Origin of the sequence: Paraburkholderia monticola (assembly GCF_001580545.1) — a bacterium.
Lineage (GTDB): Bacteria > Pseudomonadota > Gammaproteobacteria > Burkholderiales > Burkholderiaceae > Paraburkholderia > Paraburkholderia monticola.
The window spans coordinates 1-57,671 of record NZ_LRBG01000038.1; the positions used below are offsets into that span (position 1 = coordinate 1).

The 57,671-nt window shown below is 64.1% G+C and carries 42 protein-coding genes, 2 tRNA genes and 1 pseudogene (1 of these 45 running past the window's edge); 30 read left to right on the plus strand and 15 right to left on the minus strand.

The window, feature by feature from the left end; translation table 11 throughout:
• Positions 1–442 precede the first annotated feature (442 nt).
• A complete protein-coding gene (locus tag CI15_RS27585) occupies positions 443–904 on the minus strand; it encodes a hypothetical protein (RefSeq protein WP_062134277.1) in 462 nt (153 codons plus the stop codon).
• Positions 905–1,252: 348 nt separating this feature from the next.
• Here CI15_RS27585 and CI15_RS36795 point away from each other — a divergent pair, with 348 nt between their 5' ends.
• From CI15_RS36795 to dhaK, 4 genes are all read left to right on the plus strand, one after another.
• Positions 1,253–1,564 carry a hypothetical protein gene (locus CI15_RS36795; RefSeq protein WP_153041212.1) on the plus strand — a complete coding sequence of 104 codons (312 nt, stop codon included), beginning with the start codon at positions 1,253–1,255 and terminating at the stop codon, positions 1,562–1,564.
• Between the two features lie 31 nt (positions 1,565–1,595).
• Entirely contained in the window at positions 1,596–3,086 is a 1,491-nt protein-coding gene (locus CI15_RS27595) for a M81 family metallopeptidase (protein WP_062134284.1), read from the plus strand.
• 78 nt (positions 3,087–3,164) lie between these two features.
• Positions 3,165–3,241: transfer RNA gene (locus CI15_RS27600), tRNA-Val, on the plus strand.
• 267 nt (positions 3,242–3,508) lie between these two features.
• Positions 3,509–5,212 (plus strand): dihydroxyacetone kinase subunit DhaK, encoded by a 1,704-nt coding sequence (dhaK, locus tag CI15_RS27605; protein ID WP_062134287.1) that lies wholly within the window; start codon positions 3,509–3,511, stop codon positions 5,210–5,212.
• A gap of 42 nt (positions 5,213–5,254) precedes the next feature.
• Here the strand turns inward: dhaK and CI15_RS38115 are convergent, their stop codons facing one another.
• The 4 genes from CI15_RS38115 to selD form a co-directional block, all read right to left on the minus strand.
• Positions 5,255–5,389, minus strand: a complete 135-nt coding sequence (locus CI15_RS38115) for a hypothetical protein (protein ID WP_277621146.1) — start codon at positions 5,387–5,389, stop codon at positions 5,255–5,257.
• 36 nt (positions 5,390–5,425) lie between these two features.
• Entirely contained in the window at positions 5,426–6,481 is a 1,056-nt protein-coding gene (locus CI15_RS27610) for a permease (protein ID WP_062134290.1), read from the minus strand.
• Positions 6,482–6,506: 25 nt separating this feature from the next.
• Positions 6,507–7,574, minus strand: coding sequence for a tRNA 2-selenouridine(34) synthase MnmH (gene mnmH, locus CI15_RS27615; protein ID WP_062134293.1), 1,068 nt, complete (start codon positions 7,572–7,574; stop codon positions 6,507–6,509).
• 126 nt (positions 7,575–7,700) lie between these two features.
• Positions 7,701–8,759: a selenide, water dikinase SelD gene (gene selD, locus CI15_RS27620; RefSeq protein WP_062134295.1), complete on the minus strand. Its 1,059-nt coding sequence runs from the start codon at positions 8,757–8,759 to the stop codon at positions 7,701–7,703.
• Positions 8,760–9,182: 423 nt separating this feature from the next.
• Here selD and fdnG point away from each other — a divergent pair, with 423 nt between their 5' ends.
• The 7 genes from fdnG to CI15_RS27660 all read left to right on the plus strand — a co-directional run bounded on the left by fdnG (position 9,183) and on the right by CI15_RS27660 (position 18,539).
• On the plus strand, positions 9,183–12,251 hold the full coding sequence (gene fdnG, locus CI15_RS27630; RefSeq protein ID WP_153041213.1) for a formate dehydrogenase-N subunit alpha: 3,069 nt from the start codon (positions 9,183–9,185) through the stop codon (positions 12,249–12,251).
• Between the two features lie 9 nt (positions 12,252–12,260).
• Positions 12,261–13,184 (plus strand): formate dehydrogenase subunit beta, encoded by a 924-nt coding sequence (gene fdxH / locus CI15_RS27635; protein WP_062134305.1) that lies wholly within the window; start codon positions 12,261–12,263, stop codon positions 13,182–13,184.
• A complete protein-coding gene (locus CI15_RS27640) occupies positions 13,181–13,837 on the plus strand; it encodes a formate dehydrogenase subunit gamma (protein WP_062134308.1) in 657 nt (218 codons plus the stop codon). Before fdxH ends, CI15_RS27640 begins: the two co-directional genes overlap by 4 nt.
• 124 nt (positions 13,838–13,961) lie before the next feature.
• Entirely contained in the window at positions 13,962–14,960 is a 999-nt protein-coding gene (fdhE, locus tag CI15_RS27645; protein WP_062134311.1) for a formate dehydrogenase accessory protein FdhE, read from the plus strand.
• 46 nt (positions 14,961–15,006) lie between these two features.
• Positions 15,007–16,467 carry an L-seryl-tRNA(Sec) selenium transferase gene (gene selA, locus CI15_RS27650; RefSeq protein WP_174543269.1) on the plus strand — a complete coding sequence of 487 codons (1,461 nt, stop codon included), beginning with the start codon at positions 15,007–15,009 and terminating at the stop codon, positions 16,465–16,467.
• A gap of 13 nt (positions 16,468–16,480) precedes the next feature.
• Complete coding sequence (gene selB / locus CI15_RS27655) at positions 16,481–18,394, plus strand: selenocysteine-specific translation elongation factor (RefSeq protein WP_062134316.1); 1,914 nt, start codon at positions 16,481–16,483, stop codon at positions 18,392–18,394.
• 49 nt (positions 18,395–18,443) lie between these two features.
• Positions 18,444–18,539: transfer RNA gene (locus CI15_RS27660), tRNA-Sec, on the plus strand.
• A 451-nt stretch (positions 18,540–18,990) separates the two neighbouring features.
• On the opposite strand, the pseudogene CI15_RS37895 reads toward CI15_RS27660, so the two are convergent.
• A pseudogene (locus tag CI15_RS37895) lies at positions 18,991–19,129 on the minus strand (LysR family transcriptional regulator); the annotation flags it as partial.
• Positions 19,130–19,280: 151 nt separating this feature from the next.
• Between CI15_RS37895 and CI15_RS36805 the strand changes: the two are divergent.
• From CI15_RS36805 to CI15_RS27675, 4 genes are all read left to right on the plus strand, one after another.
• Positions 19,281–19,454: a hypothetical protein gene (locus CI15_RS36805; RefSeq protein WP_420915886.1), complete on the plus strand. Its 174-nt coding sequence runs from the start codon at positions 19,281–19,283 to the stop codon at positions 19,452–19,454.
• A 291-nt stretch (positions 19,455–19,745) separates the two neighbouring features.
• Complete coding sequence (locus CI15_RS27665; RefSeq protein WP_174543270.1) at positions 19,746–20,672, plus strand: crotonase/enoyl-CoA hydratase family protein; 927 nt, start codon at positions 19,746–19,748, stop codon at positions 20,670–20,672.
• A gap of 48 nt (positions 20,673–20,720) precedes the next feature.
• On the plus strand, positions 20,721–21,764 hold the full coding sequence (locus tag CI15_RS27670; protein WP_153041214.1) for an alpha/beta hydrolase: 1,044 nt from the start codon (positions 20,721–20,723) through the stop codon (positions 21,762–21,764).
• A gap of 967 nt (positions 21,765–22,731) precedes the next feature.
• Positions 22,732–24,429, plus strand: a complete 1,698-nt coding sequence (locus CI15_RS27675; RefSeq protein ID WP_062134323.1) for an AMP-binding protein — start codon at positions 22,732–22,734, stop codon at positions 24,427–24,429.
• Positions 24,430–24,486: 57 nt separating this feature from the next.
• Here CI15_RS27675 and CI15_RS27680 read toward each other — a convergent pair whose 3' ends face one another.
• Entirely contained in the window at positions 24,487–27,189 is a 2,703-nt protein-coding gene (locus CI15_RS27680) for a winged helix-turn-helix domain-containing protein (protein WP_062136180.1), read from the minus strand.
• A gap of 307 nt (positions 27,190–27,496) precedes the next feature.
• Here CI15_RS27680 and CI15_RS27685 point away from each other — a divergent pair, with 307 nt between their 5' ends.
• From CI15_RS27685 to CI15_RS27715, 7 genes are all read left to right on the plus strand, one after another.
• Positions 27,497–28,639, plus strand: a complete 1,143-nt coding sequence (locus tag CI15_RS27685; protein ID WP_062134325.1) for an acyl-CoA dehydrogenase family protein — start codon at positions 27,497–27,499, stop codon at positions 28,637–28,639.
• A gap of 90 nt (positions 28,640–28,729) precedes the next feature.
• Entirely contained in the window at positions 28,730–29,911 is a 1,182-nt protein-coding gene (locus CI15_RS27690; protein ID WP_062134327.1) for a lipid-transfer protein, read from the plus strand.
• Positions 29,912–29,925: 14 nt separating this feature from the next.
• Positions 29,926–31,125 (plus strand): acyl-CoA dehydrogenase family protein, encoded by a 1,200-nt coding sequence (locus CI15_RS27695; RefSeq protein WP_062134329.1) that lies wholly within the window; start codon positions 29,926–29,928, stop codon positions 31,123–31,125.
• Positions 31,126–31,140: 15 nt separating this feature from the next.
• Positions 31,141–32,289: an acyl-CoA dehydrogenase family protein gene (locus CI15_RS27700; protein WP_062134331.1), complete on the plus strand. Its 1,149-nt coding sequence runs from the start codon at positions 31,141–31,143 to the stop codon at positions 32,287–32,289.
• 325 nt (positions 32,290–32,614) lie between these two features.
• On the plus strand, positions 32,615–33,382 hold the full coding sequence (locus tag CI15_RS27705; protein ID WP_062134334.1) for an enoyl-CoA hydratase/isomerase family protein: 768 nt from the start codon (positions 32,615–32,617) through the stop codon (positions 33,380–33,382).
• A gap of 44 nt (positions 33,383–33,426) precedes the next feature.
• The gene (locus CI15_RS27710) at positions 33,427–34,146 is read left to right on the plus strand and encodes an NAD(P)H-dependent oxidoreductase (protein WP_062134337.1); all 720 of its coding nucleotides are present in this window, start codon (positions 33,427–33,429) and stop codon (positions 34,144–34,146) included.
• Between the two features lie 13 nt (positions 34,147–34,159).
• On the plus strand, positions 34,160–36,022 hold the full coding sequence (locus CI15_RS27715; protein ID WP_062134340.1) for an acyl-CoA dehydrogenase: 1,863 nt from the start codon (positions 34,160–34,162) through the stop codon (positions 36,020–36,022).
• Between the two features lie 56 nt (positions 36,023–36,078).
• Here the strand turns inward: CI15_RS27715 and CI15_RS27720 are convergent, their stop codons facing one another.
• From CI15_RS27720 to CI15_RS27740, 5 genes are all read right to left on the minus strand, one after another.
• Entirely contained in the window at positions 36,079–37,212 is a 1,134-nt protein-coding gene (locus tag CI15_RS27720; protein ID WP_062134343.1) for a formylglycine-generating enzyme family protein, read from the minus strand.
• A gap of 56 nt (positions 37,213–37,268) precedes the next feature.
• Complete coding sequence (locus CI15_RS27725; protein WP_062134346.1) at positions 37,269–38,921, minus strand: sulfatase-like hydrolase/transferase; 1,653 nt, start codon at positions 38,919–38,921, stop codon at positions 37,269–37,271.
• A gap of 233 nt (positions 38,922–39,154) precedes the next feature.
• Positions 39,155–40,303, minus strand: coding sequence for an acyl-CoA dehydrogenase family protein (locus CI15_RS27730; RefSeq protein ID WP_062134350.1), 1,149 nt, complete (start codon positions 40,301–40,303; stop codon positions 39,155–39,157).
• A gap of 47 nt (positions 40,304–40,350) precedes the next feature.
• Positions 40,351–41,463 (minus strand): CaiB/BaiF CoA transferase family protein, encoded by a 1,113-nt coding sequence (locus tag CI15_RS27735; protein ID WP_062134353.1) that lies wholly within the window; start codon positions 41,461–41,463, stop codon positions 40,351–40,353.
• 176 nt (positions 41,464–41,639) lie between these two features.
• Positions 41,640–44,357 (minus strand): winged helix-turn-helix domain-containing protein, encoded by a 2,718-nt coding sequence (locus CI15_RS27740; protein WP_062134357.1) that lies wholly within the window; start codon positions 44,355–44,357, stop codon positions 41,640–41,642.
• A gap of 269 nt (positions 44,358–44,626) precedes the next feature.
• Here CI15_RS27740 and CI15_RS27745 point away from each other — a divergent pair, with 269 nt between their 5' ends.
• The 5 genes from CI15_RS27745 to CI15_RS27765 all read left to right on the plus strand — a co-directional run bounded on the left by CI15_RS27745 (position 44,627) and on the right by CI15_RS27765 (position 49,457).
• Entirely contained in the window at positions 44,627–45,397 is a 771-nt protein-coding gene (locus CI15_RS27745) for an enoyl-CoA hydratase/isomerase family protein (protein ID WP_062134360.1), read from the plus strand.
• Between the two features lie 43 nt (positions 45,398–45,440).
• Positions 45,441–46,682 (plus strand): thiolase family protein, encoded by a 1,242-nt coding sequence (locus CI15_RS27750; RefSeq protein ID WP_062134363.1) that lies wholly within the window; start codon positions 45,441–45,443, stop codon positions 46,680–46,682.
• A gap of 45 nt (positions 46,683–46,727) precedes the next feature.
• Positions 46,728–47,495 carry an enoyl-CoA hydratase/isomerase family protein gene (locus CI15_RS27755; protein ID WP_062134367.1) on the plus strand — a complete coding sequence of 256 codons (768 nt, stop codon included), beginning with the start codon at positions 46,728–46,730 and terminating at the stop codon, positions 47,493–47,495.
• Between the two features lie 79 nt (positions 47,496–47,574).
• Entirely contained in the window at positions 47,575–48,633 is a 1,059-nt protein-coding gene (locus CI15_RS27760; protein ID WP_062134370.1) for a DUF1254 domain-containing protein, read from the plus strand.
• A gap of 41 nt (positions 48,634–48,674) precedes the next feature.
• Positions 48,675–49,457 carry an SDR family oxidoreductase gene (locus CI15_RS27765; RefSeq protein ID WP_062134373.1) on the plus strand — a complete coding sequence of 261 codons (783 nt, stop codon included), beginning with the start codon at positions 48,675–48,677 and terminating at the stop codon, positions 49,455–49,457.
• A gap of 147 nt (positions 49,458–49,604) precedes the next feature.
• Here CI15_RS27765 and CI15_RS27770 read toward each other — a convergent pair whose 3' ends face one another.
• Positions 49,605–50,747: an acyl-CoA dehydrogenase family protein gene (locus CI15_RS27770; RefSeq protein WP_062134376.1), complete on the minus strand. Its 1,143-nt coding sequence runs from the start codon at positions 50,745–50,747 to the stop codon at positions 49,605–49,607.
• Positions 50,748–51,107: 360 nt separating this feature from the next.
• On the opposite strand from CI15_RS27770, the gene CI15_RS27775 reads away from it, so the two are divergent.
• The gene (locus CI15_RS27775) at positions 51,108–52,007 is read left to right on the plus strand and encodes an SDR family oxidoreductase (RefSeq protein ID WP_062134379.1); all 900 of its coding nucleotides are present in this window, start codon (positions 51,108–51,110) and stop codon (positions 52,005–52,007) included.
• A 78-nt stretch (positions 52,008–52,085) separates the two neighbouring features.
• The gene (locus CI15_RS27780; protein ID WP_062136183.1) at positions 52,086–53,654 is read left to right on the plus strand and encodes a class I adenylate-forming enzyme family protein; all 1,569 of its coding nucleotides are present in this window, start codon (positions 52,086–52,088) and stop codon (positions 53,652–53,654) included.
• A gap of 144 nt (positions 53,655–53,798) precedes the next feature.
• Here CI15_RS27780 and CI15_RS27785 read toward each other — a convergent pair whose 3' ends face one another.
• Both CI15_RS27785 and CI15_RS27790 read right to left on the minus strand, forming a co-directional pair.
• Positions 53,799–55,370 carry a class I adenylate-forming enzyme family protein gene (locus CI15_RS27785; protein ID WP_062134382.1) on the minus strand — a complete coding sequence of 524 codons (1,572 nt, stop codon included), beginning with the start codon at positions 55,368–55,370 and terminating at the stop codon, positions 53,799–53,801.
• Positions 55,371–55,524: 154 nt separating this feature from the next.
• A complete protein-coding gene (locus CI15_RS27790; protein WP_062134385.1) occupies positions 55,525–56,574 on the minus strand; it encodes an MBL fold metallo-hydrolase in 1,050 nt (349 codons plus the stop codon).
• A 318-nt stretch (positions 56,575–56,892) separates the two neighbouring features.
• On the opposite strand from CI15_RS27790, the gene CI15_RS27795 reads away from it, so the two are divergent.
• Positions 56,893–57,671 carry the start of an acyl-CoA dehydrogenase gene (locus CI15_RS27795; RefSeq protein ID WP_062134388.1) on the plus strand. The gene runs 1,024 nt beyond the window's last position, so 779 of the gene's 1,803 nt are visible here — the first part of the coding sequence; its start codon is at positions 56,893–56,895; its stop codon lies beyond the right edge, outside the window.

Below are 57,671 nucleotides of genomic sequence, written 5' to 3' on the forward strand. Positions count from 1 at the left end.
AAAATGTTATTTGCAGTCCTATCTGATAGCATCTTAGTATTAAATACTTGCAGTCCACGGTTAGGATAAGCGCGCGCCATCCACAAGATGACATCACCTATCTTTTATCCATTACAATTAAACGGCCACACCCGACATCGACAAGTAAGGAGTAGTCGGCAACGTCAGATGTGTATAAGAGACAGCCCGAACAGGACCGTGAAACGACTCCACGCCGATGATAGTGCGGATTGCCCGTGTGAAAGTAGGTAATCGTCAGGCTCCTCACCCCGTCAGAAACCCCACCCCCTACAGGGTGGGGTTTTTGCGTTTACGCGCCGATTTTGCGCATTTCATCATTTTCCAGTCCGAAGCGCATCCGCGTAACCCGTCAGTTCCCGACACGCTTGCCTAACCTCCGTGCCCTTTTGGTTTACGCGGTGAGTACTTCTACAAAAAAGCGCTAAGCCCGCTTACGCGCCAGTGCCCGATCGGATGCACCCGCAATAAAACGGTCGAGCCTTTCACTGGCCTCGGTAACCGCCCAAAGCGGAGCGCGATGCAATTGCCGATCGTAACTGGTCGCGATCGATGCAAAGAGCTCGAACCCCGCATCGTCGAGGCTCCATTCGTCGCGTTCCCGACCGGCGTCGAACATCCTCGCGGAGGCGCGGTCCGCCGCGTGGAGCTCTTCATGACTCATCGAACCGAAGCCGGCATCGGCCAGGTAGCTGGTCAGCAGCATGATCTGCGTGAGCGTTTGTGCGTCGCTCTTCGTGCCGACGCCGCGGCGCAGTGCATCGAGCGACAGATGAACTCGCAATGCGAGATCGTCGGCGATCTGACGCGCGATGGGCAACAGCATGGCTTTGGCATGCCGCGCGCGGGCGGCGCCAGTGTTGCGGAAAGGAATCGGTTGTGCCATGGAGATCCAAGGGGGTTGCCTGAGCACATGCAATAACGGCGCGCTTCGCAAAAGGTTGAGCCTTCATTGCATCTTGCGCGCTTTCCTTGACGAAAACGTTTGCTAGTGGCCACTTCCGCGCAGATTGCCGGTACCTCGAGGCGCGTGAAGTCGAGCGGATTCGCGCCGTAGGCCCCCGCGTTGCGTCGTCCGCTTCCGCCGAATCCAGCGCTTTTGCCGCTCATGCTTACTTACTGAAAGGCGTCGACGCGCCGCGTCCTCGCGCACGGCCGGCCATCTGCCTCGTCCAAAACCTCTCTATCATGGCAACTGGAACGACGCCCATCAGGAAGCCGACCTGAGCAAGTCGTGGCCAATGACGCATCGCTCACCACGACGGATCAACCATGGCGCGCGCCCTGCACACAAGCAGCCTGCAAGCAGGGCAACAACGCCACAAACAGCGCAAGCAACGGTGCAGAGACCTCCTTCGCGAGCGACATCGAACAGATCGCCGACCATCCGCGCACTGGGTCGCCGACCTCGGGCAGAGCGCGCTGCGCCTTGGTCTTTCGTCGATCGGGCGTGATCAGCGACGTGGGCCACGACGCAGTCCACCTGGCACGCGTCGCGCCGACCACCCGAAAGCAAGCTGCAACGCGCCGCTGCAAGCGATGCTGACCGCAACGTCAAAGTCGGGGACCTTACGCTCATGAAAATCCTGATCGCACGAATGAACCACGAGACCAACACGTTCTCGCCGGTAGAGACCCCACTGGCCGCATTCGGCCGCTACGGCCCGAGCTACGCACGTGCCGCATTCGAGGAAAACAAAGGCATGCAAACGGCGATGGCCGCGTTCATCGACGCCGCCGAGCGCGCGCACGCCGAGATCGTGACGCCGATCTCCGCAATGGCGAATCCGAGCGGGCCGGTCGATGCCGCCGCCTACGATGCGATCTGCGACGCGATCGTGACCGCCGCAACGGGCTGCGACGCCGCACTGCTCGATCTGCACGGCGCGATGGTCGCCGAGAATTCGACCGATGGCGAAGGCGATCTGCTCGCGCGCGTGCGTGCGTTGCTGCCGCACGCGCCGATCGCGGTCGCGCTCGATTTGCACGGTAACGTCACGCAGAAGATGATCGACAACGCGGATGTCATCGTCAGCTTCAAGACCTATCCGCACGTCGACATGTACGAGACTGGCGCGCACGCGGCGCGGTTGCTGTTCGACATGATCGAGGGCCGCGCGCAGCCGATGATCGCGTGGCGTCAACCGCCACTGCTGACGCACACGCTGCGCAGCGCGAGCGCCGACGGAGCGATGAAACGCGCGCTCGATGCCGCGCGCGCCGCCGAGGCCGACGGCATGCTCGCGGTGTCGGTGCTGGCCGGCTTCTCGCTCGCCGATATTCCCGCGCCGTGCATTAGCGTCGTCGTCGTGAGCAATGGCGAGCGCGCCGCTGCGGAGGCGGTCGCTGAGCGCATCGCGCGACAGATCTGGGACGAGCGCGACGATTTCGTTTATCGCAGTGCGCCGCTTGCCGAATCGGTCGCGCGGGCGGCCTCGCTTGCACGCGGCGCGGACAAGCCGGTGCTGCTGCTCGATCACGGCGACAACTGCATGTCGGGCGGCACGTGCGACACGATGGATCTGCTCGAGGAAGCATTGAAGCAGGGCCTCGAAGGCATCGTCAGCGGGCCGTTGTGCGACCCGCAGGCGGTCGCGGCGTTGGCGGCCGCGAATGTCGGCAGCACGGTCACGCTCGCGATCGGCAACAAGCTCACGAACGATGCATTGCCGGCGCGTTCGCCGCTTGCCATGAGCGGCGTCGTGCGCGCGCTGACCGACGGCGAATACGTGATCAGCGGCCCGACCTACACCGGCCAGCGCGCCTACATGGGACGCGCGGCCGTGCTCGACACCGGCACGGTAAAGCTCGTCGTGACCGAGCGCACGCATGAGCCGTGGGACCTCGGCGTGTTCGAGAGCGTCGGCATCGATCCGCGCCGCGCGCGTTTTCTGTTGCTCAAATCGCGGATGTATTGCCGGCCGGTGTTCATGCCGATCGCGGCGGCACTCGTCGAATGCGATAGCCGCGGCGTCACCAGTTCGGACTATGCTCTGTTCAGCTTCGAGCACGTGAAGCGACCGGTTTATCCATTGGATCCACACACCGAATGGGCCACGACCAACTGATCCAGATGCACGCCTCGCGATAAATCGCGGCAAGGGCTTGTGCAGTGCGCGACGAGTCTCTATAATTCGCGCCTCTAAAGGCTCGTAGCTCAGTTGGTTAGAGCACCACCTTGACATGGTGGGGGTCGTTGGTTCGAATCCAATCGAGCCTACCAACGCATCTGTGACGTAGACGAAAGCGGTTCCGCTTTCGTCTACGGTCCAGTCAAAATCCTTCCAGTCTTTCCCCCAGCATCGCCGTTCGGCATCCCATCCCCTGCGTTTTCGTTGTCTGCTTGCGCCTCGAAGCTCGCGCGCTATCGCGTCGTCGTTCGTCAAGGCGCGGTACAGTTAGGCCTTCCCCTTTCGCCGCCGATCCGACTGCCGTTCGCATCGCATCGTAGGGTCACGCTATGTCGGCAGCATCCAACGGAGCTGACGCAATGAAGAAGCTCATCAACGATGTGTCCACCGTCGTCCCCGACATGCTCGACGGGCTCGTCGCGCTCAATCCCCATCTCTCGCTATTGCAGGGTGGCACGATCGTCGTGCGCGCCGATGCCGAGGCCGTGGCCGCACGCGGCGAGGTCGCGCTGATCTCGGGCGGCGGCTCGGGCCACGAGCCCGCCCACGGTGGCTACGTGGGCAGCGGCATGTTGAGCGCGGCGGTGGCCGGCGAGGTCTTCACGTCGCCGTCCACCGATGCGGTACTCGACGCGATCCGCGCAGTGACCGGCCCCGCGGGCGCGCTGCTGATCGTCAAGAACTACACGGGCGACCGCTTCAACTTCGGCCTCGCGGCCGAAATCGCGCGCGCCGAAGGCATCCCCGTCGAGATGATGATCGTCGCCGACGACGTCGCGTTGAGCGCGAGCGGCGATCACGCGGGCCGTCGTGGACTCGCGGGCACGGTGCTGGTTCACAAGATCGCGGGGGCGGCGGCCGCGCGCGGTTTGCCGTTGACCGAGGTCGCGCGGATCGCTCGCGAGGCGGCCGCGTCGCTCGGCACGATGGGCGTCGCACTGACACCCTGCACGGTGCCGGCCGCGGGCAAGCCGGGCTTCGAGCTGGCAGATGGCGAAATCGAATGGGGCCTCGGCATTCATGGCGAACCCGGCGTGGCGCGGGGGGCGCTGGAGCCTGCCGACGCGATCGTCGGCAAGCTGCTGACGAAGATCGTCGACGATCTCGCGTTGCAGGCAGGCGAGCGCGTCGCGCTGCTCGTCAACAATCTGGGGGGCACGCCGTCGAGCGAACTCAACGTGGTGGCCGGCGCCGCGCTGCGCGAGCTCGACCGGCGCGGCATCGAAGTCGCGCGCGCGTGGGCGGGCACATTCCTGAGCGCGCTCGAAATGGCCGGCGTCTCGCTGACACTGCTGCGTGTCGACGACGACCGGCTGAACCTGCTCGACGCCGCCGCACAGACGAGCGCATGGCCAGCGCTGAGCGGACGCATCGCGCCGGTCGCGGTGCGCGCCGCGCCATCGGCACCGCAAGGCGCGAGCGGCGCGACGCTTGCACGTGACGCGACGCTGCGACGCGCGATCGAAGCGGTCTGCGAGTGCCTGCTGGCAGCCGAGCCGACCTTGACCGAGCTGGACCAGCGCGTCGGCGACGGCGACCTCGGCATCAGCCTCGCGCGCGGCGCACGTGCGGTGCAGCTCGAACTCGATTCCTACGCGTCGGAGACGACGCCGGGCGCGGTCTTGCGCGCAATCTCGGCGACGGTGCGGCGCGTGGTGGGCGGCACGTCAGGTCCGTTGTACGCGGTGATGCTGCTGCGCGCGGCGGTCGCGCTCGAACAGTCGGGCGAGACCACCGCGCGGCAATGGGCGGCGGCGTTCAGCGCCGGTGTCGATGGATTGATGGAGTTGGGTGGCGCGAGGCCAGGCGATCGCACGATGGTCGATGCGCTAAAGCCCGCCGCCGAAGCGCTGCATGACGCGCTCGCTCAGGCGGCGTCGACCGATGCCGCGTTGCAAGCCGCGGTGGCCGCGGCAACCGATGGCGCGTTGCGCACCGCATCGATGCATCCGCGACGCGGGCGTTCGAGCTACGTCGGCGAACGCGCGCTCGGTCATGTGGACCCCGGCGCGCAGGCGGTGGCGTTGTGGCTCGCGGCGATTCGTGACGCGCTGGCGACTTAGCCACACAGTCCGCGAAGCGAGCGGAGAGAATCGACGCGGCCCTCAGGGCCGCAGCAGATCAAACCCCGCGAGCGCCACGACGCCGCTCAGCACGATCAACGCCACCGAATGCTGTCCCAGGTACAGCAGCCCGGCGGCGGACCAGCAGGTTACGGCAAATGCGGCAATGCGTTTCATGCTTCCTTCTTCTACAGCTCAGACTCGAGAGCCCATTCAAAAGCCCAATGCAACGGCCAGCAAACCGCTGGCTACACCACACACCGCTACCGCGCAGGTCACCACCGTCAGCACGCGCCGCGGAAACGACCGCGCGAGCATCGCGAGCGACGGCACGCTGACGAGCGGCAGCGTCATCAGGAGCGCGCCGGCGGGGCCGGCGGCCATGCCGAACGACAGCATCGCCTGAATGATCGGCACTTCGCCGGCGGTCGGAATCACGAACAGCGTGCCGGCGATCGACAGCGCAATGATCCACAGCAGGCTGTTGTCGATATCCGGGCCGATATGCGGAAACAGCCACGTGCGCGCCGCGCCCAGAATCAGCACGAGCACGATGTATTCCGGCACGAGCCGCAGCGTCATCCGGCCGAGAATCTTGATCCAGCGCGAGAACGCGGTGCCCGGATCGTCGGCGCTGACCAGTTGCGCGACGGCCTCACGCGACGCTTCCGCTTCCTGCGGCGTGACCATGCGGTTCACGAGGTAGCCGAGGCCGAACACCATCACGATGCCGAGCGCGAGCCGCAGGCCCATCCACTGCCAGCCGAGCACGAAGCCCATGAAGATCAGCGTCGCGGGATTCAACGCGGTATTGCCGAGCCAGAATGCAATCGCCGCGCCGGGTGCCGCTTCGCGTGCGCGCAGGCCCGCGACGACCGGCGCCGCGCAGCAGGTGCACATCATGCCCGGCAACGACATCAGGCCGCCTTTGACGACGCTGTTGAAGTCGGCGCGGCCGAGCGCGCGCGCGACCCACTGCGGCGGAATCAGCGCCTGCACCGCGGAGCCGAGCAGCAGCCCGAGCACCATCGCCTGCCAGATCGCCTTGCCGTAGGCGAGCGCGTAATCGATCGCCGCTTGCCACGAGGCTGCCGGTGCGCTGGCCGACGTGCCCATCAGGATCGACTTGCCGATCGAATGCTGGCTCGCGGCGACGAACGCGCGGTTGTAGTACGGAAACCACTTCACATAGAAGAGACCGACCACGGCGATCAGCAGGAACACGATCCAGCCAAGCTTGACGCGGGGTTGCTGAAGGGTTGATTGCATGATGGTTGTGAATTGTCGTTAGAGGTCAGCCGATGACGAGCGTGCTGCTGTCAAGTTGCGCGAGCAGCGTTTTCGCCTGTTCGACGACGTCGGCGTCGTTCGGGCGGAATTCGAGTTGCAGCGCATCCGGCAGTTGCTCGAAATGCTGGCCGCTGCTGCGCGCGTACGCGGGATCGTAATGCCGTTCGATCAGCTCGCGCGCGAGTTCGGCGCGCTGGTTCCCGTCGACGAGCTGCAGCCAGCCCGCGATCCGCTCGCGGCTGTGCAGGCCGATCAGCCGTTCCAGCTGTCCCTTCAGATAGTCGGGATGATCGAACAGATGGGCGTAATCCTGCAGCAAGAACGCCGCGCGATCCTCGCGGCTCGAGTGCACCTCGACGCACGCGCCGCGATGAAACGTTTCGAGCAGCGCGAGCGGCAGCGTGACCGAGCCGATGCGCCGGCTTTCCGCCTCGACGAACACCGGCCGGTTCACGTCGAAGCCGCGCAGCGCGGTGACGAGCAGCGTGTCGAAACCCTTTTGCGACGGCTGCGACACGCCCGCATAGGCGCCGAGCAGCGAGCCGCGGTGCGACGCGAGCGCCTCGAGGTCGAGCGTTTGCGCGCCGGCCTCGTGCAACGCCGACAGCAGGCGCGTCTTGCCGCTGCCGGTGGGGCCGACCAGCGCGATATAGCGGAAGCGGCGCGGCAGGGTTTCGAGCGTCTCGAGCGTCGCGCGTCGATAGCTTTTGTAGCCGCCGTCGAGTTGCCGCGCCGGCCAGCCGATCATGTTGAACAGCGTCGTGACCGAGCCCGAGCGCTTGCCGCCGCGCCAGCAGTAAATCAGCGGGCGCCAGTTGCGCGGCCGGTCGGCGAAGGTGGTTTCCAGATGGTGCGCGATGTTGCGTGCGACGAACGCCGCGCCGAGCCGGGTGCCCTCGAACGGCGACACCTGCTTGTAGGTCGTGCCGACCAGCACGCGTTCCTCGTTGCTCAGCACTGGCGCGTTGGTCGCGCCCGGAATATGGTCTTCCGCAAACTCGAGCGGCGTGCGAACGTCGACGATTTCATCGAAATCGCCGGCTTTGTCGAGGCTGACCAGAAGGTTTTTCAAGGGAGTAGGGACGAAACAGACTGCGGGAAGAGCGAAATTATCGCATGGGCGGCCGGTTCGGGCCGGTTCGGGCCGATTGCGCGTCCTCTTTCCGCGTTCTGCGGTGGCGTCCCTCAGTCGCCTTCCTCAGACGACTTCCACCCGCGCCTCCCCGCTCACCATCTCGCCGATCACGCGCGCGTCGGCGAAGCCATCGGCGCGGAACAGCGCGAGCACCTCGTCGACCGCTTCCGGCGCGCACGACACCAGCAGCCCGCCCGAGGTCTGCGGATCGGTCAGCAGCGCGCGGCCCGCGGGTGGCAACGTGGCGGGCAGTACGACGTCGTGGCCGTACGCATCCCAGTTGCGGCCGGAGGCGCCGGTGAAGATTCCGGCCTGGGCGAGGCTCGCGACGTTCGGCAGCCACGGCAGGTCCGCATAGCGCACCCGAGCGGTCAGTTTCGAGCCGCGCGCGAGTTCCAGCGTATGGCCGAGCAGGCCGAAGCCGGTGATGTCGGTCAACGCGTGCACGCCGTCGAGCCGCGCCAGTTCGGCGCCCGGCCGGTTCAGCTTGGTGGTCGCGCCGATCATCGCCGCATAGCCGGCCTCGTCGAGCCGGTCTTTTTTCAGCGCCGCGGACAGAATGCCGACGCCGAGCGGCTTGCCGAGGATCAGCACGTCGCCGGCCTGGCCGCCCGCATTGCGCTTCACCCGCTTCGGATCGACGACGCCCAGCGCGACGAGGCCGTAAATCGGCTCGACCGAGTCGATCGAATGGCCGCCCGCGAGCGGGATGCCCGCCTCCGCGCAGACCGATTCGCCGCCCTTCAGCACGGCCGCGATCACGTCGTGCGGCAGCACGTTGATCGGCATGCCGACGATCGCGAGCGCCATGATCGGCTTGCCGCCCATCGCGTACACGTCGGAGAGCGCGTTGGTCGCGGCGATGCGGCCGAAATCGAACGGGTCGTCGACGATCGGCATGAAGAAGTCGGTGGTCGCGACGATCGCCTGATCTTCGTTGAGCTTGTAGACGGCGGCGTCGTCAGCGGTGTCGTTGCCGACCAGCAGGTCGGGGAAGAACGGCAGCGGCGCGCTGCGCTTGAGCAGATCGGCCAGCAGGCCGGGCGCGATCTTGCAGCCGCAGCCGCCGCCGTGCGACAGGCTCGTGAGGCGGGGCGACTGGCTTGCTTGGGCTTGGGTCATGGGGGCGGGAGGTCGGGTTCGTCGAATGACCGCATTATGAGGGTTGTATTCACAGTATGCAGCGTCGCCGCAGGGGCGCGCCGGCCCTATCCCGAATCAATTGTGCGATCGAAACGTGCGTTTTGAAAAAAAAGCGCATTTCCGTAGCACCGCGAAAATACACATGCGTTGACAATTACCGTCCTGATTATCACGCGATTGGTAAGCTTTACTTACTGCTGCACATTGCCTTGTGCACCGTCTTTCGACTGAGGTTTTCGCGATTCGTGAACCGCCGAGGCAGCCGGTTCGGACGAGGAACCCATTTCAAGCGACCGTCGCCTGTGTTACTTATCCGGGTGGCGAATGCACTACGTTCAAGCTGCATGTCGCGAAATCGGCACCTATAATCAATTTCGTCCCCGAAAGAGTCGAGGCCATTCAATGACGCAAATGACTCGGCGACAATTTCTGAAGGTCTCTGCCACCACGCTCACCGGATCGAGCCTGGCCCTGATGGGCTTCTCGCCGACACCCGCGCTGGCCGAAGTCCGTCAGTACAAACTGTCGCGTACGACTGAAACCCGCAACACCTGCCCGTACTGCTCGGTGGGCTGCGGCATCCTGATGTACGGCCTTGGCGACGGTGCCAAGAATGTGAAGACGAGCATCATCCACATCGAGGGCGACCCCGACCATCCGGTCAATCGCGGCACGTTGTGCCCGAAGGGCGCGAGCCTGATCGACTTCATCCATAGCGAGAGCCGCCTGCGTTACCCCGAGTACCGCGCGGGCGGGTCGAACGAATGGAAGCGCATCTCGTGGGAAGACGCGCTCGATCGCATCGCGAAGCTGATGAAGGAAGACCGCGACGCGAACTTCGTCGAGACGACCGAGGACGGCAAGAAGGTCAATCGCTGGCTGACCACGGGCATGCTCGCGGCCTCGGCAGGCAGCAACGAGGTCGGTTATCTGACGCACAAGACTATTCGTAGTCTTGGGATGCTGGGATTCGACAATCAGGCGCGTGTCTGACATGGCCCGACGGTGGCAGGTCTTGCCCCGACGTTTGGCCGTGGAGCGATGACGAACCATTGGGTCGACATCAGAAACGCGGACGTGATTCTCGTGATGGGCGGCAATGCGGCCGAGGCGCACCCATGCGGTTTCAAATGGGTCACCGAAGCCAAGGCGCACCGCAGGGCGCGCCTGATCGTGGTCGACCCGCGCTTCAATCGCACGGCGTCGGTCGCGGACTACTACGCGCCGATCCGCACCGGCACGGACATCGCGTTCCTTGGCGGGGTGATCAACTATCTGCTGACGAACGACAAGATTCAGCACGAGTACGTGAAGAACTACACGGACATGTCGTTCATCGTCCGTGACGACTTCGCGTTCAACGACGGCCTGTACTCCGGCTACGACGCCGACAAGCGCAGCTATGACAAGACCACGTGGGACTACGCGCGCGGCGACGACGGCTTCGTGAAGGTCGATCCGACGCTGCAGGACCCGCGCTGCGTCTATCAGCTGATGAAGCAGCACTACTCGCGCTACACACCCGAGCAGGTCGAGAAAATCTGTGGCACACCGAAGGAGAAGTTCCTGCACGTGTGCGAGATGCTGGCATCGACGGCCGTTCCCGGACGCGCCGGCACGATTCTGTACGCGCTCGGCTGGACGCATCACTCGGTCGGCTCGCAGAACGTGCGCAGCGGCGCGATGGTGCAGTTGCTGCTCGGCAACATCGGGATCGCCGGCGGCGGCGTGAATGCGCTGCGCGGCCACTCGAACATCCAGGGCTTGACCGACCTCGGGCTGATGTCGAACCTGCTGCCGGGCTACATGACGCTGCCGACGGAAGCGGAGCAGGACTTCGACGCGTACATCGCGAAGCGCGCCACCCAGCCGCTGCGGCCGAACCAGTTGAGCTACTGGCGCAACTATCGCGCGTTCCACGTCAGCTTCATGAAGTCGTGGTGGGGCAACAACGCGACGGCCGAAAACAACTTCGGTTTCGACTATCTGCCGAAGCTCGACAAGTCCTACGACATGCTGCAGCAATTCGAGCTGATGCATCAAGGCAAGATGAACGGCTATATCGCGCAGGGCTTCAACCCGCTCGCCGCGGCACCGTGGAAAGCGAAGATCAGCGCAAGTCTGGCGAAGCTGAAGTGGCTGGTGATCATGGATCCGCTCGCCACTGAAACGTCCGAATTCTGGAAGAACTATGGCCCGCACAACGACGTCGACGCGGCATCGATCCAGACCGAGGTGTTCCGTCTGCCGACCACCTGCTTCGCGGAAGAGCGCGGCTCGCTGGTCAGCTCGAGCCGGGTGCTGCAGTGGCACTGGCAAGGCGGCGACGGCCCCGGCGAGGCGAAGAGCGACCTCGAGATCATGTCGGGGCTGTGGACGCGGATCCGCGACGCTTATCGCAAGGACGGCGGCAAGTATCCCGATCCGATCCTGAACCTGAACTGGCCGTACTCGAACCCGCAAAGTCCGACACCCGAAGAGCTCGCGATGGAGTTCAACGGCCGTGCTCTCGCGGACGTCACCGACCCGACCGACAAGACCAAGGTGCTGGCGAAGAAAGGCGAACAGCTCGCGGGCTTCGCGCAGTTGCGCGACGACGGCTCGACCGCGAGCGGATGCTGGATCTTCTGCGGCGCGTGGACCCAGGCGGGCAACCAGATGGGCCGCCGCGACAACTCGGACCCGACCGGTGTCGGCAATACGCTGAACTGGGCGTGGGCCTGGCCGGCGAATCGCCGAGTGCTGTACAACCGCGCATCATGCGACACGACCGGCAAGCCGTTCGATCCGACCCGCAAGCTGATCGCGTGGAACGGTAGCACGTGGTCGGGCGCCGACGTACCGGACTTCAAGATCGACGAGCCGCCTGAAAACGGCATGAATCCGTTCATCATGAATCCGGAGGGTGTCGCACGCTTCTTCGCGCGCGACGGGATGGCCGAAGGTCCGTTCCCCGAACACTATGAGCCGTTCGAAACGCCGCTCGGCTACAACCCGATGCATCCGAACAACAAGCTGGTCGTCAGCAATCCGGCCGCGCGCGTTTTCCCGGGCGACCGGGCCGCGTTCGGCTCGCACGAGAACTTCCCGCATACCGCGACCACTTATCGTCTGACCGAGCATTTCCACTACTGGACCAAGCACGCGCGTCTGAACTCGATCATCCAGCCTGAGCAGTTCGTCGAAATCGGCGAAGACCTCGCGAAGGAGATCGGCGTGGTGGCGGGCGAGCGCGTCAAGGTCTCATCGAACCGCGGGTACGTGGTGGCCGTCGCGGTCGTCACCAAGCGGATCAAGCCACTGATGATCGAAGGCAAGAAGGTACAGACGGTCGGGCTGCCGCTGCATTGGGGCTTCAAGGGGCTCACGAAGCCGGGCTATCTCGTCAACACGCTGACGCCCTCCGTGGGCGACGGGAATTCGCAGACACCGGAATTCAAGTCGTTCATCGTCAAGGTCGAAAAGGCATAAGGGGAAGAGATGGCACTCCAATCACTAGACATCAGACGCGTTTCGGCCACGACCACGCAGCCGCCGGTGATTCGCGAACCGTCCACGGGCACGGTCGCGAAGCTGATCGACGTATCGAAGTGCATCGGCTGCAAGGCATGTCAGACGGCCTGCATGGAGTGGAACGATCTGCGCGACGAGATCGGCCACAACACCGGCGTCTACGACAATCCGCACGACCTGACCGAACATTCGTGGACCGTCATGCGCTTCTCGGAGTACGAGAATTCCGCCGGCGATCTCGAATGGCTGATCCGCAAGGACGGCTGCATGCACTGCGAGGATCCGGGCTGTCTGAAGGCCTGTCCGTCGCCGGGCGCGATCGTGCAGTACACGAACGGCATCGTGGATTTCCATCAGGAGAACTGCATCGGCTGCGGCTTCTGCATCGCCGGCTGTCCGTTCGACATACCGCGTATGTCGAAACAGGATCGCCGCGTCTACAAGTGCACGCTGTGTTCGGACCGCGTGGCGGTCGGCCAGGAGCCGGCCTGCGTGAAGACCTGCCCGACCGGCGCGATCATGTTCGGCACCAAGGAGGACATGAAGCAGCAGGCCGAGGAACGCATCGTCGATCTGAAGGACCGCGGGTTCCAGAACGCGGGTTTGTACAACCCGGCCAAGGTCGGCGGCACGCATGTGATGTACGTGCTGCATCACGCCGACCGGCCGTCGCTGTATCACGGGCTACCGGACGATCCGCGCATCAGTCCGCTGGTGTCGTTGTGGAAGGGAGTGGCCAAGCCGATCGGACTCGCCATCATGGGGATCGCCGCGCTCGCGGGCTTCTTCCACTACACGCGCGTCGGTCCGAACGAGGTGACCGAGGCCGACGAGGCCGCGGCCGTCAAGGAAGCCGAAGAAGCACGCCGTTCGCGGGAGGGTACGCAATGAACCACACCGAGCACACCGACTTCACGGACGTGAAGGGCAACCGCCTGATCGTGCGCTATACGCCGAACGAGCGCACGAATCACTGGATCACCGCGATCTGTTTCATCCTGCTCGCGCTGTCCGGTCTCGCGCTGTTTCATCCGGCCATGGCGTTTCTGTACGTGGTGCTCGGCGGCGGGCAGTGGACGCGGATTCTGCACCCGTTCATCGGTTGCGTGATGTTCATCTCGTTCCTGATCCTTGCGCTGCGCTTCTGGCATCACAACTATCTGGACCAGGCGGACATCCAGTGGATGAAGCAGATCGGCGACGTGCTGAACAATCGCGAGGAACGCCTGCCCGCGATCGGCAAGTACAACGCCGGGCAGAAGCTGCTGTTCTTCACGATGGTGATCTGTATGCTGCTGCTGTTGCTGAGCGGCATCGTGATCTGGCGGCGCTACTTCTCGTTCTATTTTTCGATCGACGTGATCCGGATCGCGGCGCTCGTGCATGCGTTCGTGGCGTTTTTGCTGATGGTCGGCATCATCGTCCATATCTATGCTGCGCTGTGGGTCAAGGGCTCCGTCGGTGCGATGACGCGCGGCACGGTGACCTATGGCTGGGCACGCAAGCATCATCCGAACTGGTTCAGGGAAATCATCGGCAAGTAAAGTTCGCTCGATCGGCGCTGCTCCCATGCATGCCTCGATGCACCGGACGCAGCGCCCCGCGCACCGGGCCGCCGCGCCACGTCGATGACGGGCGGCGGCTCTTCAGTTTTCAGAGGTCGATACCTTGGCTCAACGTATTCTCGAAGCCGCCGACATCGAGTCGCTCGATCCCTCGGCCATACCTCGCATCCGCACCCCGGAGCGGCTCGCGGTGTTCGCGTCGCGCGCCGCGCGCCTGCGGCAGCTCGCATCGCGCAGCAATCCGATCGCCGGCTATCTGCGGTTGATGGCTGCGCTCGCCGATGCGCAGCAGGCGGTGCTCGCGCACTTCAAGGCGCAGCCGCCGAGCCCCGAGCTGATCGCGAGCGCGCAGCAGTATTCGATGCCGCTGATTCCGGCGCTCTCCGGCGCGCGCGATCCCGCCTGGCGCGACGTGCTGCTGCAACTGCTCGACAAGATCGAGGCCGCGGGCCCGTTGACGCCGCCGCTGGTGGCGCTGTTCGCGCGCCTGCGCGCGCTCGACGCCGCTACGCTCGAAGCACAGGCCGACGCGATCTTCGCGCAGCGCTTCGCCGAGGTCGATCCGGCGAGCGCGCCGTTCATCGTGGCCGCGCTGCAGGTCGTGTGGACCGACCTCGCCGCCGACATCGACAAACGTGCCGTGCCGTATCTCGACACGCCGGGCCTGTGCCCGGTGTGCGGCTCGTATCCGGTCGCGAGCACGGTGCGCATCGGCGGGGCGTACGACAACTATCGCTATCTGCAATGCGGGCTGTGCGCGACCGAGTGGCATATGGTGCGGACCAAATGCTCAAACTGCGATTCGACGAAGGGCATCGCGTATCACGTGGTCGGTTCGCCCGAGGCCGACGCGGCCACGCGCGAAGCCGAAGCGAAAAACGCCGCGCTGAAGGCGGAATCGTGCGACGAATGCCATACTTACCGCAAGATCGGCATCCAGGCGAAGGACTACGAGTTCGAGCCGTTCGCGGACGACCTCGCGAGCCTGACGCTCGACCTGCTGATGGGCGAGGAAGGTTACCGGCGCGCGTCGCCGCACCCGTGGCTGTGGCCGGAGCGAACGGCCGGCGGCTCGGAAACGGAGGACGACGAGCCCGCATAACGGCACCCTGAACGGACGCAAGTTCAAAACGACATAAGGATTGCTCGTGAGTGATGTGAGCAGCTCGGAATTGCGTGCGCTGATGGCGCGCGTGCCGTCGGTGGACAAGGTGATGGCGTCGGCGGAATTCGCGCCGCTCGTCAGCGAATACGGCCGCACGCAGGTGCTCAACGCGCTGCGCGACGCGCTCGACGCTTGGCGCATCAGCGCGCAATCCGGCGATGCAGCGGGCGATGCAGCGGGCAGCCCGGCCGTGAGCGCGCTCGACACCGCGCAACTGCACACGACGGTCGCCGCCGCGCTGCTTGCGCGCAACGCGTCGCGGCTGCGTAGCGTGTTCAATCTGACCGGCACCGTGCTGCATACGAACCTCGGCCGCGCGCTGTTGCCCGACGAGTCGGTGCGTGCCGTGATGACCGCGCTCACGCAACCGGCCAACCTCGAGTTCGATCTCGCCACCGGCAAGCGCGGCGATCGCGACGACCTGATCGACGATCTGATCTGCGAGCTGACCGGCGCCGAAGCGGCCACCATCGTCAACAACAATGCGGCCGCGGTACTGCTCACACTGTCCGCGCTCGCCGCGAAGAAGGAAGTGGTGGTGTCGCGCGGCGAACTCGTCGAAATCGGCGGCGCGTTTCGCATTCCCGACATCATGAGCCGCGCGGGCGCGAAGCTGCGCGAAGTCGGCACGACCAACCGCACGCATCTGAAGGATTACGAACAGGCGATCACCGCGCACACCGCGCTGTTGATGAAGGTCCACGCGAGCAACTATGCGATCAGCGGTTTCACGAAGGAAGTCGGCATCGACGAGATCGCGCCGCTCGCGCATACGCACGGGCTTGCGCTCGCCGTCGATCTCGGCAGCGGCACGCTCGTCGATCTCGGCGAATGGGGCTTGCCGCGGGAGCCGACCGTGCGCGAGACCGTCGCGGCAGGCGCCGACCTCGTCACGTTCAGCGGCGACAAGCTGCTCGGCGGTCCGCAGGCGGGCTTGATCGTCGGGCGGCGCGAACTGATCGCGAAGATCAAGAAGCATCCGCTCAAACGCGCGCTGCGCGTCGGCAAGCTGACGCTCGCGGCGTTGGAGCCGGTGCTGCAGCTGTATCGCGCGCCGGAGAAGCTGACCGAGAGGCTGACCACGCTGCGACTGCTCACGCGGCCCGCTGAAGATATTCACGGCGCCGCGCAGCGCGTGTTGCCGGCGCTGCAGCAGGCAATCGACGCGCGCTACACCGTGACCGCTGAGCCGATGTTCAGCCAGATCGGCAGCGGCGCATTGCCCGTCGATGTGCTGCCGAGCTATGGCCTCGTCGTGCGGATGGCCGATGGCAAGCGCGGCGGCCGTCATCTGCTGGCGCTCGAAAAGCAGTTGCGCGAGATGGCGCGGCCGGTGATCGGCCGGATCGCCGACGACGCGTTGCGGCTCGATCTGCGCTGCCTCGAAGCCGCCGACGAAGCGCAACTGGTCGCCCAGTTAATCGCGCAAGCGAACCGCCACTGAAGGACATGCACGCATGATCGTCGGTACTGCTGGGCATATCGACCACGGCAAGACGAGCCTCGTGAAGGCCCTCACCGGCGTCGACACGGACCGGCTCAAGGAAGAAAAAGCGCGCGGCATTTCGATCGAGCTCGGCTACGCGTACGTGCCGCTCGAGAACGGCGACGTGCTCGGCCTGATCGATGTGCCGGGCCACGAAAAGCTCGTGCATACGATGACCGCGGGCGCGAGCGGCATCGACTTCGCGCTGCTGGTCATCGCCGCCGACGACGGCGTGATGCCGCAAACGCGCGAGCATCTGGCGATCGTCGAACTGCTCGGCATCCGCCGCGGCGCGATCGCGTTGACGAAGGTCGATCGCGTCGACGACAAGCGCCTGCGCGAAGTGCGCGACGAAGTGAGCGCGTTCGTCGCCGGCAGCGTGCTGCGTGACGCGCCGGTGTTCGATACCGGTGCGACCAGCGAGGGCGATGCGGGTGTCGCCGCGCTCAATGCGCATCTGCGCGAGCAGGCCGCGGCATGGCGCATGAAGCGCGACGATGGGCTGTTCCGCCTCGCCGTCGATCGGGTGTTCACGCTCGCGGGGCAGGGCACGATCGTCACCGGGACCGTGGTGGCGGGCAGCGTGAGCGTCGGCGACACGATGCTGCTCGCGCCGAGGAACGAAGCGGTGCGCGTGCGCGGCATCCACGCGCAGAATCGCCCCGCCGAATCCGGCCGCGCCGGCCAGCGCTGCGCGTTGAATCTGGCGAGCATCGAAAAGAGTGCGATCGAGCGCGGCGACTGGATCGTCGATCCGCGACTGTCGCAAGCGAGCGAGCGGATCGACGTGATGTTGACGCTGCTCGCCGACGCGCCGCACGCACTCGAACAATGGGCGCCGCTGCACGTGCATCTCGGCACGCAGCATCAGGTCGCGCACGTCGCGCTGCTCGACGTCGACACGCTCGCGCCAGGCCAGTGCGCGCGCGTGCAGCTGGTGTTCGAGCGGCCGCTGTGCGCGGTGCCGGGCGATCGCTTCGTCGTACGTAATGCGCAGGCCAATCGTACGGTGGGCGGCGGGCACGTGCTCGATCCGTTCGCCCCGGCGCGCAAGCGGCGCTCGCCGGAGCGGCTCGCGTGGCTCGACGCGATGCAGACGTTGCTCGACACCGGTTCGCTCGACGCGCTGTTCGCACGGGCGCCGCACGGTTTGTCGCGCGCGTTGCTGGAGCGCCTGACGGGGATGCCGGCAGCCGCGCTCACATTGCCGGCCGATACCCATACGATCGAACTGCCGGGCCACGATGCGCTGCTGATCGCGGATGCAGCCTGGCGCGCGCTCGCCGAACGGCTGACGAGTGCGCTCGGGCAATACCACGAGCGCTCGCCCGATGAACTCGGCCCGGACGCGTCGCGTTTGCGGCGCATCGCGGCGCCTCTGGTCGACGAAGCGCTGTGGCGCGCGCTGGTCGACGCTGCGGCGGCGCGCGGCGAGCTCGTCAAACGCGGACCCTGGCTGCATTTGCCCGGCCACAGCGTGACGCTCGACGCCGCCGACCAGACGCTTGCCGCGACGCTGCTGCCCGAGATCCAGGCGAGGCGTTTCGATCCGCCGTGGGTGCGCGACCTGGCGAACGCGCACCGTGTGCCCGAGGAGCGCGTGCGTCAATTGCTGCGCAAGCTCGCGCGCCAGGGCGAGCTGTTCCAGGTCGTGCATGATCTGTTCTATCACCAGCAGGCGATTCGCGAGCTTGCGGCGATCGCGGCGGCCGAGGCGCAGAAGAACGCGGGCACCGTGGCGGCCGCGCCGTTTCGCGACGCGACCGGACTCGGCAGAAAACGCGCGATCCAGCTTTTGGAGTTCTTCGACCGGGTTGGGTATACTCGCTTCCACCGTGGCCTGCACCTCATGCGCACGGATAGTCGCTGGCTCGATCTGCCTTGATCGGGCTGGCGGACTTTTTCGATCGGCCACGCGTCATTCAATCACCGTAGGAAGGCATTCGTATCCGGTGGTGCGGCTGGGCTTCAAACCCAGTTGAGGGCGTCAGACGCTCTCGGGTAGGTTCGACTCCTGCTGCCTTCCGCCACGAGGAAAATCGCGTAGCGAGGTTGAGCTGCGTGGAGTTCAGCAATTAATGTCGTTTGCGACAGGAATTGGTTGCTTTCAGCTGGCCCGATTTTTCACCAATTGGTTTTCTTGATTTTCGTCGAGTCTCCCGCTCGATAGGTTTGCAAGTGACAATGCTTTCCTATGGAACTTGCGAAATTCAAAAACGTCTTTTTCCTCCGATATGCCGAGACATCCGCGCTTGAACTTTTTCCTGCGTTGGCCTTATGTCTTTCAGGAGCAGTTCTTGAAAGCGCTTCAAGTATTCGCTGAAGCGCCTCTCTTCACGAGCCAACATTTTGCTATGTCGCAACCAAATGCGCGGATCGCACTTGCTCCTTACGAGCCTTTGTACTCGGATGATTGGCAAGGTTGGTGCCATCAATACGAGAGAATCCGGGGAGCCACAACGTATACCGTTTGTATTTAGGCGTTGCACGTAGGACCTGCTCCAGTGCTGCAATCCGTCTGCCGACCGTCGCCTGATCGAGATTTGAGCGTCCTGGCCGCTCCGCGAAGCGTTTTTTCGCACTCCACCGCGAGAAACACTCGCGCGTCATCCCAGTTCATCGTGCCATCCTCCTGATGCAAATTTGCATCCCCCAGTGTGAATAATGCTTCGCGCGTTCATCGATGTCGAAGCCTACACTGCACCCCAGAGTTCCTCGTTCAATGATAGGCCCGGATCAATCGAGCCTCATCCATAGAAAGAGTGGTATCCATGTCTGCTTCAACTTTTCGTGCGCCGTCATCCATGACGGCCGTTGAGATCAAACAGCCCGGCGGTCCTGAGGTCCTCGTGCCGACTACGCGTCCGGTGCCGATGCCCGCCGCCGATCAGGTTCTGATTCGCATCAAGGGGCCGGCGAAGGATCTCAATCTCGTGATGGCATGAATATGCTGAGGGCGGCGTAGCAGTACGTCTCGACGATGGATCGCACTGATATCCGCGGGTTGGCTGCCGCATTAAAGAGGTCCGCCCCATGAGCCTGCCGCTATCTAAAGCCGCAAATCGGATGACGTCCGTTGCATGGTCCGCTCGCGGGTTACTCGGGCGCCTTCGAGCAAATTACTGGACCGAAAAAATGGGTTGTCTTTACAGGTGGTCATTAGGACCTTTATTCGTCCCAGCTCCTACCTGCTGCTGAAGCCGCAAAAGACTGGTTTACTCATCTGGGGGCTAAACATGACGCCCCTCGATCGTCATGAAATTCTTAAAGGAACGATAGTCGCGCTCGTTGATGTTTCCGCCGTACTTACTCAAACCTTGCCAACACAAGTTCAAACTAAGGAAAAAATCATGTCGGATTCAACTGCCCAAACTACACCTGTTCAAACCGTGACGATTGAACGCCAGGGAGCTATTGTACTCATCGGTATCAATCGACCCAGCGCGCAAAATCGAATTGATCCAGCTACTTATATTCAATTGGCAAAAGCCTACCACGCCTACGAGGAAGATTCGTCGTTGCTTGCAGCCGTCCTGTTTGGTCATGGCGATCATTTCTCGGCCGGCCTGGATGCTGACGCGTTTGCCCCAGCCTTGACTTCGGGTCAGTTCAATCCATTCTTGCCAGGGTTGATCAATCCGTTGCAGACAAGCAAACCGAGATTGACGAAGCCGGTGATCACGGTCGCGCATGGGAATACCTTTTTTATGGGGCATGAGTTGTTCCTGGCTGCAGACATTCGTGTAGCAGCGGCCAATGCCGTGTTTTCTCAAGGTGAGACACAACGCGCACTATTCCCAGGCGGCGGAGCCACTATCCGATTTGTGCGCGAGGTGGGATGGGCGCAGGCTATGCGTTACATGTTAACCGGCGACAATTGGACCGCTGAAGAAGCACGTGGAATGCGTTTGGTCCACGATATTTCTGCGACACCGGAATCTGCGCTCGAACTTGGTATTCAGTTGGCGAAGAAAATCGCTGCCGCCGCACCACTAGGGACAAAAGCCACCTTGGCATCTGCGCATCAATTCATTGACGAAGGTGAAGAGAAAGCGTTCGCCGCGTTGTTACCCGACTTCGTTGGACTGATGAAAACCGAAGACTTTCAGGAACGTGTTCGAGCGTTGAAAGAACAACGACCACCTGTTTACGTGGGTCGATAAATTGATGGCCAGCCTGGCTTGAGGCTAGCCTCAACAGAAAGGCTGCCGGTGCGTTATCAGGTCATTGTTGGCTTCGATCGCCGCGGCATCTGCTTCGATGAATACAACGTTGGAAGTGCTGCGGCCGCTGAACGGTTTGATCGTCATCTGTCGAAGATTTCACAGCAAAAAAATGGAGTGAATATGGCTACGAAAAGAGAATACCCGCCTCTGGTGATGCCGCCCAACATCACCCGCACCGAAGTGACCATCTGGTTCAATGGCGTGGGCCTGGACGCAGATGTGTACTGCCCCTCCAGTGCGACGGATGATGCCAAACTGCCAGCAGTGGTGCTGACCCATGGGGTCGGCGGTGAGAAGGGCACTGCCGAGCGCTACGCTGCCAAGTTCTGCGCGGAGGGCATGATCTGTTTGACTTTTACCCATGCGGGTTGGTTTGGATCTGGAGCCCAACCAGTTGTTCACACTCTTGACGGCGGAATGGAGACAGTCAGCTACATTCGCGACGTGATCGATCCTTCCCAGTGGGTGCAAGCATGCCTTTGCGCTATCGACTACATTGAGGGCCAGCCGAATGTGGACCCAGAGCGCATCGGCCTGTGGGGAACCAGTTTTGGTGGCGGGATTGCGGCCATCTGCGCCAGCATGGATGCGCGCGTCAAAGTGCTCGCTATACAAGTGCCTTTCATGGCGCCGCCGGAGGGCCCCATGAAGCAGTTGGCTAAGCGTCGTGCCATTGAGCAGGCGCGAGGCCTCGTTCCATACATGCCGCCACTGACCGATGCCTCTCCAGGTAACGAGGGGATATTGCAGTTGAGCAAGTTTCGGCAATTCAACCCCTTGCGTGCATTAAAGGAATTTAGTGGCCCGGTACTGATCGTGGATGCGGGGAACGAGGAGCTGTTTGACACTCGGCTCAACGGTGGTAAGGCGGCCGACATGTTGCGAGCGGACGTCAACCGCAATGTTGCTTACCACGTGATTGATGGCATCGACCACTATGGCATCTATTTCGATGGCTACGCGCAGGGAAGCGAATTGCAGTTGAGCTGGTTCAAAACCCATCTTCAAGCGCACATGGCCGGTCTTTGAACATGAGGGTAATACGCGGGCCAGATATCTGGACCCGAGCAATCCGAAGAGCTCAAAGAAAGTCTTCTATTCCGCCAATATGCTGCAACTGCTGGACAAGCACTACACAAAAAAGAAGTAGCACTCGGTCACTCGTGTCCGTCGCAGCCGATGATTGCATCTTCTACGCGAGGCGGGGAACGGTATAGATCAGATGCTTATCCGGTTGGACGCGAGTCTGGCGGCAGCAACCCCTTAAGTTGACACTCTCTGACCGGCAGAAAGCACCGCCGAAAGGTACTCGTAGGATTCATAGTACGGGCCAGAAGGGACCGTTCGCTCATGATTCGCGAACGAACGATTGCCGCAGATTTTGGGGCGCTCGGTTTGAATGTCGTTGAAGGCCAGACGGATGGCCCCATGAGAAACAAATTGCGAGAGCCGACATCCAGCGATGAGAGGATTGCGGCTCGCCACCGTTCGAGGCGTAGCTGTCAGTAATGATGGGGCGTAGCCACCCACGAAGCCCGGTAGATGTGTAAAAGGGGCGGATCGTCGATTTTTTAAGCTCCGGTGTATCAAAGCGACAGGAATTGGGTGTCTTTGCCGGCTTTGAGTCCTTCGGGCGACCAATTTCGCGGCTGAGAACAACGAGAATTGGTTGTTAAACCGCGACATTAATCGATGAACTCTACAAACTGCTCCTGCTGTCGGCGAGCACAGCGTATGCCTCGTGCAGACCCTGAAAGAGGCTGGTCGCCTATCGCGCGTCGCGCCGGCGATCATCCATCGTTTCCGACACGCCCGGGATGTTCAATCAGAGGGGCTACGCGGCGAAGTCACCCCTAATAACGGGGGGAGAATGAATTGCCCCGATCGCGTACCGTGGCTTACTCTGCATTCGAGCAATGGCCATTGAAAATAGCGATGGCGTAGCGAGCGGATTCACGGAGCATTGCCGATCCGCAATAAATACCTGGAGACAGAAATGAGCGGTACGAATTCGGGCAGTCTCGTTCATCGCTTCCTGCATTGGGAGCGCGTACAGCCGGATGCACCCTGGCTGACTGAGCCGATGTCGGACGGGAGGGTGATCGACTACAGCTGGGCTGAGGTCGGCAATCAGGCCCGGCGCATGGCGACGTATTTGCGGTCGCTGCAGTTGCCGCCGCACAGTGCGATCTCGATCGTCGGGAAGAACAGCGCGCACTGGATCATCGCGGATCTGGCGATCTGGCTGGCGGGGCACGTTTCCGTGCCGCTTTACCCAACCATGAGCGCGGACACCGCGCAGTACATCTTCGGGCATTGCGACGTTCGGCTGGTTTTCGTCGGCAAGCTCGACGGATGGAACGAAATCCGCAAGGTCGTGCCGCCGCATACGCTAACGATCGGCTTGCCGATGTCGCCTGTGCCCGAGGCGCTGCAATGGGACGATATCGTCGCAAATGCGGCCCCGTTGCAGGATGTTCACCTGCCGGCACCCGAAGCACTGGCCACCATCATCTACACCTCGGGTAGCACCGGCCGCCCGAAAGGTGTCATGCACAGTTTCGCGTCGATTTTCGCCTACGCAACGCAAGCCGGGGAATTCTGCGGGTTCACCCCGGCCGACCGCGTACTGTCCTATTTACCGCTCGCGCACACGGCCGAGCGGTCCTTCGTCGAGTCGAATTCTCTTTGTCACGGTTTCCGGGTTTTCTTCAACGACAGCCTTGCCACGTTTGCCCAGGACCTGCAGCGCGCCCGGCCCACGGTATTCATTTCGATGCCGCGGCTTTGGACCAGGTTTTATCAAGGCGTCTGCGCGAAGTTGCCTGAAAACCAGCAGGCATTGCTTCACACGGCGGCGCCGGAAGCCGACGCCATTAAACAGCAGATTCTCAAGATGCTTGGGCTCGACGCGACAAGGCTCGCGTTCACCGGATCCGCGCCGCTGCCCGAGGAAATCATCAATTGGTATCGCATGCTCGGCCTGGAGTTGCTGGACGTATACGGCATGACAGAGAACTTTTCGTATTCGCACTATAGCCGGCCTGGGCTCGTGCGGCTCGGCTACTCCGGTCAGGCCATGCCCGGCGTCGAATGCCGGATTGCCGGGAACGGAGAGATTCTGCTCAAGGCGCCGACGATGATGCTGGGCTACTACAAGCAGCCCGAGCTGACCGCGCAAAGCATGACTGAAGACGGGTTTTTCAAAACCGGCGATTGCGGCGAACTCGACGAGATCGGCCGGCTGAGAATTACGGGGCGGGTCAAGGAAATCTTCAAGACCAGCAAGGGAAAATATGTGGCCCCCACGCCGATCGAGAATAAGTTGAGCCATCCGAAAGTGGAGGCCACGTGCGTGACCGGCCCGGGGCTTGTGCAGCCGTTCGCATTGTTGATGATGTCGGCCGCTGCAAGAGACGAGCTTCGGGACGCGACTGCGCATGAGGCGTTGCGAGCGGAATTGCAGAACGTGCTCGATAGCGTCAATGCCACGCTCGAAGATCACGAGAAGCTTGCCTGCGTCGTCGTCGTCAAAGATGCCTGGACCGCCGACAACGGCTTTCTCACGCCGACCATGAAGATCAGGCGCAGCGTGATCGAGGATCATTACCTGCCGATGGCCCGTATGTGGATCGGGCTTGGACAGCCGGTCATTCTCGAAGCGCAGGTTGCCGGGACGCGGCAAGATGAGTAGGGGCGCGTCGAGTCACGCCATCGCCGGGTCTCATGCGGACACGCATACACCGCAGACCTAACGAATCAGATCCTGCTTGCGCGCCCAGATCATCGCGTCGTAACGACTCGACATCCCTAGCTTGCTGAAGATATTGCGCAGATTCCACTTCACCGTTTCGATGGTGATATCGAGTGCGATAGCGATGCGCTTGTTCGACATGGCCTCGCCGACGAGGCTCAGAATCTCGAGCTCGCGCGGCGTAAGCACCGGTTGCAGTTTCGACGCGCCAGAGCGGCGTGCGTTGCCTTCGAGACCCTCGGAAAGGGAGCAATCCGGGAACTTCTCGAGGAGTTCCATCGCGTATTGCAACGTGGCACCTTCGAGCTTGCGCTCGCGCACCATCTTCGCGAGCAGTTTGCCCGCCGCCGCGCCTTCATCGACGAAGGTTCGCACGAGGCCGAGGCGCCGCGCCGCCTCCACCGCACGCGCGAGGTACCCGTGCGCCTCGTCGTCACGACCCTGTTCCGCCAGAACAATGGCCGAAAGCAGATCCGCGAGCGCACCTGGCCGGCCGCGGCCGTGTGCCTCGGCGTGGCTGCGGGTGATCCGAAGGAGGTAGAGCGCCTTCTCGGGATCGGTATGGCGATGCACGCGCGCCCCAGCCAGTGCGGCGATACCAGGTATCTCGGCCTGGGCACCTCGTGCAGTCGGATGACCTTGCACGATTTCGTCGAGCAGCCCTAACGTTTCGAGCGCACCGGCATGGTCGGACTTGAGCAGCAAAACCTTGACCTGTTCGGCCAGCATATGGGCGACCGCACGGATCTGGCGCATGCCGCGGAGATGCGCGGTCTGTTGCTGCAGGAAAGCGAGCGCGGCGTCGGGGCTCTCCTGAAGCAGTTCGAGACGCGCCCGGCACAGCGCCGTGCGAATCATCACGTCCGGGCCGGACGAATGCAGCAGGCCGGGGCGATTGGCGATCGTCTCGCGGGCGTCGTCGATGCGGTCGAGTTCGTAGTAGGCATCCGCGAGCACGCTTGCACAAATGTTGGCGCTGATCGAGTGACGGCCGACCGCCTGAACCGAGCGCGTGAGCAGTCCGGCGCTCTCGCGCTCGGCCTCGCGCGCGTTGCCTTCGAGCAGTATCGTGGCCGCGCGCGTCGCCTGCGCGACGAGCGCCATGTCGTGGTTGCGGTCGGCCGGCGGCACCGGGTGCAGGTTGAAGAGGCGTCTCGCTTCGGCATAGCGGCCTGCTGCGGCGTAGGCCGCACACAATTCGGCGAGCAGCAGGTACTGGAGGAAGGGATTATCGATCGCGTCGTCGCGAAGCGGTTCCAGCAGGTCGATCATGGGTTGCGTGTCGTCTTGTTGGAACGCGATGGCGGCGTGAATCAACGGCAGACTGCGGGCGATCTCTGGATCGGCCGACCGTGCGTTCGCGTGCAGATGCGCGAGCCATGCCTCGGCTCGGGCCGCGCGCGTCGTGAGCGCGACGGTCAGGCATGCGATGAACAGGAGCCGTTGATGACTGAGCAGTGTTTCTTCGGGTAGCCGTTCGAGCAGATTGAGTGTGGGACCCAGATATTCGAGGCTCCATGTGGCAGGCGCGGCGCGCTCGATGACCGACGCGGCAAACTCGACGTCTTCACCGGCACTCGCGTGGCGCACCGCTTCGGCCAGCAAGCCGTGGGCCGCGAACCAGCGGCTCGCGCGCCGGTGCAGTTCGCGCACGGCGCCGGTTTCGCGGCGCGCGAGGCGGGTCGCGAGGAATTCTCCAAGAAGCGGATGAAAGCGATACCACGCGGTCCTGTCGTCCGAGTCGACGCGGCTGATCAGCAGGTGCTCGTCCTCCATGCGCTCGAGCAGATCGGCGGCGTGTGCGTTGCCGGTTATCTCGCGGGCGAGGGGCGCATTGAAGCGGCGAAAGATCGACAGTGCCTCGGCGAACCCGGCCAGTTCGGCAGGAAGCTGCGCCATGACCTCTTCGCTCAGGTAGGCCTGCAAGTCGCTTGAGCGCCAGATGAGGTCACCGAGCACGGCCCGCGCATCGGGCCGGTTCCTGAGCATGATGATGATGAGCTGGATGCACGACGGCCATCCGCACGTCAGTTCGTGAATCAGCGTCAGATCGTCGGCGTTGAGCTTGCCGGGGCCGAGGTTTTCGTCGACGAAGGCACGTGTCTCCGCGAGATCGAATGGCAGACCGGCGCTGTCGATCTCCACGAGTTGGTCCATCATCCGCAGACGGCTCAGACTCAAGGGCGGCGTGAGGCGCGAGCCAATCACGAGATGCAGGTTGCCCGGCCCCTGATCGACGAGCTTCTGAATGAACTTATGCGCGTGCAGCGCTTCGACGTGGTGATAGTCGTCGATCATCAGGTACAGGTCTTTGGACAGACCCACCGCCGCCTCGACAATGACCGCGACCGCGGAATCCGTGCCAGCCGTGCTGGTGCCGTCGAGAGGCAAATCCATCTCGACCGGAATGCCGACGCGTTGCATTGCAGCAAACAGCGCGGTGCAGAAATCGGCGTAACCCTTTTCGTCCGCCGTCAGCGAGAGCCAGACGACCTCGGCCGACGCCTTGATGCAGGCCTTGCGCCACTGCGCGAGCAGTGTCGTCTTCCCATAGCCCGCGCTGCCGGTGACGAGCGCGAGCCGGCAATGGCGATTGCGCTGCAATTGCGCGAGCAGACCCGCGCGCGTCACGTATTTGGCGCCAATGCGCGGCGGCGAGAATTTGGTTGAAACCAGATGTTTGGGGAAAGGTGGATTCAAGTCGTCACCGAGGCGGAGCGATGCGGCGTGTGCGCGCCGATGCGAACGCGTCGCACCCCGAAGTTTCGCAACGATGCGCCCCAATGTGTCCCCCTCGGAACGAGGGGTGCCAGTCGAAATCGCGGCAACTAACTTACCACTATCGCAACGCCGGGGCACGTTGGCAACCTGCCGGAGCGAGCCAGGCGGAGGGCGCACGCTTCACGATCCAGGGTAACGGCGGCAGTCTGTGATGTCGGGAAGCGTATCGACCAATTCGGCCTGTCCGGATGGGCGTGACCAGAAAACTATTTGAGGAATTCATATCATGTCGTATCAACTGCCCACAGAAGAGCAGAACCTGGCTGTCGAGAGCTTTCGGAAGTTCCTGCAGTCGGAAGTCAAGCCCGTTGCGAAGGAGTATCGCGACCGGTTCATCCCCAAGGGAAAGATGCGCGAGCTCACGGAGCGCATCGCCGAGTTCGGCCTCCCCGGCTGCACCATTCCCGTCGAGCATGGCGGCATGGGCTGGTCGTTCGCCACGCAGGGCATGCTGTTCGAGGAGCTGGTCGCCTGCTCGTGCGATATCGCGCTATGCGTGATGCTCAACATGGGCCTCGCGTCCATGCTGACCAAGGCGCGGCCGGAAGTGCGCGAGCGGTACATGCCCGATGTGCTCGCCGGCAAGATCTTCGGCTCCATCGGCATCAGCGAGCCGGACGTCGGCTCGAACGTCGCCGAGATCAAGACGCGCGCCGTGCGCGACGGCGATCACTTCATCGTCAACGGCGAGAAAACGTGGATCACCAACGGCGTCTATTCCGACGTCCTGATCTGCACGGTGCGCGGCGACAAGGGTCTCTCGCACATTCTCATCGACCGTAAGGAGCACGGCTACGAGTCGCGCAACATCGACAAGATCGCGCTCGGCTCGCAGTCGACCGCACAGATTTTCATCACCGATGCGCGCGTGCCGGCGACCAATCTCATCGGCGAGGAAGGCGAGGGCCTGCGCAATACGATGAAGGTGTTCGAGAACGCACGCGCTCACGTCGGCACGCTCTCGGTCGGCATCATGCGCGCCGCGCTGGAGGAGTCGATCGCCTACGCCAGGGAGCGCAAGCAGTTCGGCAAGGTGATTGCCGCACACCAGCTCATTGCCGCCAAGATCGCCAACATGGCCATCATGGTCGACGCGGCACGCCTCATGTGCCAGCGGGTGTTCGGTCTGATCGACGCAGGCGTGCGCTGCGACCTGCAGGCATCGATGGCGAAGGCGTTCGCGACGGAAGCCGCCGTCAAGGTCTGTCGCGATGCGGTACAGCTTCACGGCGGCAACGGCATCACCAGGGAGTTCAACGTGGAGCGACTGTTGCGCGAGGCGATCATCATTCCGATTCCCGATGGCACGACGGAGATCCAGCAACTCATCATCGCGCGCGCGCTGACGGGTGTGCCCGCTTTTGTCTGAATTCAGCGGGCCTAACGCGGGGCGCGCCCCCTTTTGAACGAGCAATGCCGATCAGTCCGATCGGCGCCCATAGCAACTGAAGGAGAACGTATGACGCGCAAAGTCGTTGTCGCAGGCGTGGGCATGGTCCCGTTCCGCAAACCCGGCACCAGCGAAACCTATGACTTGATGGGCGCCGAGGCGGCGCGCCTTGCGCTGGCCGATGCCGGCGTGACGTATCAGGCGATCGAGCAAGCCTACGCGTGCTTCGTCTACGGCGATTCGACGGCGGGCCAGCGTGCCCTTTATCACGTCGGCATGACCGGCCTGCCGATCATCAACGTCAACAACAACTGTTCGACAGGTTCGACGGGCCTTTATCTTGCGCGTCAGGCAATCGAGGCCGGCGCGCTCGATATCGCGCTCGTAGTCGGCTTCGAGCAGATGAATCCGGGCGCGCTCGGCAGCTACTTCAACGACCGGCCGTTGCCCTCGGATCTGTTCCTCGAACAGTGCGACCGCCTCGGCGTGCCGGCCGAAATCCCGCCGGCGCTGCGCATTTTCGGCGGCGCGGGCATGGCGCATATGAAGCGTTTCGGCACGCCGCTCGAGAGTTTCGCAAAGGTTCGTGCCAAGGCGAGCCGCCACGCCGCGAACAATCCGCTCGCGGTATTCCGCAAGGTCGTAACGGCCGAAGACGTGATGGCGGATCAGGTCATGTGGCCCGGCGTGATGACGCGCCTGATGGCCTGCCCGCCCACCTGTGGGGCCGCCGCCGCAGTGCTGTGCAGTGAAGAGTACGCACGCCGTCACGGCCTCGACACGCGTGTCTGGATCGCAGCGCAGGCGCTCACGACCGACGGCCCTGAGTCGCTCCAGGGCGACGACCTGCGCGATGTCGCGGGATACGGCATGGCGAAGCGCGCGGCACAACAGGTCTACGAGACGGCCGGCATTGGCGCCGAGGACGTGAACGTGATCGAACTGCACGATTGCTTCGCGCACAACGAGCTGATCACCTATGAAGCGCTCGGGCTATGCCCGGAAGGCGGCGCAGCGAAATTTATCGATGACGGCGACAACACTTATGGCGGAGGTTATGTCGTCAATCCGTCGGGCGGCCTGCTTTCGAAGGGACATCCGCTCGGCGCCACGGGACTTGCGCAATGCACGGAACTCGTCCAGCAACTGCGCGCCACGGCCGGCGAGCGGCAGGTCGCGGGTGCGCGTGTCGCATTACAGCACAACGTAGGCATAGGCGGCGCGTGCGTGGTCACGATGTACCGCAACTGAACGGGGAGACGGCGATGGATTTCCAACCTGATGCGGGGCTCGACGCGTTCCGCGAGGAGGTGCGCGCATTCCTGCGCGAGCATCTGCCGCGCGATCTGGCCGGTAAGCCGGTGGGCAGCGTGCGCTCCATGCGCGCGGATCTGGTGCGCTGGCAAAAGATCCTGAATCGGCACGGCTGGGGCGCGCCCTATTGGGCGCAAAAAAACGGCGGCACGGGCTGGACGGTGATGCAGCGCCTCGTCTTCGACGAAGCGTGCATCGCTGCGGGCGCGCCGACCCAGGACGGCTTCGCACAGAAGCTGCTCGGGCCGGTGCTGAACGAGTTTGCGTCGCCGCAGCAGCAGGCCGAGCATGTGCCATTCATTCTGAACGGCGAGCGGCTATGGTGCCAGGGCTTCTCCGAGCCGGGCTCGGGCTCCGACCTCGCCTCGCTGCGCACCCGTGCGCAGCGCGAGGGCGATCACTACGTGGTCAACGGCCAGAAGATCTGGACGAGCTACGCGCACGAGTCCGACTGGATCTTTCTCCTCGTGCGCACCGACACGGAAGTGAAGAAGCAGGCCGGTATCAGCTTCCTGCTCGTCGATATGAACACACCCGGCATCACCGTGCGTCCGATTCGCAGCATCGACGATTGCCATCATCTGAACGAGACGTTCTTCGATAACGTGCGCGTGCCGGTTGCGAACCGCATCGGCGCGGAGGGCGACGGCTGGAAGATCACGAAGTTCCTGCTCAACAACGAGCATGCGAGCGCGGCGGATCTGCCGATCCTGCGCCGCTATCTGATGCAGTTGCGCACGCTCGCGACGACGCAGCGCGCGGGTGCGTCACCGCTGATCGCGCAGCCGGCATTCGCGCTTCGTTTTGCGCGCCTTGAAGCTGAGGTGAGCGCGGTCGCGATGATGGTCGAGCGCGTCGCCGCGATGGAGCAGGATCACAGTCCCGCCGCGCACGCGATGGGCTCGATGCTCAAGGTGCGTGGCACCGAGCTTCAGCAGCGCATCAGCGAATTCATGGTCGAAGCGCTCGGCGACTACGGCGCGGTGGCCTATCCCGAACCGCACGACGCGTGCCTCGATGCGCCGTTGCCGTGCGAGGACGTGGCTCGCGGCATGGCCAACGAAATGTTCTTCCGGCGCGCGTCGACGATCTATGGCGGCACGAGCGAGGTCCAGCGCGGGATCATCGCCAGGATGCTATTTCAACTTTGAGTCGTCGGATCGATCATGAACTTCAATCTCAATTCGGAGCAGCAACTGCTGCAGGATAGCGTCCGGCGTTTCGTCGACAGGGACTACGGCTTCGATGCCCGAACGGCGCTCGTGAAGGCACGCACGACGTCGAGCGCGTTGCACTGGCAAACCTTCGCGGACAACGGCTGGCTCGCGGCCGCGTTGCCGGAGTCGTGCGGCGGCCTCGGCGGCTCGCTGATCGACACGGTCTTGATCGCGCAGCAACTTGGGCGCGCCCTGGTGATCGAGCCGTATCTCGGCTGCGCCGTGCTGGCGGCTCAGACGCTGTGGGCGGCGGGCACGCCTGCGCAGCGCGAGCATTGGCTGCCGGCGCTTGCCGAAGGCTCGCGCAAATTTGCGCTCGCATACAGCGAGGCGCAGTCACGCGGCTTTCCGGAGCCCGTCGCGCTGATGGCGGTGGCGACGCCGGAGGGCTACTCGCTATCGGGCTGCAAGACACTGGTGCTGGGCGGCGCGGATGCGCACGCCTTCATCGTCTCGGCGCGCGCTTCGGACGCGGACGGCATCACGCTCGCGGTAGTCGATGCCGATGCGCCCGGCCTCGCGCGCCGCATGCTGCCGCTGCACGACGGCAGCTTTGCCGCCGAACTGACGTTCGATGCGGTGCAGGTGAGCCGCGATGCCGTATTGGGTGAGCCCGGCAGCGGTCTTGCCGCGCTCCAGCATGGACTGGCCCACGCGAGCGCCGCACTCGGCGCCGAGCTGGTGGGCGGCATGGAGAAGGCCATCGAAATCACGGCCGAGTACCTCAAGGTGCGCCAGCAGTTTGGCGTGCCGATCGGCAGCTTCCAGGCGCTGCAGCATCGTCTGGCGGACATGGCGGCTGAAATGGAGCTTGCGCGGTCGATGCTCTACGCGTTGCTCGCATCGCTCGAAAACGACGACGCGCCGGCGCGGCAACGCGCTGTTTCTCAGGCCAAGGCTGTGATCGGGCGCGCCGCGCGTTTCGTGTGCGCTCAGGCCATTCAGCTTCATGGTGGCATCGGCATGACCGAGGAATATCAGGTTGGCCACTATTTCAAGCGCGCGGTCGTCGCCGACGCGCTGTTCGGCAGCAGCGATGCTCACGATGCCGCGTGTGCTGCGCAATTGCAGAACGCGTATCGCGATTGCCGCGGATGACAGGCTGACGATCAGTCGGGAGGCGTTCGCGAATAGGATGCCAATTCCCGAATCCTCCCGCTGGTCACGGAGTGCTTGAAGTAGCGGTAGATTTCACGCGGCAGGGCTGATTCATGTTCGGCCGTGCCGGTACCCCGCGAAAAGGAAGGGGAAGTCAGCTATGGCCCCCGTCTAGACTTCCTGACGAACCGTCTCGATTCGACATCAACGATCCCTCACCACGCCATCAATCAATGGCGGCTCTGCGTCGGCATGTGCTTTCACCATGTCGCCCTGTCAGTCCACGAATTGAGCCTGCGCAAGCCCTGAAAACAAGGAACTTTCAATGGAATATCAGTATTTGCTGCTCGACGTCGCAGACAAGGTCGCGACGATCACCATCAACCGTCCCGACAAAGGCAACGCACTTGCGCCATACGTGCTCGAGGAAATCATCGCCGCCTTCACGAGCCTGGGCGAACGGGAGGACGTCAACGTAGTCGTCCTGACGGGTGGCGAGCGATATTTCTCGGCGGGCTTCGATCTCAACGAAATCCGCAAGCTGGAGAAAGTCTCGAACGAAGCGTACACGGCGCTGTTTCATCGCGCCTACCGCGCGATTCTCTTCTGTCCGCAGCCGGTCATCGCCGCGGTGGGCGGCCCGGCCATCGCAGGCGGTTTCGATCTGACCATGATGTGCGACATCCGCTACGCCTCCGCCCGCGCGAAGTTCGGTCAGCGCGAAGTGATGCTGGCGCTGACGCCGGCACTCGATCCGTTGTGGCGAATCATCGGGCTCGGCCGCGCCAAGGAAGTCGCGCTGACGGGGCGCATCTACGACGCGGCAGAAGCGGAACGGATGGGCTATGTCAGCCGCGTGTATCCGGACGGCGAGCTGCTCCCGGCGGTGAAGGCCATCGCGACAGAGATGGCCGACTGCGATCGCATGTGCCTGCTCGAAACGAAGCGTCTTTCCAATCAGTTATTGAATCTCGATCTGGACGGCGCAATGCGAACTCAAGAGTGGCTGTTCCGCAGCTATATCGGCTCGGACGAGAATCATCGCCGCATCGACGCGCTGCAGGCTCGCCTGGCCGCTGACCGCCGCAAGTAAAGCGTCACCCACCCTAAACCAGAAAAGCACAGGAGAACGACGCGATGAACGTACTGATCGTGTTCGCCCACAACGAGTCTCAATCGTTCAACGCATCGATGAAGAACCTTGCCGTCGAGGAATTCCAGGCGCGAGGGCACGAGGTGAAGGTATCGGACCTGTATGCCATGCAATGGAACCCCGTAGCGAGCCGTGATGACTTCGGCAGCCGCGCGAATGCCGATTACCTCGTCTATGCACTGGAGCAGCGCCACGGCTACGAGAAGAAAACACTGGCGCCCGACATCCAGGCTGAACTGGAGAAGCTGGAGTGGGCCGATCTGGTGATTTTCAACTTCCCGGTCTATTGGTTTTCCATGCCGGCGATTCTCAAAGGCTGGGTCGACAGAGTCCTCATTTCCGGCCGTTGCTATGGCGGAATGCGGTTCTACGACCGTGGCGGACTGAAGGGCAAGAAGGCAATGCTGGCCATGACCATCGGCGGCCAGCAGCACATGCTGTCCGGGGATGGCATTCACGGCGAGCTGGAAGACATGCTCCGGCCGATTCTGCGCGGCACGCTGGGCTATACCGGCATGACCGTGCTGCCTCCGTTCGTTGCCTGGCATGTTCCCTATATCAAGCCCGAACAACGCGCCGATATGCTGGAGCAGTATCGCCAGCGGCTGCGGCAGATCGACAGCCTCGTGCCGCTGCGGTTTCCGTCGATGGACGATTTCGACGACATGCTGCGCCCCAAGGCGGCACACAGCGAAACCAATTGAGAGGGACGCCGCCATGTCATTGATTCTTTCCCGCCGCGACCTGAACTTCCTGCTGTACGAATGGCTCGATGTCGAGAAGCTGACGACAGCCGCGCGCTATGCGGACCATTCGCGCGAGACCTTCGACGCCGCGCTGGCCACGTGCGAAAAGATCGCCACCGATCTCTTCGCCACACATAACAAGAAGAACGACGAGCACGAACCGCATTTCGACGGCGAGACCGTGCATGTCATTCCCGAGGTGAAAAAAGCGCTCGATGCCTTCAGCGAAGCGGGCCTGATGGCCGCTGGGCAGGACTACGAGCTTGGCGGCATGCAACTGCCGGTGGTGGTCGAGAAAGCAGGCTTTAGCTGGTTCAACGCCGCCAACATCGGCACCACGACTTTTCCGTTCCTCACGATCGGCAATGCGAATCTGCTGCTGGCCTACGGCACGCGCAAACAGATCGACACGTTCGTGCGGCCGGAAATGGAGGGTCGTTTTTTCGGCACGATGTGCCTGTCGGAACCGCAGGCGGGCTCGTCGCTCTCGGACATCACCACGCGCGCCGAGTACGAGGCGGATTCGCCGCTCGGCGCGCAATACCGTTTGCGCGGCAACAAGATGTGGATCTCCGGCGGCGAGCACGAGCTCTCGGAGAATATCGTCCACCTCGTGCTCGCGAAGATCCCCGCTCCGGACGGCAAGCTGGTGCCGGGCGTAAAGGGCATTTCGCTTTTCATCGTCCCGAAGTACCTGGTTGGCGAGGACGGCTCGCGCGGCGAACACAACGACGTGGTGCTGGCAGGCCTGAACCACAAGATGGGCTATCGAGGCGTCACCAATTGCCTGTTGAATTTCGGCGAGGGCGTGGCCTATCGACCTGGCGGCAAAGCGGGGGCGGTTGGCTATCTCGTGGGTGAGCCCGGCCAGGGCCTCACCTATATGTTCCACATGATGAACGAGTCGCGCATCGGGGTAGGGCTGGGTGCGGCGGCGCTCGGTTATACGGGGTATCTGCATGCGCTCGACTACGCGCGCAACCGTCCGCAAGGACGCGCCACGGGAGCGGGCGGCAAGAACCCGGCGAGCCCGCAGGTCAAGCTGATCGAGCACCCGGACATCCGCCGTATGCTGCTGGCGCAGAAGAGCTACGCCGAGGGCGGACTCGCGCTCAATCTGTATTGCGCGAAGCTCGTCGACGAGACACGCGCCGCCGAAGCCGCAAACGCCAGTCAGAATGCGCGGGACTACTTGCTGCTGCTCGATATCCTGACCCCGATCGCAAAGAGCTGGCCGTCGCAATGGTGCCTCGAAGCGAACGACCTGGCGATTCAGGTGCACGGCGGCTATGGCTACACGCGCGAATACAACGTCGAGCAGTTCTACCGCGACAACCGACTGAATCCGATTCACGAAGGCACGCACGGAATCCAGGCGCTAGACCTGCTCGGCCGCAAGGTGACGATGAAGGACGGCAAGGCGTTGCGTCTACTCGTCGAGAGGATGGAGGGGAGCGTCGCGAACGCGACGGCCACCGGCGACAGGGCACTCGTGGAATACGCCGCGACGCTCAGTGAGAAGTTGACGCGGCTCGTACAGGTGACCGACGCGCTATGGGCCGCCGACGATCCCCCGCTGACGCTCGCGAACGCCTCGGTCTATCTGGAGGCATTCGGCCACGTGGTAGTGGCGTGGATATGGCTCGAGCAGGCGCTTGCGGCGCAGGCGGCTCTCGCTGGCGCTGAAGGCGAGGAAGACTGCGCGTTTTATCGCGGCAAGCTTGCCGCCGCGGCGTATTTCTATCGATGGGAATTGCCGCGCGTTGGTCCGCAACTGAGCCTGCTTGCCTCGTTGGACAGAACCGCGTTCGACATGCAGGACGCGTGGTTCTGAACGGCATGGGCTGCGATGCTTTCGTGCTCGCTCGGCATCCGCCGAGCGAGCGCGGCTTACCGTTTGAACACGCGTTCGCGGTCCCACTCGTCTTCGTCCATCGCGAGCCGGAAGCCAAGATGCGACATGCTGTTCATCGGGTCCGTGCCGCGGCGTGCGCTGGTGCGATAGCTGATGCAGTAGGTTTCGCTGCACAGGAACGAACCGCCACGCGTCACGCGTTCAGGGGCCGAGGCGGTCGGTCCGTTATCGGGGTCGTAGCTAGAACCAGGGCCCTGCGGATCTTTGACAACATGCCCGGAAGCCGCCTCAGTCCGAAAAGCGTCCGCGCGATACCAGTCGGCGACCCATTGCCAGACGTTGCCCGCCATGTCGTACAGGCCATAGCCATTCGGCGCGAAGCTGCCCACGGCCGTCGTACCTACCTGAACCTTTTCGTGCGTGCCGCGATCTTCGGTGACGGGAAACGGACGAGCCGCATCGTCCCAGGTGTTCGCCATCTTCTTGCCGCCAGGCGCGAACTCCTTGCCCCAGGCATAGTCGGCCTGTTCGAGGCCTCCACGCGCCGCGTATTCCCATTCCGCTTCGGTCGGTAGTCGTTTGTGCGCCCAGTGCGAGTAAGCGAGCGCATCCTCGTAGGACACCTGCACGACGGGATGATTGTCCTTGCCGGCGATGCTGCTGCCCGGACCGTCAGGGTGCCGCCAGTTCGCGCCGGGTACGAATTTCCACCAGCGCGAATAGTCGTTCAGCGCGACCGGCGCATCGGTGCCAGTGAAGACGAGCGCGCCCGGGACGAGTGTGTCGTCGGCGGGGCGGGATGTGCCCGGTGGCAACTGAACCGCGAGATCTTCCCAGCGCGGCTTGCGCTCGGCCGTCGTGACATAGCCGGTCGCGGCGACAAATCGCGCGAACTGTGCGTTAGTGACGTCGTTGCGGTCGATCCAATAGCCATGTACCTCGACGTCGTGCGCGGGTCGTTCGTTGGCCAGCGCGCGCGGGTGCGCGCTGCCCATCACGAATTCTCCACCCGGAATCCACACCATGTCCTTCGGGCCGGCCGAGCCGTCGCCCACGCTGAGCGGCGCGGGGTCCTTGAAGCGCTCATACGCGGCGATGGCGGTGCCGGTCATGAGAAGCGCGAGCGCAACCGCGCCCGCCTTGTGCCAATGCTTGTTCGATAGCTTCATTGCTGTTTCCAATGCCAAAAGCGCCGACGTCGGGTTGGACGTCGGCGCAATCAAGCCTACTTCAACGAGGCCTGGGTTCTGGGCGGGTACTTCTTGAGCACCTGCTGATAGCGTGCGAACTCCATCACGAGCGGCACGCTGGCCGGAATATGGCGGATCGCGATCGACTCCTCCTCTTTCGGGTCCGTGTAGAGGTTGAAGACCAATACGGTCCAGGCATCTCCGACCATCCCCGCGAAGCCGCCGTTGTACCCCTGATGGGTCACGGCGTCCGGAAGCTGAAATTTCTTCATCAGCTTGAATTCGTCGACACGCACCGCGGAAAGCTGGTCGTTCCAGAAGTAGAAGACGCTGCGCCGGTTAGAGACTCCCTTGTCGGCGACAAGGAACGAGGTCTGGTCGATGCCGTCGATGTACGTCGTCGGCGGCACGAGCTTCGAGAGACCCGCGCCGGACGTGCCGGCGAGCGCCACCGAGGTGTTGAACAGGTCAGCGAAATCGAACAGGCCATCGGAGCGCCGCGGCTCGACCATGCCCTTCCAATAGACGAAGAACGGCGCGCGCACTGCGCCCTCCCAGGTCGAACCCTTGCCGCCACGGAACATGGAGCGCGCAGCGGGCTGGACTTCCTGCTCGGGGCCGTTATCCGATGTGAAGAAGACGATCGTGTTGTCCAGTTCGCCGTTCGCCTTCAAGGTGTCGATCAGCTTCTTGAACATGTCGTTGACCTGCACGATGCAATCGCTGTAGTTCGTGCGCGCCGCCGAGCGTCCGGCGTAGTAGTCGTTCGGATAGTTGTCGAAGTGGCAGGCACGCGGCGCGTAGTACAGGAAGAACGGCTTGGTCGCGTTCTTCTGGCGGTCGAGGAACCCGACGGTGTAATCGAGCCACTTGGTGTCGAGGTCCTTGATGGTGTCGGTGTTGATCTCGTACAGGGGCTCGATCTGTCCACCCTTCACGGCGTGCACGTCGCTCTTGTTGAATGGCAGATTGAGAATGTATTTATAGCGCTGCGGGCTCAACGCGATTTCCGGGTTGTATTGCGGGTCGCGCCACTCGGTGTACATATCGGAGACCGAAAGGAAGCCGCGGAAATCGTCGAAGCCGACGTTCTGCGGCTGCGAGCCCGTGTTCTCGCCCATGTGCCACTTGCCGACCGCCTGGGTCGTGTAACCGGCGCGCGAGAGCAGTTCCGGCAACGTCGTCAGCCCTTCGAGGCCGCCCGGCTGACCGTACATCGGCGGGATCTGGATGCCGTGGTGGGCGGGGTTCTGCCCGGTCATGATGGTCGCGCGGGTCGGCGAGCAACTCGGCTGCGAGTAGGCCGACGTCAGCACCAGACTCTGGTTGGCGATGCGGTCGATGTCGGGTGTGGCATTGCCCACGGCCTCGCCGCCGCCGTTGAAGCCGAAGTCGCTATAGCCCACATCGTCGAGCAGGAAGACCACGATGTTGGGGCGCTTGCCGGTTTTCTGTTGCAGTGCTTGGAGCTTACGGACGGCGTCCTGCTGCTGATCCGCGTGCGCAATGACCGGTTCCATGTTGTCCGCGAGCTTGACCGTGCGGGACGCCAGGTACTGGTTGGGCTGGTCGTAGCCGGCCAGGCCCTGTTCCTTCGTGGGTTCGGTGATCGTCTGCGCGCCGACCGCGTGCGAGATGACCAGCGTCGCTCCAGCTGCAAGAAGCAAAGCTGGGATGATGCGTTTCATGGCGTCTCCTGCCGTTGTGGTAATTGACCGTGACTGGCCGGCGAGCGGGCCGGGCGCCGGCAGGCGCTGCGCTACCACCCGGTTCGTCGCCGCAGTCGATCTGGGAAAGCACGAACATCTGATGTCGTCCACCGTGCTCGCTCGGCCCGGAAGGCGACTCAGATTTGAAAATTACGGGATATGGCGCATCGAATCACCCCCCGTTAGTAGGGGGCGATGTTTCGAATGCGGAGTCAGGCCAACTGACGCGAGATGATGAGTTTCTGAATGTGGCTCGTGCCTTCGTAGATCTTGCAGACGCGCACGTCGCGCAAATAGCGCTCCACCGGGAAGTCGCACAGATAGCCATATCCCCCGTGAATCTGCAGCGCGCTCGAACAGACCTTTTCGGCCATTTCGCTCGCGAACAGCTTGGCGATCGACGCTTCCTTCATGCAGTCCGCCCCCGCGTCGCACAACCGGGCGGCATGGAGGCAGTACTGAAACGCCACGTCGACTTGCGCGGCCATGTCGGCCAGATCGAACGCGACGCCCTGCAGTCGTGCGATGGGCGCGCCATAAGCCTCACGCTCGTTGGCGTACTTCACCGCCGCATCGAGCGCGCCGCGCGCCGCGCCCGCCGCGATGAAGGCGATCCCGATGCGGCCATCCGACAAACCGCTCATCACCGTTCGGTAGCCGTCCCCCTCGGCGCCAAGCCGGTGCTCAACAGGCACCCGGCAGTTTTCGAGCGCGATCTGCGCCGTGTGGGCGGTGTGCTGACCGAGCTTGTCCTCGACGCGCGTCGTGACGTAGCCGGGCTGCGACGGATCGACGATGAACGTGGTGGCGCCGCGCTTGCCGGCCGCCTTGTCGGTGATCGCGAACGCCACGCCCACGCCGGCCTCGCTGCCGTTGGAGATGAACTGCTTCGAGCCATTGAGTACGTAATGATCCCCGTCGCGTACCGCGCTCGTGCGCAGAGCCGCCGTGTCCGAGCCGGCATGGGCTTCGGAGAGCAGGAACGCGCCGATCGACTCACCGCTCGCCATCGCGGGCAGGAAGCGCTGCTTCTGCGCTTCGGTGCCGTTCTTCGCGATGCACATGGCTGTGAAGTTGTGGACGTGCAGGATCGTGGCAAGGCCCGCGTCGTGAGCGGCGAACTCATGCTGCGCGAGACAGAAGTCCAGCACGCCCGCGCCCGTGCCACCGTAAGCTTCGGGCACTAGCATGCCGAGAAAGCCCAGTTCGGCGAGCGCCTTGATTTCCGCGCGCGGCCATGCGGATTCGCGGTCACGCTGGGCGGCCGTTGGCGCGATGAGGTCGTTCGCGACGCGGCGTGCCGAGTCGCGAATCATGATTTGCTCTTCGCTGAGGAACAGGCTGGAAAGATCTTTACTCATGGATCGTCGTCCTTGTGTGGGGGCGGTGCGGACCGGGCCAGCGGCGCTCAGCGCGCGTCCCAGTTGCGCAGAACTTCCTGCGTGTGTTCGCCGCGTCGCGGGATCGGACCCGGGCCGGGTAGCGGTGTGACCGAAAAGCGCGGCGCAGGGTTGGCCTGCAGGACGCCGTTCTCGTGCGTGTAGACGCCGCGCGCCTGCATGTGTGGATGCAGCGCGGCTTCGTCGGGACTGAGTACGGGCGCGAAACAGGCATCGCTGCCTTCGAGCAGCGCGCACCAGTCATCGCGTGTGCGGGTGGCGAAGAGATCGGCGAAGCGCTGGCGCAGCTCGGGCCATGCGCTGGCGTCGTAGGCTTTGTCGAATGCGGGGTCGTCGGCGAAACCGAGCTTGTCGCGCAGCAGGCGATAGAACTTGGGTTCGAGCGAGCCGACCGAGATCATTCCGCCGTCCGCGCAGCGATAGGTGTTGTACCAATGCGGACCGTCGAGCAGGCTCTGGCCACGTTCCGCCGTGAACTTGCCGGATGCCTGAAGCGCGAGCAGCAAGGTCATCATGTGCGCGCTGCCGTCGACGATCGCGGCGTCCACCACTTGCCCTTCGCCGCTCGCGCGCGCATGCATGATCCCCGCGAGCAGCCCCACGGCGAGATAGAGCGCGCCACCGCCAATGTCGCCGACGAGGCTCGGCGGCGTGATCGGCGGCTCGCCCGGCTGGCCCGAATACCACAGTGCGCCAGACAGCGCGATGTAGTTCAGGTCGTGCCCTGCGGCATGCGCGAGCGGGCCGGTTTGTCCCCAGCCCGTCATGCGGCCATAGACGAGCCGCGGGTTGTGTTGCAGGCACACGTCCGGGCCGAGGCCTAGGCGCTCCATCACGCCGGGCCGCATGCCCTCGATCAGCGCGTCGCATCGTTCGACCAGTTGCAGCACGGTCTGGACACCTTCGGGTGTTTTCAGATCGACGGCGAGCGAGCGCTTGCCGCGATTCGGGATGTCGTGATTGCCGAGATCGATGCGGTCGGCGTCGGGGTCGATGCGATCGACCACGACCACGTCCGCGCCCAGATCCGCGAGCAACATGCCGCAAAACGGTCCCGGTCCGATGCCCGCGACTTCGAGCACGCGCACGCCGGTGAGCGGGCCTTGCCTGGAGGGTGCCATGGTTTCCCCATCATCATTGAATGCGGCCAATGATAGAGAGCACGCCGAGCGCAGACACCCCTCGGAAGGAAAGGGGGCGTCGTGTCGCGCCGCCCCCTATTCGCGGCAGGGGCAGGTGCTGCGCAGAGTGTGCGCGACCCCGCGCGAAGCCTGGCTGCCGGGCTTTCGCCGCCCGCTCACTCGATATGGCCGTGCTCGCGCGCCCACGTCATGGCGTCGTAGCGCGAGGAGACGCCGAGCTTCGTGAGGATGTTGCGCACGTTCCATTTCGTGGTGCCGACCGAGATGTTCAGCGTCAGGGCAATGCGCTTGTTGGACATGGCCTGCGAGATCAGCAACAGGATCTCGCGTTCGCGCGGCGTGAGGTTGACGCTTTCGCGCGCGAGAGTCTGGGCGTCTTCCCTGCGGGGGCGGGTGGACGGCGGGGTCGAGGCAGAACTGGGCTTCAGCAGCGAGTCGAGCAGCGCCCTGGCTTGCGGGGATAGCGTCGCTGCGTTGCGCAGCGTGCCGAACAGCGGCGCGAGTGGTGCGCCGTCGTCGATGAACGTGCGCACGAGTCCGAGAGCCGCGCCCGCGTTCAACGCATCGACCAGGCATTGCCGCGCTGACGACGCCTGCTCGATGTCCTCATAGGCCGCCGCGGCAAGCAGGTTCACACGCACGAGCAGTCGATCGCGGCCCGCCGATAGCGCGAACTCGCGCACCTGTTCGAGGGCGTTGAGTGCTTCGGCAGCGTTGCAATTCACCAGCGCGAGACGTGCGCACGCGAGCGCCGCGATGGCACGCGTCTCTGCGGCCGGGTGCGGGCTGTCCTTGTCGGCGACGGCGAGGGCGGTGAGCGGCGTCAGCATGCCTTGCGCCCGCACGTGATCGCCGTCGGCAAGCAGGATGCGCACCGCTTCTCCCAGCATGAACGCGGCGGGCCGGGGCAAGCCGAGATCCTGGAAGTGCGCGGCCTGGCGCTGCAGAAAGGCGAGAGCCGCCGCGGGACCCTGATCGATGCGGGCGAGCCGGGCGTGAACGAGCGACGCCTGCACCATCACGTCGGGCCACGAGGCGCTCAGCAGGCTGGTCCGGTTGGCGAGCACGTCGCGCGCATCGGCAATGCGGTCGAGCTCGTAGTACGCGTCGCCGAGCATGGCGGCGCACAGGCCGGCGCAGACGGAGTGCCTCCCGTAGGTCGTCTCGGCCTGCTGGAGCAGTGCCGCGCCAAGCCGCGCCGTCTCGCGCACCTGGCCTTGCTTCAGATAGGTCGCGGGCAGCGTGGCCTCGAACATCAGCGCGATCTCGCTGCCCCGATCGTCACTCTGCACGGCGTGTTCGTCGTGCAGGCGCAGCGCTTCACGGATGCGGCCCTCCTGCGCGAAGGACGTCACCAACGCACCGATATAGACGTATTGCAGGGTCGGGTTCGACGGCCACGACTCTTGCGGGCGCTCGAGCAACGCGAGGACGTATTGGTTGTCGTCGCGCTGCATCGCGATGGTCGCTTCGGCCAGCGCGAGCTGGATGTCCATGCCCGGCAGGCGCGCGGAGTCGCTGCGCTTCAACTGATCGAGCCAGCGCTGCGCCTGCGCGGGTCGTGCTGTCAGGGCATAGGTCAGGCAGCCGAGAAAGGCGAGCCGGGGATGCGCGAAGTGGGTGTCCGCGGGTAAATGGTCGAGCAACTGGACCATCGCGCCGACGGCGCTGAAACGCCAGTCGGCCGGCATCGCGCTTTCAATCGTTCGTACCGCGAGCGCGAGGTCGCCGCCGAGCTTGGCATGACGCACGGCATCGACGAGCCTCTGCTGGCTCGCGAACCACGCGCTCGCGCTGCGGTGCAGCGCCTGCACGATGTCGCCGTTGCGCGCGGCGAGCCGGTTGCCGAGAAAATCGCCGAGCAACGGATGAAAGCGATACCAGGGCGTGCGGTCCTCGCTTTCGACGCGCTGGATCAGCAGGTACTCCTCCTCGGCGCGTTTGATGAGATCGGCAGCTCGCGTTTGGCCCGTGACGTGCGAGGCCAATGCCGCGTTGAAGCGCCGAAGCGGCGCGAGCATCTCGAGGAACGCGATCATCTCCGTCGGTACCTGCGCGATGACGTCCTCGGCGAGATAGTTCTGCAGATCACCCGAGCGGCGCAGGAACATCGGCAACTGACTGCGCGTGGCGGGCCGGTTGCGCAGCATGATCGCGATGAGCTGCAAGCTGGCCGGCCAGCCGTGCGTGACGTCCTGGATCAGCTGGTGTTCGTCGGCCGTCAGCTTGAGCGTGGCGAGATTCTGTTCGAAGAAGGCCTGGGTCTCGTCGAGGCTGAACGGCAGGTCCTCGAAGCCGGCTTCGGCGAGCTGGCCGTACACCCGCAGACGGCTGAGCGACAGCGGCGGGGTGGTGCGCGAGGCGATCACGATGTGCAGATTCGCAGGGCTGTGGGTGACCAGCTTGCGCATCAGCTCGTGCGCCCACGGGTCGTCGACGTGATGATAGTCGTCGACGAAAAGATAGATGTGCTTCGCAACGCGCTCCGCGAGCGCGATGATCGTCGCCGCGACAGGCTCGACCGGCCACGCCCGATCGTCGTCTTCGGCGCCGGGGATGTCTTCCGGCGCGACGCCGAGTCGCGCGAGGGCGCCGAGCAGGTCGTGCCGGAACACGGCCCCGTGCTGATCGTCCGCCGAGAGCGCGAGCCAGGCGACTTCCGCGCCATCCTTCATCAGTTCCTGGCGCAATTGCACGAGCAAGCTGGTCTTGCCGAAACCGGCGCTGCCGGTAATGAGCGTCAGCGCGCACAGATGGGCGTCGCGCAGGCGCTCGAGAAGCCGCTTGCGCACGATGAGGCGCGGGCCGACGCGCGGCGGCGCGAATTTCCCCGACGCATCGGGCTGGTCGGACAGAGGTGTCTGCAACGTCATGGCGGTGTCTGGATCTGGGGCAATCGGCGCGACGGCCCCGAGTTATCACGCAGGTCATTGTGCCCATTCGTCCAGGTTTGCGGCCCCCCCGCAAATAGAGGGGATAGGGCCTGGTCGAAGCTCTATCTTTGCAATGCACGTACGGCGCGCCCCCGCTGCGCCGGGCTCGCCGGAACCCCGTGTTCCGGCCCCCACACTGCCGCCGCGCCGCGCGCACGATTTGCAGCGGACGATTTTTCGCCAGGACTGACATGGATTGGGAGCAATAGATGAGCGTCACGTTTGAACTGAAAGGCCCGGTAGGCTGGATCACCCTAGCGCGTCCGGAAGCCATGAACGCGCTGTCGCGCGAGATGGTGGAAGGCATCACCGCGAAGCTCGTGCAATGGCGGGACGACCCGCAGGTGCGGGTCGTCGCCGTGACCGGCACCGGCCGCGCTTTCAGCGCCGGCGCGGACCTGAAGACCGCCGGCGCGCCCGCGCAACCGGGCGAGAAGGACTTTCTGGACACCATCATCGACCTGTTCGACACGATGCGCGCGTTTCCGCGCCCGGTCATCGCCGCCGTCAACGGTCTCGCGCTCGCGGGCGGCCTCGAAGCGGTGATGACTTGCGACTTCGTGATCGCGGCGGAGAGTGCGCGTTTCGGCGACGCCCATTCGAACTTCGGCGTGTTCCCGGGCGGCGGCGGCGCAGCGGTGCTGCCGCGCAAGATCCCCGTGAACATTGCGAAATATCTGCTGTTCACGGGCGATTCCGTGTCGGCGCAAGAGATGAAGCAGTACGGCCTCGTGGCCGAAGTGGTCGCCGATGCGGAATTGCTCGACCGTGTACAGGCAATCGGCGAGAAGCTGGCGGCGAAAAGCCCGCTCGTGCTCACGAAGATGAAGCGCGTGGCCGACGAATCGGCGGACAAGCCGGTCGCCGACGCGCTGCGCCATGAAGTGCTGGAACTGCGCAACCACCAGCGTTCGTACGACATTCAGGAAGGGCTACGCGCGTTCGTCGAGAAGCGCAAGCCGGAATTCAAGGGCTACTGATCCCGGCGCGGCCGCGCGGGTTCGTTCGATTTTTGGGGAAACCATGGAAAACATTTATATCGTCGGCGTGAGCATGACGCCGTTTGGCCGTCACATGGACAAGAGCGTCAAGCAGCTCACCGCGTGGGCGGTCGAGGACGCGCTCAAGGACGCCGGTTGCGACCGCAAGTGGGTCCAGGCTGCATTCTTCGGCAATACGGCGCAAGGCCACTTCGATGGCCAGCACATGATTCGCGGCCAGGTGGCGCTCCTGCCGATCGGCCTTGGCGGGATTCCGATTTACAACGTCGAAGGCGCGTGCGCTTCGTCGAGCGCAGCGTTCAATCTCGCTGTCATGCAGATGCGCGCGGGCGCGGCGGACGTCGTGCTGGCCGTGGGCGCCGAAAAGATGTACTCGAACGACAAGGCCAAGATGTTCTCGTGCTTCGAGTCGGCGTGGGACATCGAGACGCTCGACGACAACAAGAACTGCCTCGCCGACATGGGCAAGGACATCGTGCCGCCACCCGGCTCGCAGTCCGACAAGCCGTACAGCCCGTTCATGGACGTCTACGCGGCGCTCGGCCGCGCGTTCATGTCGCGCTTCGGCATCACCCAGCGGCAGATCGCGGCAGTCGCGTCGAAGAACCACAACCACTCGGTGCACAACGAGCGCTCGCAATACCGCAAGCCGATGACGATCGACGAAGTGCTGGCCGCACCGCCGATCACTTACCCGATGACGCTGCCGATGTGCTCGCCGATCTCGGACGGCGCCGCCGCCGCGATTCTCTGCACGGAAAGCGCGCTGAAGAAGTACGGCTTCGACCGTAGCCGCGCGGTCAAGGTGATGGCGAGCGTGCTGCGCTCGGGCTCGGCCCGCGCCGCCGACGACTACGCGAACGCCTGCACGCCGCAAGCCGCGAAGGACGCGTTCGAGCAGGCCGGCATCAGCCCATCCGAAATCAACGTCGCCGAGTTGCACGATGCCACCGCGATCGGCGAACTGATCACGTTCGAAGGTCTCGGCCTGCGCGAGCCGGGCATGAGCGGCATCCTCGCCGAAAGTGGCGAGACGTCGCTGGGCGGTTCGATCGTGGTCAACCCGTCGGGCGGTCTCGAATCGAAGGGCCATCCGATCGGGGCGACCGGCCTCGGCCAGATCTTCGAGCTGGTCGAGCAACTGCGCGGCAACTGCGGCCCGCGTCAGGTCGAAGGTGCGCGCTTTGCGATTCAGGGCAACGGCGGCGGTCTGTGGCGTGTGGAAGAGGCGCTCGAACACATCGCCATTCTCGGCAAGGCGTAACCGCAACGTACGTGGCCGGTCAGCGCGCCGGCCTGGAGTCAAGCCATGGTTGAAATCAGCTGGGACGAGCGCGTCGCGGTCCTCGTGATGAAGGGCGCGTCGCCGTGGAACGTCATCGATCGCGCGATGCTCGAGCAACTCGGCGCCGCGTTTCGTGAAGTCGTCGCGCAAGATGCTCGCGCGATCGTATTGACGGGCGCCGGGCGCGTGTTCTCGGCGGGCGGCGACGTGCACCTGTTTCACGCGCTCGCGCAGCAAGGCGAGGACGTGCTGTCGAGCACCATCGGCGCGCTCATGGAGGAGCTCGGCAACCCGATTACGCGCTTCATCGCCGAGTCGCCGGTGCCGGTCATCAGCGCCGTCAACGGCCCCTGCGCGGGCGGCGCGCTCGGCTATGCGCTGGCCGCGGACATCGTGCTGTGCGCGCGCTCGGCATACTTCCTCGTGCCGCAGGTCACGCAACTGGGCGTCGTGCCGGATTTCGGCATCAACTGGGTGATCGCGCGTGCGCTCGGACGTCCGCGCGCGCTCGGCATGGCGCTGCTCGGCGATCGCATCAGCGGCGAACAGGCGGAGAGCTGGGGTCTCGCATGGCGCTGTCTTGACGATACGGAACTGATGCCGCAGGCGCTCGCGATTGCAAAGAAGCTCGCCATGTTGCCGACCGAGGCAGTCATCGGGTGCCGCCGCCTCGTCGACGGCGCAGGCCAGGTCTCGATGAATCAGATGCTCGCCGCCGAGCGCGAAGCGCAGCGCGATCTCGTGCGATCGACGTTCTTCCGCGACGCCTGCGCGCGTTTCGCGACGAAGTAGTACGGCAATAGGTCGGGTCACCCTGAACTCCGGGTGAATCATCCCGATTCGATAAGGAAAGGACTACTGGGGAAAGGCAATGAAATCGTACTTTCGTGCGCTGTGTGTGGCGGCATGGTTTTCCACCGTGGCGGCCGTCGCGCCGCCGTTGGCTGCGCAGACTGCCGCCGCATCGCAACCGGTCGCAGTGACGGCGGACAATTTCGTGCGTGCCGAAACCGACACGTACTTCGCAACGGTCGTCAGGCAGGATGGCTTCGGCAGGTTCCATCACTACCGCGAACTGATGCCGATCGACCGGCAAGCCGTGGTGCGTGCGAACCGGGACACCCTCTATTCGGTGGGCGTGTTCGATCTCGACGCGGGACCTGTGACGGTCACGCTGCCGGAGGCCGGCACGCGCTTCCGCTCGATTGTCGCCATCAGCGAGGACGAGTACGTGCCCTTTGTCGCTTACGGCAAAGGTCCTTACACGTTCACCCGCCAGCAGGTTGGCACGCGTTACGTGCTGATCGGCGTGCGCACGTTGGCCGATGTGCGGAATGCGGCGGACATGCAGGCCGCTCATGCGCTGCAGGACGGCATCGCATGGCAACAGCCGTCAACGGGCAGCTTCGGCGTGCCCTCCTGGGACAGCGCCTCGCAAAAGCGCGTGCGCAACGCGTTGATCCAACTCGGCACGACGCTGCCCGACCTGAACGGCGCGTTTGGCGCGCCGGGCGACGTTGCGCCCGTGCGTCACCTGATTGGCGCGGCCATCGCATGGGGCGGCAATCCGGACAAGGACGCCATCTACCTCAACGTGACGCCGCGCCGCAATGATGGCGGCACGGTCTATCGGCTGAGGGTGGCTGACGTGCCGGTGGATGGCTTCTGGTCGATCAGTGTCTACAACGAGAAGGGTTACTTCGAACCGAACGCCCAGGCCGCGTACACGCTCAACAACGTTCAGGCGAAGAAGGACGCGGATGGTGCCGTGACCGTGCAGTTCGGCGGCTGCGGCGACGGCGTGCCCAACTGCCTGCCGGTCACGGCTGGCTGGAACTACATGGTCCGCATGTACCGCCCGCGCGCCGAAGTACTGGACGGCCGCTGGAAGTTTCCCGAAGCACAGGCCGTCGCGTTGGCGGCCCAGTGAGCAGTCGCCTCGACATAGCCGGTACAGGGAGAGAAGTCACCGTGCGGACCACACAGCAACTTTTCAGTCTCGCGGGCCGTACCGCGCTCGTGACGGGGGGCTCGCGCGGACTCGGCTTGCAGATCGCCGAAGCGCTGGGCGAGCAGGGGGCGCGCGTCATGCTGTCAGCGCGCAAGGCGGATGAACTCGACGAGGCGGTCCGCTATCTCCGTTCGCGTGATATCGAGGCCGCGTGGATTGCCGCGGACGGCGCGTGCGAAGAGCATATCGCGCGTCTGGCCGACGAGACACTGGCCGCGTTCGGATACGTCGACATTCTCGTGAACAATGCTGGCGCGACGTGGGGCGCGGCCGCCGAAGACTATCCGCTCGCCGCGTGGGACAAGGTGATGAACCTGAACATCCGCGGACTCTTCCTTCTCACGCAGCGCATCGGCAAGCTGTCGATGATCCCGCGCAAATATGGCCGCATCGTCAACGTGGCGTCGGTCGCCGGGCTGGCCGGCAATGCACCCGGGACGATGGAGACGATTGCCTATAACACGTCCAAGGGGGCCGTCGTCAACTTCACGCGGACACTGGCGGGCGAATGGGGCAAGCACGGCATCACCGTGAACGCGCTCGCGCCTGGCTTTTTCCCTTCGAAGATGACACAGGGCTCGCTCGAGCGGATCGGCGTCGGGAACATGTGCGCCGAGGTGCCTCTCAATCGGCTCGGCGACGACGAAGACCTGAAGGGCGCCGCCGTGCTTTTCGCGAGCGAGGCCGGCAAGCACATTACCGGGCAGATCCTCGCGGTGGACGGCGGTGTGAGCGCGGTCTGAAGATACCTCAGCCTGGTCGAGTTTGAGCGGACACCCTCTGCAAACCCAGGACGTTGACCCGGAACATCCCCCTGCGGGGAACGAGGACATCACTGCCGCGTTCCCCCGCAAACGGCAACGAGCGCGCTCTTGCCGTTATGCCAACCCTCAAAGCGTGCGCGAGATGATGAGCTTCTGGATGTGGCTCGTGCCCTCGTAGATCTTCGTCACGCGTACGTCGCGGTAGTAACGCTCGACCGGGAAGTCGCTCAGATAACCGTAGCCGCCATGAATCTGCAGGGCATCCGAGCAGACCTTCTCGGCCATTTCGCTCGCGAACAGCTTGGCCATCGATGCTTCCCTGGTACATGGCAAACCGGCTGTCTGAAGGCGCGCCGCGTGAAGCACGAACTGATGCGCGATCTCCACCTGGGTCGCCATGTCGGCCAGGTCGAACGCGACGCCTTGCAGCTCCATGATCGGCGCGCCATAGGCTTCGCGTTCCTTCGCATAGCGCACGGCTGCGTCTAGCGCGGCGCGGGCCGTGCCGACGGCGATGGCCGCAATCGCGATGCGACCTTCCGACATGCCGCGCAACATCTGCCGATACGCGCTGCCTTCGTCGCCGATCAGGTTCGCCGCCGGCACGCGGCAGTCGATCAGCTGGATCTGCGCGAGGTGCGCGGAGCGCTGACCGAGCTTGTCCTCGACGCGCGCCACATGGTAGCCGGGCTCGGACGTGTCGATGATGAACATGCTCGCGCCCTTCTTGCCCGACGCCTGGTCGGTGATCGCGAGCGCCACGGCGACACCGGCCTGATTGCCGTTGGAGATGAACTGCTTGTTGCCGTTCAGCACGTAATGATCGCCATCGCGTTTGGCCGAGGTGCGGAACGCGGCGGTGTCCGATCCCGCCTGCGGCTCCGAAAAGAGACCGGCGCCAAAACGCTCGCCCGTGACCATGCGCGGCACGAAGCGCTTCTTTTGATCTTCGCTGCCCAACTCGGCGATCAGGCCCGCGATGGTGTTGTGAACGTGCACGACGGTGGCGAATCCCGCATCGGCGGCGGCGAATTCTTCGAGGGCGAGGCAGTAGTCGACGAAAGTCGCGCCCGAGCCGCCGTATTCCTCGGGCACCAGCATGCCGAGAAAGCCGAGCTTGCCGACGGCAGCGAGCTCGCTGGCCGGCCATGCGTGGGTGCGGTCGCGCTCGGCGGCTGTCGGCGCGACGAGTTCGGTGGCGACGGTGCGCGCCGAGTCGCGGATCATCACTTCCTGTTCGCTCAGGAACGCTGCGGATACATCGGTCATGTGTTCTCTCTCCTGGTTGGACGTGCGTGGTGGCGCGCGCGGCAAGGCGCGTCCACTGCATGGCGTTGCGACACGGGCCGGACGTGCGCGCGACGCGCACGCGGTCCCGGTTGCCCGTTCGCACTATGAACGGCGTGAGCGGGCGTCGCTCCCCTACATTGGAGGGGGGAATCAAAGGGGCGATTGAAGGAAGTGAGCCTTCAGCGGACTTGCCCCCCATCTGGAAGGGGGCGGCAGGGGGCGGCGACGTCATATGCTCGATCCACAACCACAGGTGTACAGCGTTGCGCCGTGCCCGACGAGCGGTCGTCTTCGTGAGGCGCGGTTCATTCTTTTGATCGAGACATTGGAGAGACTTTCATGAGCATCCGTTTTGACGGAAAGGTTGTACTGATCACCGGCGCAGGGGCGGGCCTTGGCCGCGTGCACGCGCTGGCATTCGCCGCACGCGGCGCGAAGGTGGTGATCAACGATTTCGGCGGCAGCCGGGACGGCACGGGTAGCTCGACCACGGCCGCGCAGGCCGTAGTGGACGAAATCCGCAAGGCGGGCGGCACCGCGATCGCGAACGGCGCGAACGTCGCCGACGCGGAGCAGGTCCAGGCGATGGTCGATCAGGCGATGGCCGAGTTCGGTCGCATCGACATCCTCGTGAACAACGCGGGCATCCTGCGCGACAAGAGCTTCGCCAAGTCGCAGCCCGAGGATTTCAAGCTCGTGCTCGACGTTCACCTGATGGGCTCGATCAACTGCTCGAAGGCGGTGTGGGACGTCATGCGCGCTCAGAACTATGGCCGCATCCTGATGACGACATCGGCAGCGGGCCTGTACGGCAACTTCGGCCAGGCGAACTACGGCTCGGCCAAGATGGCGCTCGTCGGCCTCATGAACGTTCTGAGCGTGGAAGGCCGTAAGAACAACATCAAGGTCAACACGATCGCGCCGGTCGCGGCAACGCGCATGACCGAAGACGTACTGCCCGCCGAAGCGCTGCAACGCATCCAGCCGGAGCGTGTGACGCCGGGCGTGCTGTATCTGTGCAGCGAAGAGGCGCCGACGAAGGTGATCCTCGCCGCGGGCGGCGGCACGTTCTCGACCGCGACGATCATGGAGACGGCGCCGGTCCATCTTCCGGACACCGAACTGAGCCCGGAAGGCGTGGCGGCGCGCTTCGGCCAGATCGCCGACTGGAACACCGCACGAGCCTATAACGAAGTGAACGAGCAGGTGCAGATGTTCCTCGCACCCGTTGCGGGCTAAACGTTCGCACAGGTCGATGAGACTCGCACACGGCGTCCCGCACGGACGCCGTGTGCATTTTCAGGGTGGAGGGATTTGGTGAAACTGGACTTTGCCAACGTCATGTCACACCTCGCGGTGCGGTTCGCGGCTCGCGAGGCGCTCGTCAATGTCGAGCGCGGGCGACGCTACCGCTTCGACGAACTGCACCGTCTCACCAACCGCATCGTCAACATGATGCGCGAGCGGCTGAGCCTGCGCCGCGGTGACGTCTATCTTTGCCTGCTCGAAAACGACAATCTGTCGCTGCTGCACACGTGGACAGCGTTGAAGGGCGAAGCGTGCGCGGCCTGGACCAACTTCCGCGACTCGATCGACGAGCATCGCTGGCAGGTCGATTTCATCCGGCCAAAGGTGGTGTTCATCGAGAACGCGTTGCTCGATCGCTATTTCGACTGGCTGCACGAGCGCGGCATCGAGGTCGTGTGCATGGATCCGCCGGCTGCGCCGCGCGAGGGGCTCGCGTATTTCTGGGATCTGCTCGACGGCCTGCGCGACACCAATCCGGGTGTGTCGAGCGATGCGTTTTCAGACCCGCTCGTGTATCGCTTCACGGGCGGCACGACCGGCGCGAGCAAGTGCGCGCAGTACACCATGGACAACTGGCTCGCGTGCCGCGACTCGCTGTATGTGGAGTTCGAACAGGTCTATTCGGAGGAAACACGCTACCTCCACATGGCGCCCATCAGTCATGGCTCGGGCCTGGCGATGCTGCCGACGCTCTTTCGCGGCGGCTGCACGATTACGCAGAACGTGCCGGACCTCAGGCAATGGTGCCGCAACATCGAGGCCGAGTGTGTGACGACCACGCTACTGCTGCCTACACTCGTCTATCGACTGCTCGAACTGCCCGAGGCCGCGCGACATGATCTGTCGAGCCTGCGCACGCTGGTCTATGGCGGCTCGCCGATGAGCCCCACGAAGCTCGCGCACGCACAGGAACGCTTCGGCAACGTGTTCTTGCAGCAGTACGGCTCGACCGAATGCCTGCAGGCCGTCTCGACGCTCACGAAGGCCGATCACGCGCGGCCCGGCGAGCACCACCTGGCGTCGGCGGGACGTCCGTCGCCAGGCATCGACCTGAAGATCGTGGACGAGAGCGGCACCGAGCTCGCGCCCGGCGCGACCGGCGAAATCTGGCTGCGCTCGCGCGCGACGATTTCCGGCTATTTCGGCAATCCGGGCGCGAGCGCGTCGGAATTCGAGGACGGCTACTGGAAATCGGGCGATCTCGGCCATGTCGACGAAGAAGGGTATCTGTACATCGTCGATCGCAAGAAGGACATGATCATCACGGGTGGCTTCAACGTCTATGCCGTGGAAGTGGAAGCGGCGCTTAACTCGCATCCGGCGGTGGAAAACGCGGCCGTGGTCGGTGTGCCACATGAAGAATGGGGCGAGGCGGTGCATGCCGAGGTTGTTCTGCGTGCGGGCGCCGAGGTGTCCGACGGAATGCTCATCGAGCACGTGAAGGCGCGGCTCGGGCGCTTCAAGGCGCCGAAAACGATCGTCTTCGTGCACTCGCTGCCGTTGAGCACAGTTGGGAAGGTCTTGCGGCGCGCGGTGCGGGAGAAATACTGGAAGGGTGTTTCGCGGCGCGTTTCGTAGCGAATGCAGGTGGGGCCTTGAGCCGCTTCTATGGCGATGCCGTAGAAGCGGCTTTTTTTTATTCAGCGCTCGTGTCCAGGCAGCGCTCTTGTCGAGCGCGCGGCAGGGAAGGATCACGCCGCGCGCTTCATCCGCCCATACTAGTCACCCGATACGGCGAGTCTGATCCTTCCAGTACTTCTCGCGCACGTGGCGGCGCAGCACCTTGCCGACCGGGCTCAACGGCAACGCCTCGACGAAGCTGATGTTTTTAGGCGCCTTGAAGCGGCCAAGCAGGCCCTTGACGTGCTCGATCAGTTCCTCGGCGCTCACCTCGCTGCCGGCCCGCACGAGCACCTCGGCGTGCACGGTCTCGCCCCACTCGACATGCGGCACGCCGACCACGGCAGCGTTTTCCACCGCCGGGTGCGAACTCAGCGCTGCCTCCACCTCCACGGCATAGACGTTGAAGCCGCCCGTGATGATCATGTCCTTCTTGCGATCGACGATGAAGAGGTAGCCGCCGTCGTCGAGATAGCCGAGATCGCCCGACTTCCAGAAGCCGTTGGAAAACTCCGCCGCCGTGCCCTCGGGATTATGGAAGTAGGCGCCGATCGTGCCGCGGCAACGCACCCAGATCTCGCCGGTTTGGCCTTGGGGCACTTCATTGCCGTCTTCATCCACGATCTTGACCTCGATACCGGTGCCGACCTGGCCCGCCGACGCGAGACGCCCTGTCGCGACGCCGGTCAGATGATCGGCCTTCGACAGTATCCCGACCATTTGCAGGCACTCGGTGGCGCCGTAGATCTGCGTGAAGACATTGCCGAAGCGCTCCTGCGCGAGCTTGAGCTTCGCGGGGCTCATCGGCGAGCCGCCGTAAAAGATTGTCGTGAGCGAAGAGAGGTCGTAACCGGCGATCTCCTTCACCTCGAGCAGGCGATAGATCAGTGTCGGCACGAGCAGCGCGTTGGTGATCTTCTCGGTCTGGACGTTCAGGCTCCACTGGCGAAGGTCCGGCAGGTTCTGCGTGACGTTGCAGCCGCCGCGGAAAAACGTCGACAGGATGCTGAAGCCGGACGCATGGCTGACCGGCGCCATGTGCAGATTGCGCGTGTGCTCGCTGAAGTACTGTTCGTTCTCGAAGTACGACGCGTCGCGCATCGCCATCCAGTTGTCGATGGTGTACTGCGCGCACTTGCTCCTGCCGGTCGTGCCGCCGGTGAAGCGGTAGATGAGCACGTCGTTGAACGCGTCGCTTTCGACATCGGGATTGGCCTCGCTGCTATCGGCCACGAGATCCCAGAAGTTGTGCAGACCCTCGCGCGGCGGGGCGGGCGGGTCCATGCAGACCACCGTGATGCCGCGTTGTGTCAGGAGGTCGAAATAGCGTTCCAGTAGCGTGTTTTCGATGAACACCACCTTCGGCTTGATGAAATCCATCTGCCAGCAGTGTTCCTCGATCGAATCGCGGAAGTTGGTGTACACCGCGCCGGCCTCGCCCTTGAGCGCCGTCCACGCATGCAGCAGCGCCATGTTGTCGTTTTCGAGCAGACACATGTAGGCGTCGCCGCGGCGCAGGTTCAGGCGCTCGCGCATCATGTTGGCGATCCGGTTGGTCAACAGGTGAAGCTCGCGAAACGTATAGCGCCGCTGGCGTTCGATGTTGACGAGCGCCTCGTTGTTCGCGTACTGCAGCGCGGTATAGCCGAGGATCCGCGCAAAATTCATTTTCATCTGATGTCTCCGGTTTCTTTGTTGTCAGGCTGCCGCGCTGCGCCGCGCCCGGCGCCTGCGCCGTTCCGCCTTGAGCTGATTGTATGCATTTGCCCAGAGCGTCACGCCTTCCTTTTCGTGGGGTCGCGATGGCTGCTGCGGCGGCCCGTTCCGCTCAGACGGCCCGATACCAGGCCACGCCATGCTTCTCGTCGACCGCCGCGAGTCCGCGGTTCACGAGGTAGTTCAGATGAGCGATGCTCTCTCCCGTGGCAAGTCCGTAAGTCGATGCGTCGCCGGGTCCGACGGCGCGGCCGAACAGCGTGCTGAATATGTCGACCGCGCGTTTGGGTTCGCTCAGCGCGCCGTGCAATCGCTCGATCGCGCGCCGCTGCGACGCCGCGAGGCGCGCAAGGCGCGCGTGCAGGCCGGTGAACGGTTCATTGTGCGCGGGCAGAACGAGTACGTCGTCGGGCACGCGCTCACGGATGGCGTCGAGCGAGGCGAGCCACTCGGCGAGCGGATCGGCGTCGGGCTCGCTCGGCAGCACGGACACGTTGGACGAAATGCGCGGCAGCACCTGGTCGCCCGACACGAACAGCTTGAGCGCCGGGCAGTACAGGCAGGCATGCTCGGGCGTATGGCCCGCGCCGACGACGACTTCCCAGTCATGGCCGCCGATCGCGATGATGTCCCGATCGCGGATGCGCCGATAACTGGCGGGCAATGCAAAGATGAGCCGCCCGAACGTGCCGAAGCGCTTCTGGTAGGTGTCGAGCGCCGCGTCGTCCCAGCCCGCGCGACGGTAGAACGCGATGGCTTCATCGGGTGCGGGATGCCCGGTGTCGCCCGCGAGCATGCGGCATTGCAGGTATTCGGTGCGCGTCATCCACAGGCGGCGGTTGGCGCGGCGCGTGAGCCAACCGGCCATGCCGACATGATCAGGGTGCAGGTGCGTGACGATCACGCGCGTCACCCCTTTGGCGAACGGCCCCTCCAACAGCATGCGCCACGTCTCGGCCGTGTCCTCGTTCCCTAGCCCCGTGTCGATCAGCGTGTGACCGTCCGCTTCTTCGAGCGCCCAGACGTTGATGTGCGTGAGCGTCGAGGGCAGCGCGAGGCGCATCCAGCGCACGCCCGGCGCGATCTCGCGCGCTTCGCCGCGCTCCGGCGGGGTGCCGCAGGGATAGGCAAGGCCTGTGTCCCGGTGGTTCGCGTCAGTCATTGCTGCTTCCTTTACTGATGTCATTCGAGTGTGTACATCGCTCGCAGATTCGACTTGTATCGCGGTTCGCCCCTGCTTCGCCCCCTCCATTCCGAGGGGGCGAAGCCGCGCCCCTGCGCCCCCGTCTTCAGGACAGGGGCGGCGCATCGCCGCGCCTGCTCAAATCGAGGCCCACCTTCGTTTGACGGATACGCATGCGGCAGCGACGCGCGTGCGCGATCGACAAACATTCGCCGGATCGAACTTGCGGCGCGCCGGGGCTTCGCGTGCTCGTACAGGCGGGCCGCCCGGCGACCGCACACTGAGCAGGAGTACACCATGAGCTATAGCGCGCCCATCAAGGACATGTCGTTCGTCATGAACGAATTGGCGGGACTCGACGATGTAGGCCGTTTGCCGGGCTTCGAGGAAGCCACGCCCGAGACCGCGCAATCCGTGCTGGAGGAAGCCGGCAAGCTGGCGAGCCAGGTCTGGGCGCCCTTGAACGTCGCCGGCGACCGGCAGCCTGCGCAGTGGAGCGAAGGCCGCGTCAGCGCGACACCGGGCTTCAGCGAGGCGTTCCGCCAGTTCGTCGACGGCGGCTGGCAGGGCCTCTCGCATCCCGTCGAGTACGGCGGCCAGGGCTTGCCGAGGCTCGTGGGGGCGGCATGCCTGGAAATGCAGAAGGCCGCTAACCTGTCGCTCGCGACGTGCCCGTCGCTTACCGACGGCGCGATCGAGGCGTTGCTGATGGCCGGCAGCGACGCACAGAAAACGCGCTATCTGCCGCGTCTCGTCTCGGGCGAATGGTCCGGCACGATGAACCTGACGGAGCCGCAGGCCGGCTCCGATCTCGGCTTGCTGCGCGCGCGCGCCGAACGCCACCCGGACGGCACGTATCGCATCTTCGGCACGAAGATTTTCATCTCCTGGGGCGAGCACGACATGAGCGGCAACATCGTGCATCTGGTGCTCGCGCGCACGCCCGACGCGCCCGAAGGCGTGAAGGGCATCTCGCTTTTTCTCGTGCCGAAGTACCTCGTCAACGACGATGGCTCGCTCGGCGCGCGCAACGACGTGCAGTGCGTGTCGATCGAGCACAAGATGGGCCTCAAAGG

What these genes read in the sequence shown, in the direction of transcription:
- CI15_RS27585 (WP_062134277.1), bottom strand. Translation starts at nt 904, where the DNA reads ATGGCACAACCGATTCCTTTCCGCAACACTGGCGCCGCCCGCGCGCGG.
- CI15_RS27595 (WP_062134284.1), top strand. Translation starts at nt 1,596, where the DNA reads ATGAAAATCCTGATCGCACGAATGAACCACGAGACCAACACGTTCTCG.
- dhaK (WP_062134287.1), top strand. Translation starts at nt 3,509, where the DNA reads ATGAAGAAGCTCATCAACGATGTGTCCACCGTCGTCCCCGACATGCTC.
- CI15_RS38115 (WP_277621146.1), bottom strand. Translation starts at nt 5,389, where the DNA reads ATGAAACGCATTGCCGCATTTGCCGTAACCTGCTGGTCCGCCGCCGGG.
- CI15_RS27610 (WP_062134290.1), bottom strand. Translation starts at nt 6,481, where the DNA reads ATGCAATCAACCCTTCAGCAACCCCGCGTCAAGCTTGGCTGGATCGTG.
- selD (WP_062134295.1), bottom strand. Translation starts at nt 8,759, where the DNA reads ATGACCCAAGCCCAAGCAAGCCAGTCGCCCCGCCTCACGAGCCTGTCG.
- fdxH (WP_062134305.1), top strand. Translation starts at nt 12,261, where the DNA reads ATGGCACTCCAATCACTAGACATCAGACGCGTTTCGGCCACGACCACG.
- CI15_RS27640 (WP_062134308.1), top strand. Translation starts at nt 13,181, where the DNA reads ATGAACCACACCGAGCACACCGACTTCACGGACGTGAAGGGCAACCGC.
- selB (WP_062134316.1), top strand. Translation starts at nt 16,481, where the DNA reads ATGATCGTCGGTACTGCTGGGCATATCGACCACGGCAAGACGAGCCTC.
- CI15_RS36805 (WP_420915886.1), top strand. Translation starts at nt 19,281, where the DNA reads ATGTCTGCTTCAACTTTTCGTGCGCCGTCATCCATGACGGCCGTTGAG.
- CI15_RS27665 (WP_174543270.1), top strand. Translation starts at nt 19,746, where the DNA reads ATGACGCCCCTCGATCGTCATGAAATTCTTAAAGGAACGATAGTCGCG.
- CI15_RS27675 (WP_062134323.1), top strand. Translation starts at nt 22,732, where the DNA reads ATGAGCGGTACGAATTCGGGCAGTCTCGTTCATCGCTTCCTGCATTGG.
- CI15_RS27685 (WP_062134325.1), top strand. Translation starts at nt 27,497, where the DNA reads ATGTCGTATCAACTGCCCACAGAAGAGCAGAACCTGGCTGTCGAGAGC.
- CI15_RS27690 (WP_062134327.1), top strand. Translation starts at nt 28,730, where the DNA reads ATGACGCGCAAAGTCGTTGTCGCAGGCGTGGGCATGGTCCCGTTCCGC.
- CI15_RS27695 (WP_062134329.1), top strand. Translation starts at nt 29,926, where the DNA reads ATGGATTTCCAACCTGATGCGGGGCTCGACGCGTTCCGCGAGGAGGTG.
- CI15_RS27700 (WP_062134331.1), top strand. Translation starts at nt 31,141, where the DNA reads ATGAACTTCAATCTCAATTCGGAGCAGCAACTGCTGCAGGATAGCGTC.
- CI15_RS27705 (WP_062134334.1), top strand. Translation starts at nt 32,615, where the DNA reads ATGGAATATCAGTATTTGCTGCTCGACGTCGCAGACAAGGTCGCGACG.
- CI15_RS27710 (WP_062134337.1), top strand. Translation starts at nt 33,427, where the DNA reads ATGAACGTACTGATCGTGTTCGCCCACAACGAGTCTCAATCGTTCAAC.
- CI15_RS27715 (WP_062134340.1), top strand. Translation starts at nt 34,160, where the DNA reads ATGTCATTGATTCTTTCCCGCCGCGACCTGAACTTCCTGCTGTACGAA.
- CI15_RS27720 (WP_062134343.1), bottom strand. Translation starts at nt 37,212, where the DNA reads ATGAAGCTATCGAACAAGCATTGGCACAAGGCGGGCGCGGTTGCGCTC.
- CI15_RS27725 (WP_062134346.1), bottom strand. Translation starts at nt 38,921, where the DNA reads ATGAAACGCATCATCCCAGCTTTGCTTCTTGCAGCTGGAGCGACGCTG.
- CI15_RS27730 (WP_062134350.1), bottom strand. Translation starts at nt 40,303, where the DNA reads ATGAGTAAAGATCTTTCCAGCCTGTTCCTCAGCGAAGAGCAAATCATG.
- CI15_RS27735 (WP_062134353.1), bottom strand. Translation starts at nt 41,463, where the DNA reads ATGGCACCCTCCAGGCAAGGCCCGCTCACCGGCGTGCGCGTGCTCGAA.
- CI15_RS27740 (WP_062134357.1), bottom strand. Translation starts at nt 44,357, where the DNA reads ATGACGTTGCAGACACCTCTGTCCGACCAGCCCGATGCGTCGGGGAAA.
- CI15_RS27745 (WP_062134360.1), top strand. Translation starts at nt 44,627, where the DNA reads ATGAGCGTCACGTTTGAACTGAAAGGCCCGGTAGGCTGGATCACCCTA.
- CI15_RS27750 (WP_062134363.1), top strand. Translation starts at nt 45,441, where the DNA reads ATGGAAAACATTTATATCGTCGGCGTGAGCATGACGCCGTTTGGCCGT.
- CI15_RS27755 (WP_062134367.1), top strand. Translation starts at nt 46,728, where the DNA reads ATGGTTGAAATCAGCTGGGACGAGCGCGTCGCGGTCCTCGTGATGAAG.
- CI15_RS27760 (WP_062134370.1), top strand. Translation starts at nt 47,575, where the DNA reads ATGAAATCGTACTTTCGTGCGCTGTGTGTGGCGGCATGGTTTTCCACC.
- CI15_RS27770 (WP_062134376.1), bottom strand. Translation starts at nt 50,747, where the DNA reads ATGACCGATGTATCCGCAGCGTTCCTGAGCGAACAGGAAGTGATGATC.
- CI15_RS27775 (WP_062134379.1), top strand. Translation starts at nt 51,108, where the DNA reads ATGAGCATCCGTTTTGACGGAAAGGTTGTACTGATCACCGGCGCAGGG.
- CI15_RS27785 (WP_062134382.1), bottom strand. Translation starts at nt 55,370, where the DNA reads ATGAAAATGAATTTTGCGCGGATCCTCGGCTATACCGCGCTGCAGTAC.
- CI15_RS27790 (WP_062134385.1), bottom strand. Translation starts at nt 56,574, where the DNA reads ATGACTGACGCGAACCACCGGGACACAGGCCTTGCCTATCCCTGCGGC.